General features: G+C 34.8%; 47 protein-coding genes (1 of these 47 cut by a window edge). 2 read left to right on the forward strand and 45 right to left on the reverse strand.

Features of this window, described 5'->3' with window-relative positions; genetic code table 11:
• From DWZ69_RS12175 to mtaB, 17 genes are all read right to left on the reverse strand, one after another.
• Positions 1–312, reverse strand: a 312-nt coding sequence (locus DWZ69_RS12175; protein WP_199640874.1) for a replication initiator protein A, incomplete at its 3' end; no start/stop codon positions are given.
• The gene (locus DWZ69_RS10385) at positions 296–1,144 is read right to left on the reverse strand and encodes a ParB/RepB/Spo0J family partition protein (protein WP_118000599.1); all 849 of its coding nucleotides are present in this window, start codon (positions 1,142–1,144) and stop codon (positions 296–298) included. The genes DWZ69_RS12175 and DWZ69_RS10385, both read right to left, overlap by 17 nt.
• Positions 1,137–1,919, reverse strand: a complete 783-nt coding sequence (locus DWZ69_RS10390) for an AAA family ATPase (RefSeq protein ID WP_118436971.1) — start codon at positions 1,917–1,919, stop codon at positions 1,137–1,139. Before DWZ69_RS10390 ends, DWZ69_RS10385 begins: the two co-directional genes overlap by 8 nt.
• A gap of 353 nt (positions 1,920–2,272) precedes the next feature.
• Positions 2,273–3,367: a translation elongation factor Ts gene (gene tsf / locus DWZ69_RS10395; RefSeq protein WP_118436973.1), complete on the reverse strand. Its 1,095-nt coding sequence runs from the start codon at positions 3,365–3,367 to the stop codon at positions 2,273–2,275.
• A gap of 34 nt (positions 3,368–3,401) precedes the next feature.
• A complete protein-coding gene (gene rpsB / locus DWZ69_RS10400) occupies positions 3,402–4,124 on the reverse strand; it encodes a 30S ribosomal protein S2 (protein ID WP_118000251.1) in 723 nt (240 codons plus the stop codon).
• Positions 4,125–4,552: 428 nt separating this feature from the next.
• The gene (gene topA, locus DWZ69_RS10405; RefSeq protein WP_022164626.1) at positions 4,553–6,622 is read right to left on the reverse strand and encodes a type I DNA topoisomerase; all 2,070 of its coding nucleotides are present in this window, start codon (positions 6,620–6,622) and stop codon (positions 4,553–4,555) included.
• A 23-nt stretch (positions 6,623–6,645) separates the two neighbouring features.
• Positions 6,646–7,734: a DNA-processing protein DprA gene (gene dprA, locus DWZ69_RS10410; protein ID WP_118436975.1), complete on the reverse strand. Its 1,089-nt coding sequence runs from the start codon at positions 7,732–7,734 to the stop codon at positions 6,646–6,648.
• Entirely contained in the window at positions 7,735–9,240 is a 1,506-nt protein-coding gene (locus DWZ69_RS10415; protein WP_118000257.1) for a YifB family Mg chelatase-like AAA ATPase, read from the reverse strand.
• A gap of 48 nt (positions 9,241–9,288) precedes the next feature.
• Complete coding sequence (sigK, locus tag DWZ69_RS10420; protein ID WP_118436977.1) at positions 9,289–9,924, reverse strand: RNA polymerase sporulation sigma factor SigK; 636 nt, start codon at positions 9,922–9,924, stop codon at positions 9,289–9,291.
• A 237-nt stretch (positions 9,925–10,161) separates the two neighbouring features.
• Positions 10,162–11,388: a U32 family peptidase gene (locus DWZ69_RS10425; protein ID WP_118436979.1), complete on the reverse strand. Its 1,227-nt coding sequence runs from the start codon at positions 11,386–11,388 to the stop codon at positions 10,162–10,164.
• A 66-nt stretch (positions 11,389–11,454) separates the two neighbouring features.
• Positions 11,455–12,099, reverse strand: a complete 645-nt coding sequence (locus DWZ69_RS10430; protein ID WP_118436981.1) for an O-methyltransferase — start codon at positions 12,097–12,099, stop codon at positions 11,455–11,457.
• 89 nt (positions 12,100–12,188) lie between these two features.
• Positions 12,189–12,608 (reverse strand): endolytic transglycosylase MltG, encoded by a 420-nt coding sequence (locus tag DWZ69_RS10435; protein WP_118000265.1) that lies wholly within the window; start codon positions 12,606–12,608, stop codon positions 12,189–12,191.
• Positions 12,609–12,620: 12 nt separating this feature from the next.
• On the reverse strand, positions 12,621–14,282 hold the full coding sequence (locus DWZ69_RS10440) for a ribonuclease J (RefSeq protein WP_022165737.1): 1,662 nt from the start codon (positions 14,280–14,282) through the stop codon (positions 12,621–12,623).
• Positions 14,283–14,362: 80 nt separating this feature from the next.
• Positions 14,363–14,635, reverse strand: coding sequence for a DUF1292 domain-containing protein (locus DWZ69_RS10445; protein ID WP_022165738.1), 273 nt, complete (start codon positions 14,633–14,635; stop codon positions 14,363–14,365).
• A gap of 65 nt (positions 14,636–14,700) precedes the next feature.
• Positions 14,701–15,114: a Holliday junction resolvase RuvX gene (gene ruvX / locus DWZ69_RS10450; RefSeq protein WP_022165739.1), complete on the reverse strand. Its 414-nt coding sequence runs from the start codon at positions 15,112–15,114 to the stop codon at positions 14,701–14,703.
• A 238-nt stretch (positions 15,115–15,352) separates the two neighbouring features.
• Positions 15,353–15,613: an IreB family regulatory phosphoprotein gene (locus DWZ69_RS10455; protein ID WP_022165740.1), complete on the reverse strand. Its 261-nt coding sequence runs from the start codon at positions 15,611–15,613 to the stop codon at positions 15,353–15,355.
• Between the two features lie 58 nt (positions 15,614–15,671).
• Positions 15,672–16,967, reverse strand: coding sequence for a tRNA (N(6)-L-threonylcarbamoyladenosine(37)-C(2))-methylthiotransferase MtaB (gene mtaB, locus DWZ69_RS10460; RefSeq protein WP_022165741.1), 1,296 nt, complete (start codon positions 16,965–16,967; stop codon positions 15,672–15,674).
• A gap of 127 nt (positions 16,968–17,094) precedes the next feature.
• Here mtaB and DWZ69_RS10465 point away from each other — a divergent pair, with 127 nt between their 5' ends.
• Positions 17,095–17,322 carry an HPr family phosphocarrier protein gene (locus tag DWZ69_RS10465; protein WP_118000269.1) on the forward strand — a complete coding sequence of 76 codons (228 nt, stop codon included), beginning with the start codon at positions 17,095–17,097 and terminating at the stop codon, positions 17,320–17,322.
• Positions 17,323–17,533: 211 nt separating this feature from the next.
• On the opposite strand, the gene thiI is transcribed toward DWZ69_RS10465, so the two are convergent.
• From thiI to DWZ69_RS10565, 21 genes are all read right to left on the reverse strand, one after another.
• Complete coding sequence (gene thiI, locus DWZ69_RS10470; protein ID WP_118437023.1) at positions 17,534–18,712, reverse strand: tRNA uracil 4-sulfurtransferase ThiI; 1,179 nt, start codon at positions 18,710–18,712, stop codon at positions 17,534–17,536.
• A 183-nt stretch (positions 18,713–18,895) separates the two neighbouring features.
• Complete coding sequence (locus tag DWZ69_RS10475; RefSeq protein ID WP_118436983.1) at positions 18,896–20,050, reverse strand: cysteine desulfurase family protein; 1,155 nt, start codon at positions 20,048–20,050, stop codon at positions 18,896–18,898.
• 1 nt (position 20,051) lies between these two features.
• Entirely contained in the window at positions 20,052–20,789 is a 738-nt protein-coding gene (locus DWZ69_RS10480; protein ID WP_118436985.1) for a 16S rRNA (uracil(1498)-N(3))-methyltransferase, read from the reverse strand.
• A gap of 17 nt (positions 20,790–20,806) precedes the next feature.
• The gene (gene prmA, locus DWZ69_RS10485) at positions 20,807–21,772 is read right to left on the reverse strand and encodes a 50S ribosomal protein L11 methyltransferase (protein WP_118436987.1); all 966 of its coding nucleotides are present in this window, start codon (positions 21,770–21,772) and stop codon (positions 20,807–20,809) included.
• Positions 21,773–22,224: 452 nt separating this feature from the next.
• A complete protein-coding gene (locus DWZ69_RS12350) occupies positions 22,225–22,350 on the reverse strand; it encodes a hypothetical protein (protein ID WP_279210266.1) in 126 nt (41 codons plus the stop codon).
• A gap of 144 nt (positions 22,351–22,494) precedes the next feature.
• A complete protein-coding gene (gene dnaJ / locus DWZ69_RS10490) occupies positions 22,495–23,661 on the reverse strand; it encodes a molecular chaperone DnaJ (RefSeq protein ID WP_118436989.1) in 1,167 nt (388 codons plus the stop codon).
• 8 nt (positions 23,662–23,669) lie between these two features.
• Positions 23,670–25,523, reverse strand: a complete 1,854-nt coding sequence (dnaK, locus tag DWZ69_RS10495; protein ID WP_118436990.1) for a molecular chaperone DnaK — start codon at positions 25,521–25,523, stop codon at positions 23,670–23,672.
• Between the two features lie 42 nt (positions 25,524–25,565).
• Positions 25,566–26,192 (reverse strand): nucleotide exchange factor GrpE, encoded by a 627-nt coding sequence (grpE, locus tag DWZ69_RS10500; RefSeq protein ID WP_118437025.1) that lies wholly within the window; start codon positions 26,190–26,192, stop codon positions 25,566–25,568.
• 19 nt (positions 26,193–26,211) lie between these two features.
• The gene (gene hrcA, locus DWZ69_RS10505) at positions 26,212–27,255 is read right to left on the reverse strand and encodes a heat-inducible transcriptional repressor HrcA (RefSeq protein WP_118000281.1); all 1,044 of its coding nucleotides are present in this window, start codon (positions 27,253–27,255) and stop codon (positions 26,212–26,214) included.
• 305 nt (positions 27,256–27,560) lie between these two features.
• On the reverse strand, positions 27,561–28,394 hold the full coding sequence (locus DWZ69_RS10510) for a DegV family protein (RefSeq protein ID WP_118000283.1): 834 nt from the start codon (positions 28,392–28,394) through the stop codon (positions 27,561–27,563).
• A 106-nt stretch (positions 28,395–28,500) separates the two neighbouring features.
• Complete coding sequence (locus DWZ69_RS10515; protein WP_118436992.1) at positions 28,501–29,037, reverse strand: TIGR00730 family Rossman fold protein; 537 nt, start codon at positions 29,035–29,037, stop codon at positions 28,501–28,503.
• 230 nt (positions 29,038–29,267) lie between these two features.
• Positions 29,268–29,648: a hypothetical protein gene (locus tag DWZ69_RS10520; RefSeq protein WP_118436994.1), complete on the reverse strand. Its 381-nt coding sequence runs from the start codon at positions 29,646–29,648 to the stop codon at positions 29,268–29,270.
• A gap of 238 nt (positions 29,649–29,886) precedes the next feature.
• A complete protein-coding gene (hemW, locus tag DWZ69_RS10525) occupies positions 29,887–31,158 on the reverse strand; it encodes a radical SAM family heme chaperone HemW (protein ID WP_243081048.1) in 1,272 nt (423 codons plus the stop codon).
• A gap of 172 nt (positions 31,159–31,330) precedes the next feature.
• Positions 31,331–33,145 (reverse strand): translation elongation factor 4, encoded by a 1,815-nt coding sequence (gene lepA / locus DWZ69_RS10530; RefSeq protein ID WP_118000290.1) that lies wholly within the window; start codon positions 33,143–33,145, stop codon positions 31,331–31,333.
• 12 nt (positions 33,146–33,157) lie between these two features.
• Positions 33,158–33,682 (reverse strand): DUF4364 family protein, encoded by a 525-nt coding sequence (locus DWZ69_RS10535; RefSeq protein WP_022165079.1) that lies wholly within the window; start codon positions 33,680–33,682, stop codon positions 33,158–33,160.
• Positions 33,683–33,685: 3 nt separating this feature from the next.
• Positions 33,686–34,285 carry a ribosome biogenesis GTP-binding protein YihA/YsxC gene (gene yihA / locus DWZ69_RS10540; protein ID WP_118436996.1) on the reverse strand — a complete coding sequence of 200 codons (600 nt, stop codon included), beginning with the start codon at positions 34,283–34,285 and terminating at the stop codon, positions 33,686–33,688.
• 32 nt (positions 34,286–34,317) lie between these two features.
• Entirely contained in the window at positions 34,318–36,630 is a 2,313-nt protein-coding gene (gene lon, locus DWZ69_RS10545; RefSeq protein ID WP_118000292.1) for an endopeptidase La, read from the reverse strand.
• Positions 36,631–36,666: 36 nt separating this feature from the next.
• The gene (gene clpX / locus DWZ69_RS10550; protein WP_118436998.1) at positions 36,667–37,941 is read right to left on the reverse strand and encodes an ATP-dependent Clp protease ATP-binding subunit ClpX; all 1,275 of its coding nucleotides are present in this window, start codon (positions 37,939–37,941) and stop codon (positions 36,667–36,669) included.
• A 65-nt stretch (positions 37,942–38,006) separates the two neighbouring features.
• The gene (gene clpP / locus DWZ69_RS10555; protein WP_022165074.1) at positions 38,007–38,588 is read right to left on the reverse strand and encodes an ATP-dependent Clp endopeptidase proteolytic subunit ClpP; all 582 of its coding nucleotides are present in this window, start codon (positions 38,586–38,588) and stop codon (positions 38,007–38,009) included.
• A 35-nt stretch (positions 38,589–38,623) separates the two neighbouring features.
• Positions 38,624–39,904, reverse strand: coding sequence for a trigger factor (tig, locus tag DWZ69_RS10560; RefSeq protein WP_118000298.1), 1,281 nt, complete (start codon positions 39,902–39,904; stop codon positions 38,624–38,626).
• A 161-nt stretch (positions 39,905–40,065) separates the two neighbouring features.
• A complete protein-coding gene (locus DWZ69_RS10565) occupies positions 40,066–40,611 on the reverse strand; it encodes a DJ-1 family glyoxalase III (RefSeq protein WP_022165072.1) in 546 nt (181 codons plus the stop codon).
• A gap of 375 nt (positions 40,612–40,986) precedes the next feature.
• On the opposite strand from DWZ69_RS10565, the gene DWZ69_RS10570 reads away from it, so the two are divergent.
• The gene (locus tag DWZ69_RS10570) at positions 40,987–41,439 is read left to right on the forward strand and encodes a CYTH domain-containing protein (RefSeq protein WP_118437028.1); all 453 of its coding nucleotides are present in this window, start codon (positions 40,987–40,989) and stop codon (positions 41,437–41,439) included.
• A 110-nt stretch (positions 41,440–41,549) separates the two neighbouring features.
• Here DWZ69_RS10570 and DWZ69_RS10575 read toward each other — a convergent pair whose 3' ends face one another.
• The 7 genes from DWZ69_RS10575 to DWZ69_RS10605 form a co-directional block, all read right to left on the reverse strand.
• Positions 41,550–42,218, reverse strand: coding sequence for an ABC transporter ATP-binding protein (locus DWZ69_RS10575; RefSeq protein WP_118437000.1), 669 nt, complete (start codon positions 42,216–42,218; stop codon positions 41,550–41,552).
• Between the two features lie 3 nt (positions 42,219–42,221).
• The gene (locus DWZ69_RS10580; RefSeq protein WP_118437002.1) at positions 42,222–43,376 is read right to left on the reverse strand and encodes a hypothetical protein; all 1,155 of its coding nucleotides are present in this window, start codon (positions 43,374–43,376) and stop codon (positions 42,222–42,224) included.
• A 2-nt stretch (positions 43,377–43,378) separates the two neighbouring features.
• Positions 43,379–44,416 carry an FtsX-like permease family protein gene (locus tag DWZ69_RS10585; RefSeq protein WP_118437004.1) on the reverse strand — a complete coding sequence of 346 codons (1,038 nt, stop codon included), beginning with the start codon at positions 44,414–44,416 and terminating at the stop codon, positions 43,379–43,381.
• An 88-nt stretch (positions 44,417–44,504) separates the two neighbouring features.
• Positions 44,505–44,705, reverse strand: coding sequence for a hypothetical protein (locus tag DWZ69_RS12105; RefSeq protein WP_147337650.1), 201 nt, complete (start codon positions 44,703–44,705; stop codon positions 44,505–44,507).
• A 148-nt stretch (positions 44,706–44,853) separates the two neighbouring features.
• A complete protein-coding gene (srtB, locus tag DWZ69_RS10595; RefSeq protein ID WP_118000308.1) occupies positions 44,854–45,570 on the reverse strand; it encodes a class B sortase in 717 nt (238 codons plus the stop codon).
• Positions 45,571–45,732: 162 nt separating this feature from the next.
• On the reverse strand, positions 45,733–47,097 hold the full coding sequence (locus DWZ69_RS10600; protein WP_158573384.1) for an ABC transporter substrate-binding protein: 1,365 nt from the start codon (positions 47,095–47,097) through the stop codon (positions 45,733–45,735).
• Positions 47,098–47,144: 47 nt separating this feature from the next.
• On the reverse strand, positions 47,145–57,671 hold the end of the coding sequence (locus DWZ69_RS10605) for an SdrD B-like domain-containing protein (protein ID WP_118437008.1). Its footprint extends 13,377 nt past the window's final position; the window shows 10,527 of its 23,904 coding nt (coding positions 13,378–23,904); its start codon lies off the right edge, out of view — the gene reads right to left on this strand; it ends in the stop codon at positions 47,145–47,147.

Below are 57,671 nucleotides of genomic sequence, written 5' to 3' on the forward strand. Positions count from 1 at the left end.
CAAACCTCTTCTTTTCTTTTCAACCAATCCAAAATTTTCAAGCTCATTTAAATATCTTACAGCTGTCTTTTTACTAAAGTTAAAGTCCTCCATTATTTCTGCAATTTGATAAATTATGTACACTCTGTTTTCTGAATCGAACCATCTGTTCTTCATTGACAGGTTCATTCGGTCAAGCAAAACTCCATAAAGAAGTTTTGCATTGACTGACAAATCTTCAAACATTGGGTCTACAATCATTGCTTTGGGAATTCTTATGAAATTAAACTGCTCTGCCTGAGCTCCATAATAATAATCAAATGTCATAACCATCACTCTTCCATTTCTCCAATAACTGGTAAATTATGTTCTCCATTTCCGCCTTTGTATAATTTTCAGGAAAATACTGATTAAGTTTCTTTCGGGATATTGTAACCTTTGCACTCTCCTTAGTTTTCTCTTCCGTTCTTTCAATGATGTCTGTTGATTTTTCCTTATTTTTAATTGCCTTAATCTGCTCTAAACTAACCTTATATCCAAGATTGAAATAATCTAAAATATCCTGCTGTTCATTCTCTGACAATTCTGCTATTTCCACTGCAAGTTTTATGGCAATCTTTTTTTCATCTACCATTTCAAGTAACTCCGGTAACAGATTAGTAAGTTTTATGTATCGTGATACCTGTCTCCCTGACAAGCCATTTGCCTCTCCTACAACTTCCCTGCTTTCTGCTCCTTTTATTCCTTTATGGTGAATCGCTTCAAGTTTCATTTGAAATGCATAGGCTTTTTCACTTGGAAGTATTTCTTCCCTTTGAATGTTTGAATCAACCATTACTATTGTTGCATCGTCATCACTTAATTCTCTTATAATAACCGGCACCTTTTCAATTCCTGCAAGCCTTGCTGCATGTGTTCTTCTATGCCCCGATATTATCTCGTATTCTTCGTCATTTGTTTTCCTAACCAATATAGGAAGAAGTACGCCTCTTTCCCTTATTGACTCTGTTAATTCTTCCATTTTTTCATCATCCGACACCTTAAATGGATGATTGCTAAAATCATGTAATTTATCTACATCTATTTCTTTTAATCCGTCTGTTGTTTCCACTTTCAATAATTCATCGTAACTTGTTAATTTTATTTTTTCTCTTACTTTACTCATTTACAAGCACCTCCTCTGTTAATTCTTCATAACTTCTTGCCACTTTTCCCTTTGGATCATGAATATATATACTCTTCCCCTCAGCACTTGTTTCTGCAGCTCTCACTGACATTGGTATTCTGCTGTCAAATATTCCAATTGTTTCTCCGTAGGTGCTCTCTAATGCCATTAATATGTCCTTTGTATAGTTAGAACGCATATCTACCATTGTCATAACCATACCTTCTAGTTTTAGTTCCGGATTTATTTGTTTTCTTACTCTGCTTATCGTCTTTATTAACTGTTGTAATCCTTTTACCGGTAAATACGATGCCTGAACAGGAATTAGTACTGAATTGGCACACACAAGTGCATTAATGGTTATCATTCCAAGACTTGGCATACAGTCAATGAGAATATAGTCATAGTTTTCTTTTATATTAGAAATAAATCTTTTCATTACTAATTCTCTACTCATTACATTAACCATAGAAACCTCTAATCCTGCCAACTCTATGTTTGCCGGGATAAAATCAATATTTTCTTCATGTTTTAAAATAATTTTCTTATAATCAATTTTTTCCTCATTTACAACGTCCATTAACACATTTGCTAATGAATACTCAATCTTGTCTGGTTCATCAATTCCAAGACTTACTGTCATGCTACCCTGTGGATCTGCATCTATTAGCAGAACCCTTTTCCCCTTTCTTGCTAATCCAATACCTAAATTAACTGTTGTAGTAGTTTTTCCTACTCCACCCTTCTGGTTTGCTATTGCAATTACCTTACACATTTCTTTCTTCCTCCTTATATAATTTTTAGAATGAAAACTCATATCGACTCTGATTATTCTGTTACATTTTCGTCTTACTAAAGAAACATGAAGACTTCGCATCTAATTTGGTTGAACCAAAATTTTCCCAAATCAAACCAAAATAAACCAAAATTCTACGATAAGACGTGATAATTTATGATATTTTATGAATTTAAGATATTTTGCATTTTCAGGATTCAGAAAGCAAAAAAAATCCCTCAAACATACTAAAAATAGTACATTTAAGGGATTTTCTCCTCTATAATGTGGGTTTTCACCCATTATAAAATAGAATTCTTTTTTTATAATATCAAGTTATGATAACTTACAATTTATTTCATCTGTGCTGCAACTTCTTCTGCGAAGTTTTCTTCTTTCTTTTCGATACCTTCACCAGTTTCGAAACGAACGAATTTCTTAATTGCTACAGTAGCGCCAACTTCTTTTGATACTTCATCAAGGTACTTAGCAACTGTCTGCTTTCCGTCAGCAGCCATAACGTATGTCTGATCAAGAAGACATACTTCTTTTAACTGTTTAGATACACGACCTTCTACCAAACCGTTGAAGATCTTGTTTTCCATGATTTCAGCTTTCTTAGCCATAGCAATTGAGCTTAATGAAGCCTTTGCTTCGTTTGAAAGGAAGTTGAATAAATATTTATCATTCTGCTTTTCTTCGTAGATAGCTTTGTCTTCATCGTTGAATACGTTCTGGCTTAAAGCTTCTGCAAAGATATCCTTCTGGATTGGCTTTGGAAGTGAATCTGGTTCATTTAAAGCACTGTCAATTGTGATTTCTCTCATCTTAGCAAGTTCGTCTGCTGAAATGTCGTTTCTTGAAACATACTGTGGGTTCATAGCTGCAATCTGCATAGCAATTGTCTTAATTGCTGCTGTTACAGTGTCGTTTTCTGGAGCATCAGCTTCAACTAATACACCAATCTTTCCACCTGCATGAATGTATGATGCGATAACACCGTCTGATTCGATTCTTTCAAATCTTCTGATGTTCATGTTTTCTCCGATTACTGCAATCTGTGATACTAATTCGTCTTTTACAGTCTTTGTAGTATCAAGTTCCCATGGTTCAGCCATGAATGTATCCATATCAGTTGCTGATGAATCAACAATCTGGTTTGCAACGTTAGCAACGAATGTCTGGAACTTTTCGTTCTTAGCAACGAAGTCTGTTTCTGAGTTAACTTCAACGATTGCTGCCTTACCGTCTTTAACTGTTGTGTATACGATACCTTCAGCTGCGATTCTACCTGATTTCTTTACAGCTGTAGCTTCACCTTTTTTTCTTAAAACTTCGATAGCTGCTTCCTGATCACCATCAGTTTCAACTAAAGCTTTTTTACAAGCCATAACACCAGCGCCTGTTAATTCTCTTAATTCTTTTACCATTGCTGCTGTAATTGTCATATTTCTATTCCTCCTAAAATCAAAAATCTGTTAATTATTCAGCATCTGCTGCAGCTTCTTCAGCAACCATTTCTTCACCCTGGTTAGCTTCGATAACTGCGTCAGCCATCTTAGAAACAATAAGTTTTACTGCTCTGATAGCATCATCGTTACCTGGGATAACGTAATCTAATTCTTCTGGATCACAGTTTGTATCTGCAATACCGATTAACTTAATTCCAAGTGCATGTGCTTCCTGAACACAAATCTTTTCCTTCTTAGGATCTACAACGAAGATTGCATCTGGGATTCTCTTCATTTCCTTGATACCACCAAGGTTCTTTTCAAGCTTGTCCCATTCCTTCTTGATGTTTACAACTTCCTTCTTAGGAAGAACATCAAATGTACCATCTTCTGACATTCTTTCGATATCTTTTAATCTCTTAATTCTTGACTGGATAGTCTTGAAGTTTGTAAGCATACCACCTAACCATCTTTCGTTAACGTAGTACATACCACATCTCTGTGCTTCTTCCTTAACAGCTTCCTGTGCCTGCTTCTTTGTTCCTACGAAAAGGATTGAACCACCATCAGCTGCGATGTCTGATACTGCTTTGTAAGCTTCATCTACTTTACCTACTGACTTCTGTAAGTCGATGATGTAGATACCATTTCTTTCTGTGTAGATGTATGGAGCCATCTTAGGGTTCCATCTTCTTGTCTGATGTCCAAAATGAACACCTGCTTCTAATAACTGTTTCATTGAAATAACGCTCATTTTAATACCTCCTGGTTTTTAATAATTATTTTTGGTATCGTTCCGTAAACCTACGGCAAATACCATACCTTCCATCTGCTTCCCCGAATCAGACAACCCCGAGCAAGGGCACCCGCCTGTATCTCCACAGATGTGCTTAATGCAACTCAAATATCATAACACAAAAACAGGACCGGTGCAACAACTTTTTACGTTATGTATTAGTTGTTTTTACCAGTCCCATATTTTAATTTTATTTAATGCTGCTTACATTAATCCTACAATCTTATTTAATGCTGCTCGCATTAATACTTCAATTTCATTTTTTTTGCTATTCACATCAAACATGTAACTTTATCTTACTCAACTCCGCATATCCTATACCAGATACCGAAACCTGCCAGTTTGGCTCCATGACCCTCCATATCCAACACCGAGCATTGAATCTACTAATTTGTCTCCTTCTTTGGCTCTACATATCCACACTGGGCATCAGCACATGCCAACTTATTTCCTTTTTCTACCATGTAGCCACCGCACTGTGGACACTTCTTAGTTGATGGTTTCTGCCATGACATAAAATCACATTCAGGGCCGTCAATACATCCGTAGTAACGTCTGCCTTTTTTTGTCATGCGGTATACCACGTCTTTGCCACATTTTGGACAAGGAACACCAACCTTTTCAAGATAAGGTTTTGTATTTCTACATTCTGGGAATCCCGGACATGCAAGGAATTTTCCATGTGGTCCGTATTTAATAACCATTCTTCTGCCACATTCCTCACAAATTTCATCTGATTCTTCATCTGCTATCTGAATCTTTTCAAGTTTCTGTTCAGCGTCCTTTACCATTAATTCCAAATCAGGGTAAAAGTTTCTGATAATTGTCTTCCACTCAATCTTGCCTTCTTCAACAGAGTCCAAAAGTGATTCCATGTTCGCTGTAAATTCTGTATCTACGATAACGCTAAATGCTGTTTTCATTACGTTGTTTACTGCTTCCCCTAATTCTGTAACGTAAAGATTCTTCTTTTCCTTTGTTACATATCTTCTGCCAACAATAGTTCCGATTGTTGGTGCATAGGTACTTGGACGACCAATGCCCTGTTCTTCCATTGCCTTTACTAAAGCCGCTTCTGTAAAATGAGCAGGTGGCTGTGTAAAATGCTGATTTTCTTCAAACTTAACAAATTCTAACTCTGAGTCTTTGTCAAGTTTTGCAATTGTATTGTTTGTTACAACTTTTTCGTTGTCGCTGTCTGTGTATATTTTCATAAAACCGTCAAAACCGATTTTTGAAGTTGATGCGTTAAATACATATTCTCCTGCACCGATTTTTACATTAAATGTATCATAGACTGCATTTTTCATTCTGCTTGCAACAAATCTTTTCCAAATCAACTGATAAAGTCTGAACTGGTCTCTTGGAAGCTGTGCTTTTACCATGTCAGGTGTAAGTGATACGTCTGTAGGTCTGATAGCTTCGTGAGCGTCCTGAATTTTTTTAGATGACTTCTTAGAAACAATTTCTGTTGCCATATAATCATCACCGTAGTTGCCTTCAATAAATTCCTTTACCTGTGCTTCTGCTGTTTCAGATACTCTTGTGGAATCTGTACGAAGGTAAGTAATAAGACCTATGCTTCCACGCCCTTTTATCTCCACACCTTCATATAACTGCTGTGCTATACGCATTGTTTTCTGTGTTGAAAAATTAAGTGCTTTTGAAGCTTCCTGCTGCATTGTACTTGTTGTAAATGGAATAGGTGCTTTTCTTGTACGGTTTCCTTTTTTTATGTCATTTACAGAGAACTTGCTGTCTTTTATCTGTTCGATAATTTTATCAAGCTGCTCTTTTCCTGTAATTTCTACTTTTCCTTTTTTATCACCGTAAAAACTTACAGTGAATTCTTTGTTTTTGTATTTTAAAACGGCATCCATGTCCCAATATTCTTTTGGTATAAATGCGTTTATTTCTTCTTCTCTGTCACATAACATTCTAAGTGCTACTGACTGAACACGACCTGCACTAAGTCCTCTTTTAATTTTCATCCATAAAAGTGGGCTGATGCTGTAACCAACCATTCTGTCCATTACACGTCTTGCCTGCTGTGCGTCTACAAGATTCATATTAATTTCTCTTGGATGTTTTAGTGACTCCTTAACTGCCGGTTTTGTAATTTCGTTAAATGTTATTCTTGCACTTTTTTTGTTTTCTAATTTCAAAGCCTTTGATAAATGCCATGAAATTGCTTCTCCCTCGCGGTCCGGGTCAGTTGCCAAATATACTTTGTCCGCTTTTTTTACACAGCGACGAAGTTCTGCTAACTTCTCACCCTTTCCTCTGATTGTAATATATTTTGGTTCATAATCATTTTCAAAGTCAATTCCCATTGTGCTTTTTGGCATATCCCTTACATGTCCGTTTGAAGCTACAACTTCATAATTTGAACCTAAGAATTTTTTAATTGTTTTAACTTTTGCTGGTGATTCCACGATCACAAGATACTTTGCCATAAATACTCCTTTTTGAAAAAATATCAACTCAGCCTTGAATAATAATTGTATGATGGTTGTTCCACTAGCCCTTTCAATTGTAATTGTAACAACATCTCAACTAGCTTTTCATACTTTAATCCTGTGTTTTCCATTAATTCATATATATTTTTCGGCTGTAAACCTAACTCACTATACAACATCAAAAATTCTTTTTCAAGTATTTTTTCTTCGGTATTTTTCTCATCAGCCTTATTAAATACGAAGTATTTAAGCTCAGATATTATATCATTTGCCGATGTTACAATGCCTGCACCATTCTTAATTAACCTGTTCGTGCCACCACTTAATTTGTCCCCAACTCTGCCGGGAACTGCCATAACATCCCTGCCCTGCTCCAACGCCCATTCAACAGTTATAAGGGAACCGCTTTTTTCTTTTGCTTCAACTACAACAACCTTGTCAGACAAACCGCTTATTATTCGATTTCTTTGTGGAAAATGCCACGCTAAGGCTTTACTACCCGGCGGATACTCAGATATAATTCCACCTTTTTTCAATATGTCATTATACAATTCTATGTTTTCTGTTGGGTAGCACACGTCCACACCTGTTCCAACTACCGAAAAAGTTGCCGTTTCTCCCACAATGGCTCCTAATTGACTATATGTATCAATTCCCCTAGCCATACCACTAATTATCTGCACACCTGCTTTTGACAAATCTTCTGCAAGCTTTTTTGCCATGTTTCTGCCGTAACCTGAACAGGCTCTCGCCCCTACCATTGCCACAATTGGTTTCTTACAGTCAGGCAAACTTCCCTTATAAAATAAATAATATGGTCTGTGGTCGTAAGGTTTCAAATTTTCCGGATAATCTTCATCTTCAACGGTCACAAAATTTATGTCTTTTTCCTTTAGCTTTTCATAAAAATCTTCCTTATTAAATTTATCCCTTGATTCAACAATATTTCTTATATCTTCCGGTGACATTCTATCATCTGACATTAACTTCTTTTCGCTAATATTATATAAATTTTCCGCTGTGCCATACACTTTTAAAATCTTCTGTATTTTATCAAAATAAAAGTATTCGTTTGATGCAAGCCATGCCCAATAATCTCTCTTTTCCATTTACCCCACACTTTCTATTGTCTTAAAACTAATGGCCTCTGCCAAATCTTCTGTTGATATTTTATTTTTTCCTTTTAAATCCGCAATTGTTCTTGCTACTTTTAATATTTTTTCGTAAGCTCTCACGCTTAAATTCATTTTCTCATAAACGTCTTTTATGAGTTTCTCTTCTTTCCTGTCCAAGGCACAGTATTTCTCTATAAACTCCCCTTGTAATTGACTATTATAATTAAAGTTTTCGTATTTATACCTTTCCCTTTGAATTGCCGCCGCCAAATCCACACGCTTTCTGATTTCTTCCGAAGATTCCTGCTCTTTGTCACTTTTTATTTCCATAAAAGAAACCGGGTTCATGTGTACGCACAAATCCATTCGGTCCAGTATTGGCCCACTGACTTTTTCTAAATATTTTTTCACATCATTTTCAGTACAGTTACATTTGTTTCTATCAGGATAGTAGCCACACCTGCAAGGATTCATTGACGCCATTAAAACAAAATCCGCTGGGAAACTGTAAGTGCCATTTGCCCTTGAAACTACTATTTTTCTATCCTCTAGCGGCTGTCTTAAAGTCTCCATTACCGCTCTTGAAAATTCAGGGAACTCGTCCATGTACAAAACACCGCCATGTGCCAATGTCATTTCACCGGGTTTTGGATTAATGCCACCGCCTGTAAGTGCCGTAACTGTTGTTGTGTGATGTGGACTTCTAAAGGGTCTTTTGGTAACAAGTCCCTCTTCTAAAATGCCCGCTATACTTTGTATTTTTGATATTTCAATTATTTCCTCTTTCGACATTCTGGACAGAATCGTAGGCAGCGCTTTTGCGATGGCTGTTTTTCCTGTTCCAGGTGGTCCCACCAGTAAAAGATTATGCATTCCTGCTGCCGCAATCTCAGCGCCTTTTCTGCCCTGCACCTGACCTTTTATGTATTTAAAATCTTTGCCTGCATACTCGCTTTGGCTGTTTATTTTTACTTTATGAATTGGTTCGTATTTCCCTGTAGTCAGCATCATTACAAGCTCGTTAAGATTCTCCACTCCGATTACTTTTATCCCTTCTACAAAACTACATTCATTTACGTTTGCTTTCGGCACAAAACACTCTTTGATTCCGTTTTCAAGCCCATGCAACACAATTGGTAAAATTCCGTTTACAGAAACAACTCTACCATCCAAGCTTAGTTCCCCAACAAACATTTTACCCTCCACGTCACATTGTAAAATCTCCAAAGCCTTCAATATAGAAACTGCTATTGGCAGGTCAAAATAAGTTCCTGTTTTTCGAATATTTCCCGGTGAAAAATTTATTGTTATTCTTTTCGGCAGTATCATAAAACCTGAATTCTTAATGGCGGTTCTAACTCTTTCTCTTGATTCTTTAATATCTGATGATAAAAGACCTACCATATCAAATGATGGTAGGCCATTACATATATCAGTCTCCACAATAACCGGCAGTACGTCTACCCCTGTTATTGTGGCACAATTAATTCTGCATACCATAAGTCCCTCCTTGTTGTTTTAACGCAACATTTTGTTTTTATGATATTATCACATAGTATTTGTATTGTCAAAGGCTTTTTTTAATTTTTCTAAAGCTTTTTTCTCAATTCTACTTACATAGCTTCTGGATATCCCCATTTCTTCTCCTACTTTTCTCTGGGTTACAGGTGCTTCTCCATTTAAGCCGTATCTTTTATTAATTATTTCTCTCTCCCTTTGGTTTAAATTTTTCTCCACATACTGTCTAACCCGTACTATATCCTCGGCTTTTTCTATTGCGTCTAACGCCCCTGGTTCATCCATTTCAACCACATCCAGCAAATTAATGGTATTGCCCTCTTTATCCATTCCTATTGGCTCATTTAAGGAAACTTCCCTGCTTTTCTTTTTCTCTCCACGAAGCATCATTAAAAGTTCGTTTTCAATGCATTTTGCAGCATAGGTTGCAAGACGGCTTCCTTTTCCTGTATTAAAAGTATTAACCGCCTTTATCAACCCGATTATGCCAATGGAAATTAAGTCGTCATTATCTCTATTTTCACTACTATATTTTTTGGCAATATGAGCAACCAGCCTTAGGTTCCGTTCAATTAGTATGTCTTTAGCTTCTTTATCTCCCTTTTCAAGTTTTTCTATCCACACTCTCTCTTCCGCAGGTGTCAAAGGCTCTAAAAAAGTCTTCACACATTTCACCTCGCGACATACTTAATTATATTTTATGATAGGCTACAGTTTCTCGTGCATGTCTAGAAATGTTTAGTTATTTTTTCAATGTCATCGCTAGGGCATCCTTTTAACTCTTACCGATTGCTTTTGGATGTCCTTTTCCTGTTTTGACTTCGTACAACTTTCCCTTAACACACAAAAAGGGCAACCAAACAACATATTAAAAATGCCATTTGGTTGCCCTTACTATTCTTTCTACTGTTCCTTCACTCTCAAGATGTCCCCTTTTTCCAACTCGATTCCAAGGTTAATCTTAAGCTTCTGTTTTGGATGTGGACAGCTTTCCATTTCGTTGCCCTCTTCGTCCTTAATTGAAACAACTTCCACTTCTATATCGTTTCCGTCAGCTTTCATTACTTCAATTTTCTGTCCCTGATAAAATTTGTTTTTCTGCTCAAGGCTGTATTCCATTTTGCCAACTTGGTTGCCTACAATTCCTAAGTACACGTAATCTCTTTCGTATACATTGCAATCGTATATCTGTGTAGTTTCATCAGGTTTTCCAAAGAAAAATCCTGTTGTGTACTGTCTGTATGTGCACTGTGAAATAAATGTTCTATACTTTGGCAAATTCATTTCGTACTTTTTAGGATCTTCTAAATAATCGTCAATTGCCATTCTGTATGTTCTTGCAACTGTGGCAACATACAAGGCTGTTTTCATTCTACCTTCAATTTTGAAACTATCAATTCCTGCATCAATTAATTCAGGTATATGTTCTATCATGCACAAATCTTTTGAATTGAAAATATAAGTTCCTCTTTCATTTTCTTCAATTGGCATATACTGTCCCGGACGGTTCTCTTCCATTACCGCATATTTCCAACGGCATGGGTGAGTACAGGCACCTTTGTTGGCATCTCGTCCTGCCATAAAACTACTAAGAAGGCATCTTCCTGAATATGAAATACACATTGCTCCATGAACAAAAGTTTCTATCTCCATATCATCAGGTATGTGTTCTCTGATTTCTTTTATTTCTTTAATCGAAAGTTCTCTGGCTGACACAACTCTTTTTGCGCCAAGGTTCCACCAGAAATTGTAAGTACCGTAATTAGTATTGTTCGCCTGTGTACTAATATGAAGTTCCATTTCAGGCAATATTTCTTTTGCAATTGTAAAAATTGCAGGATCAGCAATAATTAGTGCATCGGGATTTACTTTCTTTAAGTCATTGAAATATGCCTTAACAGGTTCTAAATCTGCATTATGGGCTAAAATATTAGCTGTAACATACACTTTCACTCCATGTTCGTGAGCGAAGTTCACACCTTCTGCCATTTCTTCTAATGTAAAATTCTTTGCTTTAGCTCTTAGCCCAAATACTTCACCACCAATATACACAGCATCTGCACCATATCTTACTGCTGTTTTTAACACTTCCAAGCTACTTGCCGGAACTAATAATTCAGGTTTTCTCATTTTATTTTACCTGGCAATTACTTTTTAGCACTTTATTCTAGTACCAAATCGCACAAGCCTTCCTTTCTATTTTTTTACTGACATTGTGATTCCATCGCCAATTGGCACAATTGATGTTTCAAGTTGTGGATGATTTTTTACCACTTCCAAATATTCTCTCATTCGTTTATGAATGGTTCTGTCACGTCTTCTTACAACGTACTTTGACTGAATCAGGTCTCCTTCCTGTAAAACATTATCCGTAATTAAAACTGCATCTTTTTTCATTAAACGCAAAACTTCCGGAAGGAAATGAATATATTGTGCCTTTGCCGCATCCATAAAAACAAAGTCAAACTGGTTGCTTTCAAGAGTTGGCATTATTTCCATCGCATCGCCTTCAAGTAACTTTATCACATTTTCCCTGCCAGCTTTTTTTATATTTTCTTTTGCAATTGGAATTCTCTTGTCATAATTTTCAATTGTTATGATTTGTCCTTTTTCATTAATACATTCACTCATTAAAATGGCTGAGTACCCTACTGCGGTACCCAGCTCTAATATTCTCATCGGCTTTTTTATTGACAGCATAACCCTAAGAAAACTTTCCATTTCCTTTCTAATAATCGGCACGCCATCCTTCCTTGCCTCTTTTTCTATTTCCTCTAAAACAGGAGAATTTTCTTTTTCTAAAGAGTTAATATACGATACGATTCTTTCTTCTACTATCATATTATTTTCCTTTTTTAGACTCAATTACAATTTAAACCATTTAAATCGTTTTCTAATACACTTAAATATCCTATAAAAATCTACCAACTTTATTTAGATGATTTAGATTTTGCCTTAGTCTTTGTTGACTTTGTACTCTTTGTTTTCTCCGGTCCTTCTTTAATCTTGTTAAAAACTTCCTCTGCATTCTGAGATGTGTTAAATGTATACTGACCGGCTTTTATGCTTTTAGTATTATATACATACGCCTGCACTCTGAAAACCGTAGTGTCACTTATTATACCGTACTCTTCAAGAGTATTCGCCAACTCTTTTATGGTTGTTCCTTTTTTGATAGTAACAGTCATGTCTGTTCCCGGCTTTGCTTCAACTCCTGCTGAGTAAAATATTTTTGTTCCAAAATTGTAAGCTGCTGTTGCACAAACAATGATAATAACAGCCATTATTATATACTTGCACACTTTTATTGAAACATTAGCAAATCCTTTTGATGTTTTACTATTACTCATACAAACTCCTAACTATTCCACTTCCATAATTATTGGTAAAATCATTGGACTTCTCTTCATAGTCTTCCATAAATATTCGCCAAGACTATCTTTTACTACCATTTTGATTTTGCCCCAATCAACATTTTTGCTTTCCAAACAGTCAAGTAAAGCTTCTGTAACTACTTCTTTGGCATTTTCAATTAAATTCTCAGATTCTCTTACATATACAAAACCTCTTGTTACAATGTCAGGTCCTGCCAAAATCTGATTTGTGTATTTTTCTAAAGTTAATACAACTATAATAATTCCATTTTCAGCTAAGTTCTGTCTGTCTCTTAAAACAATGTTTCCAACATCACCAACGCCAAGTCCGTCTACTAAAACTGAACCTGCAGGGACTTTTCCTTCAACCTTAGCAGATTCCTTGTTTAACGCAAGAACGTCACCTGATTCCATAATGAAAATATTTTCTTTTGGAATGCCCATGTTCTCTGCTAATCTTCCATGTTCTTTTAAATGCTGATATTCACCATGAACAGGAATTGAATATTTTGGCTTAACTAAAGCATACATAAGCTTAATTTCTTCCTGACATGCATGTCCTGATACGTGAGTATCCTGGAATATTACTTCTGCCCCCTGCTGATACAACTCGTTTATTACCTTTGTAACCGCTTTTTCATTTCCCGGTATAGGTGTTGAACTAAATACGATTGTATCGCTAGGCTTAATGTGTACTTTTCTATGAAGAGATGCTGCCATACGTGACAAGGCTGCCATTGATTCACCCTGACTACCTGTAGTAATAAGAACTAACTGGTTGTCTGTATAACTATCCATTTCTTCTATGCTGATTAATGTATTTTCAGGAATTTTCAAGTAACCCATTTCTCTTGCAACAGAAATAATGTTTACCATACTTCTTCCTTCAACAATAACTTTTCTTTTATATTTACATGCAGTGTTGATAATCTGTTGAACTCTGTCAACGTTTGATGCAAATGTTGCGATGATAATTCTACCATCGGTATGCTCAGAAAATATATGATCGAATGTTTTTCCTACTGTTCTTTCAGAAGGTGTAAATCCCGGTCTTAACGCATTTGTACTATCGCACATAAGAGCAAGTACACCTTTTTTCCCAAGTTCACTAAATCTAGCCAAATTAATTGCATCACCGAAAACAGGTGTGTAATCAACCTTAAAATCTCCTGTATGCACAATAATGCCTTCAGGAGTGTGGATTGCAAGTGCTGCTGCATCTGCAATACTATGATTTGTTCTAATAAATTCTATTCTAAAATCACCTAAGTGAATACTCTGTCCGAACTTAACAACTTTACGCTTAACAGCCTTTAATAATTCATGCTCTTTAAGCTTTCCTTCAATAATACCCATTGTAAGCTTTGTTGCGTAAACAGGTACATTTATTTCTTTTAAAACGTATGGTAATGCACCAATATGATCTTCGTGACCATGAGTGATTACAAAACCTTTTACCTTCTTAATGTTTTCCTTTAAAAATGTAATATCAGGAATTACACAGTCAATTCCTAACATATCATCAGATGGGAATGATAAGCCACAATCAACTACAATGATGCCGTCATTGTATTCGAATGCTGTCATGTTCATTCCGATTTCCTCTAAACCACCTAGAGGAATTATTTTAATCTTCGAATTGTCGCTCATTATTTAACAAAATCCTCCTCTTTTCACAATAAAAAGGTCTATAAAAGACCTTTCATACTAACGCCCGAAATTTCAGACAACTAATCTTCTGTAGTAATATCGATATCTTCAAGTAACTCTGAAAATACTCTGCCAATGTAGTCCACCTCTGACTCATCATCTACTATTTCATATACAGCTTCTTCATCTTCGTCATTAGATATATCTTTCAAAATGTATGCTTCTGCTTCTTCGCTGTCACCTTCATCATCTGTTACAAGAAGGTAATTAACATTGTTAATTCTTGTTTCTTCAATAACATACATTTCAATTTCATTTCCGTCTTCGTCTACAAAAATAATCTTTTCTTCCATTAAAAAACCTCTTACTTTACATATTTTTCTAATTCTTACTTGTGCGTTATTTTTAGTTATTTGTCCTATCTATTAAGATAATCCTCAAGTATGACCTTTGCGGCAACCATATCCACGTAATCATATCTCTCTTCTTTTTTGATTCCCATTAAATCCATTATTTCGTATGCTTCAACAGTAGTTAATCTTTCATCCTGAAATATAATTTCCTTGCCTGTTCTTCTCTCAAGCATTGAAGCAAATTCTTTTGTTTTCTCAACTCTTTCCCCTTCACTGCCATCTAACATTATAGGATAGCCCAAAATTATTTTCTCAATATTATATTCTTCAATTATTTTTTCTATCCTGGCTAATGTTTTTCTCAATTTGTTTGGGGATGTTCTTCTTACAATTTCTAAACCTGTAGCCGTAAGTCCTAATTCATCAGACACTGCTACCCCTACAGTTTTAGAGCCAAAATCCAAACCTAATAATCTCATTATTTTGCCTTTCCAATACTAATTGCCATTAATACTTCTATTTGCATTTAAGTCCTTTAATTATTCATTAAATTATTCAACTTCGGCAAAAATACATAATTATCCAATCCTTTGTCCAAAGGGCATAAACGTCCTGTAGAATAAAGAATGTCCTTTGAAAATCTACGACATTCTGCGCTCCAATAACAAAGGCTAGCACTCACCTTCTCTACAGAGCATTTCAAATCCGATATTCTAATTATTTTAACTTGTTGTTAATGTAATACTTCACAGCTTCTTCAATTAACTCATCACGTTCAACCTTCATAATAAGGCTTCTTGCATTCTTATGACTTGTAATGTAAGTTGGATCACCAGACATAATATATCCTACAATCTGGTTCACAGGATTGTATCCCTTTTCTGCAAGTGCTTCATATACCTGCTCAAAAATTTCCTCTACTCCTAATTTCTGTTCCTGTCCTACTTTAAAAAACTGTGTGTGTTCTAAATTGTTCATCTTCTCACGTCCTTTTTATGCCATTGTTGGCAGTATATTTATAAGTTTAATATAAAAACTATCTAGTGGCAAGCACTATTTCGTCATTTAGGAAGTCTTGCACAATAACTTCATAAATTTCGCCTGAAAAATCGTCATTAGTTTCTACAGCTACCTCTATATAATTTTTAGTATGGCCTAACATATAGTTTTTTCCATTAATTTTTTTGCTTTCTTCAAACAAAACTTCAATCTTTTTATTAATATAATTCTGTCTGTAAGCTTTCATTAACTCTTCACCTTGCTTAATTAAAACTTCACTTCTCTTTGTTTTAATCTGCTCGTCAACCTGATTTTCCATCACTGCTGCTCTTGTGCCGTTACGCTTTGAATATTTAAAAACATGTATCTGTGAAAATCCAATCTTCTTAGTAAATTCAACTGTTGTTTCGAAATCCTCTTCAGTTTCTCCCGGAAATCCAACAATAATATCTGTTGTAATGGCAGGATTTTCATATATGCTTCTTAACATCTCACATTTCTCAAAATACTCTTTTGTTGTGTAATGTCTATTCATTGCCTTAAGCACGTTGTCGCAACCGCTCTGCATTGACAAATGAAAATGTGGGCACATCTTCTTAACATGTTTTAATCTTGCCACAAATTCTTCTGTTATAATTTCAGGATCAACTGAGCCAAGTCTGATTCGCTCAATTCCTTCAATTGAATCTGCCATTTCTATAACATCAATTAATGTTTTATCTTCGTCTTTGTAGAAGCCAAGATTGATTCCTGTAAGAACAACCTCGTGAAATCCTTTTTCAGATAATCTGACAATTTCTTCTTTGATGTTTTCCAACTTACGGCTTCTGATTCTGCCTCTTGCATAAGGTATAATGCAATATGAGCAAAAATTGTTACATCCATCCTGAATCTTTATGTGTGCTCTGGTATGTTCTGTAACTGTAGCAACTTCAAAATCTTCGTATTCATCTGTATTATTTATATCAATAACAAATGATTTTTCTTTATCTTCAAAATATTCTTTTAAAATATTTACAATATCTTTTTTCTTGTTATTTCCAACAACAATATCAATTGCCAAATCTTCTTTTATTTTCTCTGTTGCTGTTTGAACATAACATCCTGTTGCCACAACAACCCCTTCCGGATTTTTCTTTTTCGCCTTGTGAAGCATTTGTCTTGATTTTCTGTCAGCCATGTTTGTTACGGAACATGTATTTACAATATATACATCCGCCTTATCTGTAAACGGAACTATTTCATATCCATTGTTTTCAAGCAATTGTTTCATTGCTTCTGTTTCGTAGGAATTAACCTTACAGCCTAAATTGTGTAGTGCAACTTTAAGCATTTATTTCTCCTTTATAGCAAATTTACTAATTTTTTTAATAATTTTTATTATTTGTTGTAATTGAACATTCACATAATACGTGGTATTATGTAGGCATAAGAAATTGAGAGAGTGAGGTGTTTGAAAAATGAAAACAGTAACAATCAATCTAGGTTCAATAGACAAAGTAAAATCTTTTGTAAATGATATTACAAAATTTGATAGTGACTTTGATTTAGTTTCAGGTCGTTATGTTATTGATGCCAAATCAATTATGGGAATCTTTAGTTTAGACCTTTCAAAACCAATAGATTTAAATATACATAGCGAAACAGATCTTGATGAAATTTTAAGTGTTTTAGAAAAATATAAATAAGTTTAATTTCTTATGTAAGCCGGCTTTTCAGCCGGCTATTTTTTATGTAATAAGAAATTCTTCTGGAATTTCTATTACATAAAAAACCTTCTTAGAAACTTCTATTAACATACTCTCTCGAAAAAACTGTTCTTATTAACATTTCTCCGCTTTAAACTAACACTTTTATCATGTCACTTATCTGTTTATTTTAAATCGATTTCTTTTAACCTTACTGAATTTTAATTAATTCTGCTGTATTAACCGCTTCTTCAAACATTCTGTCGATTTCCTCAGCTAACTTCTTTTCTGAATTTCTGATAACGTTAATGTTAGGTTTAGTTACAGGATGTTTTGCAACGAAAGTTGTACAACAATCTTCGTATGGAAGAATTGATGTTTCATATGTGCCAATATTCAATGAAATATCAATAATTTCCTGCTTGTCAAAAGCGATAACCGGTCTGAATACAGGCATTGTACAAACATCATTTGTTGCAGCAAGACTTTGCATTGTCTGGCTTGCCACCTGACCAATTGATTCACCTGTAATAAGTCCCTGAGCATTTTCTTTGTTTGCGAAATATTCTGCAATTCGCATCATATATCTTCTCATAATAATAGTAAGCTCATCGTGGGGACATTTATCGTAAATATACATCTGAATATCTGTAAAATTAACAACGTATAAATTCATTGGGCCTGAATATTTTGAAACTAATTTTGCCAAATCCACAACCTTCTGCTTTGCTCTTTCTGATGTGTATGGTGGTGCATGGAAATATACTGCATCAACTACAACACCACGTTTTGCAGTCATCCAACCTGCAACAGGGCTGTCAATTCCACCTGATAAAAGAAGCATTGCCTTTCCTGCTGTTCCTACAGGCATACCACCTGGTCCTGGAATAATCATTGAATAAATGTTAATATGATTTCTGATTTCTACATTAATTTCAATGTCGGGATTATGAACATCTACTTTCAAGCCTTCAAAAGCCTCTAAGATTTTTCCACCTAATTCTGCGTTAAGTTCCATTGAGTTCATTGGATAGTTTTTTCTTGCACGTCTCGCCATTACCTTAAAAGTAAAATTCTTTTCAGGATATGTTTCATCAATATATTTAATTACCTGCTGTGCTAAATCTTCAAATCCATTATCTTCAATCTGAACCATAGGACAAATTCCCACAATACCAAATACATGCTGAAGTGCATTTACTGCCTCATCAAAATCATATTCAGCATTTGCTATTGCATAAATTCTTCCGTTTTCTTTTGTTACACTAAAATCTCCATCAATTTTATCTAATGCTCTTTTGGCGTTGTCAACTAAAGCATTTTCAAAAATATATCTGTTTTTTCCTTTTACACCTATTTCGGCGTACTTAATCAAAAATGATTTAAACATCTTTTCTCCTCCAACTATAAAATGTGTACTTACGCTCATATATTTCTCCTATAAAAATACTGGTATATTTGTGTTTTTTCGATAATCAAACGTGCTCTTCTTGTATGGTTCTATATCGATATATGCACTCTTATGCCTATATTATTCTTCGGTAATTTTCTGTGCTTACGTTTATGTGCCATTCTATCTACGCACGTATTTTCTCAAAATTGGTAACATTTGTTTTAACTGCTCTACGGCGTAATCAATTTCTTCTTTTGTGTTGTCTTTGCAAAAACTAAATCTAACTGTAGAACCAAGTAAATCCTTGCCAATGCCCATTGCCTTTAAAGTTTCACTAATGGCTGGCTTGTTTGAAGAGCATGCACTACCTGCTGAAATATAAACGCATTTATCTTCAAGAGCGTGCAATAAAACTTCGCTTCTTACTCCACTAAAGCTTGCGCTTACAACGTGTGGTGCACCATCTGCCCCTTTTCGACTGTTAATTTTCACACCATCAATTGTCTGCAAACTGTCAATTAGGTAGTCTTTTAACTCTGTCATTTTAGAAACATTTTCCTGCAAATTATCATAACAGTCTTTTGCTGCCTGTCCGATACCTGCAATTCCCGGAACATTTTCTGTTCCTGAACGCATTCCTTCCTGCTGACCACCACCTAAAATAAATGGATTAACTTTCGCATTTTTCTTTAGGTACATAAAACCTGTTCCCTTTGGTCCATGAATCTTATGACCACTAACCGTCAATACATCAATGTTGCTTTTTCTTGGCTTTATTTCCAGCTTACCAAAAGCCTGAATTGCATCAACGTGATAAATAACATTTTTATTTACACTTTTTATATACTTACCTATTTCTTCAACAGGTTCAATAGCTCCAACCTCGTTGTTTACATACATTATTGAAACTAAAATTGTATCTTCGCTCATTGCTTCTTTTAAAGCATCAATGCTAACAACGCCATACTCATCAACGGGCAAATACGTTACTTCGTATCCCTGATTTTCAAGATACTTCATTGGACTTTTTACGGAAGCATGCTCAACCATTGTTGTTATAATTTTATTACCGTTTCGCTTATTAGCTTCCACTGCACCTCTAATAGCCCAGTTATTTGACTCAGTACCACCTGATGTAAAATAAATTTCCTTTGGGTCTACCTTCAATATTTTAGCTATATTTTCCTGAGCTGTTTTTAAATATTTTTCAGCATTAACGCCAACCATGTGCATTGACGATGGATTTCCATAGTCTTCCACCATTACTTTTACAACAATATCTTTTACAGCTTCAGATACCTTGGTTGTTGCTGAATTATCAAAATATGCTTCCATTTTATTCCTCCATTAAGTACATTAAAACAGCCATCACTGTCATACCCGCCGTTTCTGTACGCAATATTCTTTTACCAAGAGTTATTTCTTCTGCTCCATTGTCTTTTGCTGTTTGAACTTCCTCTTTAGAAAAACCACCTTCTGAGCCAATAAAAATTCCCACAGACATACCTGGTTCAATTTTTGAAATAATCTCTCTTGTATATACCATATTTTTTGCTTCTTCATAAGGTATGAGAATCATATCCAGTTCTTTTGCTTTTTCCACAGCCTCTTTAAAAGTATGAACCTCTGCTACTTCCGGTATAATACCGCGCTTTGACTGTTTTGCGGCACTTTCCGCAATGGCATTCCAGCGTTTCACTTTATTAACTGCCTTCTTTGCATCTAATTTCACTACGGAACGTTTTGTTGACATTGGCACTATCTGATAAGCACCAAGTTCCACCATTTTCTGTATAATGGTTTCCATTTTGTCACCTTTAGGCAATGCCTGAAACAAAGTAACTTTAATTGGTAACTCTCTTGTTTCGCCATTAATATCTTCTATTTTTGCTGTGATTTCATCATCTGCAATTTTCTCCACACTACAAATGTATTCCTTGTCACTTCCGTCACTTATTAAGATTGTCTCGCCAATTTTCATACGCAAAACATTTTTTATATGATTCACGTCTTTTCCAACTATTACTATTGATTCTTCCCCAATTTGATTTGGTTCAACAAAAAATCTGTACATTTTTTCTCCTAAATATTTTACTGTAATTTTGCCATAACTGTGCGCCAATCGCCCTGCTTTACCACATCTGTTAATTGTAAATTTTCATTCTTTTTTACGGCTTCTTTTACATCGTCTTCTTTCATATAAATAATTCCTGATGAAATAAATATGCCGTTTGGTTTTAAAAATCTGTCAACTATTCCTGCTATTGGAATAATTACGTCAGCCAAAATGTTTGCTACAACAATGTCATATTTCTCTGTTTCAAATTTTTTCTGCATTTTTGTATCTTCCAATACATTTCCAGCAAGCACTTCCACATCGTCCATTAACATCTTATTTACTGCAAAATTTTCTCCTACAGCTTCAATTGCCGCCGGGTCAATGTCAGTCATTGTAACTTCTGCTGCTCCTAGTTTTTTTGCAACAATTGAAAGTATGCCGCTTCCGCAACCTAAATCCAAAACTTTATCTCCCGGCTTTACATATTTTATAAGCTGCTTAATACAAAGCTGAGTTGTGTCATGTTTTCCTGTGCCAAATGCAGTTCCCGGATCAATTTCTATCATTTCCATGTTCTTGTGACTTTCATCAAGTTCTTCCCAAGTAGGCTTAATGAAGAAATTATCTACTGTAAATGACTTGAAATATTTCTTCCAATTGTTTACCCAGTCTACATCTTCTGTCATAGTTTTCTCGATTGTGCCTTCACCTACATCTAGAAATGACTTTGCTTCTTTTAACTTTTCTCTCAAAGTATCAAGTAACTTTTCATTGTCCGCATCCTGTGAATCTTCCTCTGTGTAAAAACTTACATAAGCTGTTCCATCATCTTCCGGCAAATCTGCTAAATAATCTATAAATTGTGCTTTTTTCTCTTCCTCTGTTAGTTGTATATTATCTTCAACTTCCATACCTGTTATTCCAAGATCAATTAAAATACTACACACGAAATCACTTGCCTGTGTTGTAGTTTTCAATCTATATTTATTCCACTTCATAGAAACTCCAATCTTCTTTTCAATTCATATTTATAAATTATTACTATAAAACTAAAATATCATAACACACATAGAGAATTTAAGCAAATTTATCAATTTTCTTGTCATTTGTTTTCTTATCATTTTTAGATATTTTCAATCTTTCCACCCTTTTAGATTGTTATAACTTCTTAGGGGTGGATTTTCTGACATTTCTTCGATTTTTTCTTCTCATATTTTTCTATATTTTCAGTTTTTTCCACCCCTTTAGATTGTTATAACTTCTTAGGGGTGGATTTTCTGACATTTCTTCGATTTTTTCTTCTCATATTTTTCTATATTTTCAGTTTTTTCCACCCCTTTAGATTGTTATAACTTCTTAGGGGTGGATTTTCTGACATTTCTTCGATTTTTTCTTCTCATATTTTTCTATATTTTCAGTTTTTTCCACCCCTTTAGATTGTTATGACTCCTTAGGGGTGGATTTCCTGACATTTCTTCAATTTTCTCTTCTCATATTTTTCTATACTTTCAGTTTTTTCCACCCCTTTTAGATTGTTATGACTCCTTAGGGGTGGAAACACCATAATACCTGCCATAACTGTATCCCCCGAACAATAGCAAATTGAGCCAAAAGACAAAAGAATGAATAGAGCCACACAAATAAGATATAAACAAAAGAGCTGTGCCTTAACAACTCTAAATTGTTAAAGCACAGCTCTTTTCCATCCATATTTCCTAAACTAGAAAAATTTCTTTTTCTTCTTTTTTGTTTTCTCGTGTTCTGATTTGTTATCATCAAATTCCTTTAATGAATTTCCTGAAATCTCGTCAAGTTTCTTGATTAAGTCTTTTTGTTCATTGTTAAGTTTTGTTGGAACCTTAACAACTAACGTTGAATACTGATCACCTCTTGCATTCTGATTGTGTACATTGCATACACCTTTTCCTCTTAATCTAATGCGGGTACCTGTTTGTGTTCCAGGCTTAATGTTGAACTTAACATCGCCATCTACTGTCTTAACACGAATGTCGCCACCTAAAGCAGCCTGTGCAAAAGATATAGATGTTGTTGTATATAAATCCATTCCATTACGTTCAAATTCATTACTTGGAATTACTCTGATATCTACAAGTAAATCACCTCTTGGACCACCATTTGTTCCAGGCTCGCCTTCTCCTGTTTTTCTGATTCTCTGCATATCGTCTATACCTGCAGGGATATCAATTATGATTTTCTTTCTTGTAGACTTGTAGCCTACTCCATGACAGTCCGGACATTTTTCTTTAATGACTTTACCTGTACCATTACAGTCCGGGCAAACCTGTGTGCTTTGCATCATGCCAAACATAGTCTGCTGACGTGATACATACTGTCCTTTACCACCACATTTGCTACATGTTTCAGGAGATGTGCCTGGCTTTGCTCCACTACCTTTACAAGTGCTACATTCTTCCTTAAAGTTAATTGTAACTTCTTTCTTACAGCCAAATACAGCCTCTTCAAAAGTAATACGGAGTCCTGTTCTAACGTCGGCTCCACGTCTTGGTCCATTGCTAGGGCCTCTACGTCCACCGCCACCGAATAGGTCGCCAAAAATGTCTCCAAATCCACTTCCGCCAAAAATATCACCGAAGTCAAAATTGTTAAAATCAAATCCGCCGGAGCCACCTGCACCACCATCAAAGGCAGCATGACCAAACTGGTCATACTGTCTTCTCTTGTCTGCATCACTAAGCACTGCGTATGCTTCAGATGCCTCTTTAAATTTTGTGGCAGCTTCCTCATCACCCGGATTTGCATCGGGATGATATTTCTTGGCTAATTTTCTATATGCTTTCTTTATTGTTGCTTCGTCAGCGTTCTTATCAACGCCTAGCACTTCATAATAATCTCTTTTATCTGCCATGATCTATTTTAAACCTCTGTAAAGTCTCCATCTACTACATCATCTTCCGGTTTTGAACCTGCTCCCATGTCAGGACCTGCACCCTGTGCTCCTGCAGCCTGTGCCTGTTCATACATCTTTGAGAATAACTGCTGTGCAGAATTCATTAATTTTTCTTTTCCAGCCTTTAATTCTTCAACCTGAGCATCTGTTGGTTCATTTTCACCAATTGCTGCTACTGTTGCTTTTAATGCATCAATGTCAGCCTGAACAGCCTGCTTATCAGCATCTGCTAATTTATCACCAGCTTCATTCATTGCTGTTTCTGTCTGTGTAATAATTGAATCAGCTTCATTCTTAGCATCAATTGCTTCCTTACGTTTCTTGTCAGCTGCTTCAAATTCTGCAGCTTCTTTTACAGCCTTATCAATATCTTCATCTGACATATTTGAACCTGCTGTAATTGTGATGTGCTGTTCCTTACCTGTTCCAAGGTCCTTAGCTGATACATTTACGATACCGTTTGCATCAATATCGAATGTAACTTCAATCTGTGGAACACCTCTTCTTGCTGGTGGAATTCCATCAAGTCTGAACTGACCAAGTGATTTATTATCTCTGGCAAACTGTCTTTCACCCTGTACAACATTGATATCAACGGCTGTCTGGTTGTCTGCTGCTGTTGAGAAAATCTGGCTCTTCTTTGTAGGAATTGTTGTATTTCTTTCAATAAGTCTTGTAGCTACACCACCCATTGTTTCAATTGATAATGAAAGTGGAGTTACATCAAGAAGAAGGATATCGCCGGCACCTGCATCACCTGCTAATTTACCACCCTGAATTGAAGCACCAAGTGCAACACATTCATCAGGATTCATCTTCTTGGAAGGTTCATGACCTGTTAACTGTTTTACCTTATCCTGTACAGCAGGGATTCTTGTAGAACCACCAACTAATAATACTTTGCTAAGTTCTGATGCTGAAATTCCTGCATCCTTTAAAGCATTCTGTACAGGGATTGCTGTTCTTTCAACTAAGTCTCTTGTTAATTCATCAAATTTAGCCTTTGTAAGTGTCATATTTAAATGCTGTGGTCCCTGTTCATTTGCTGTAATGAATGGGATGTTAATTTCAACCTGAGTAGCTGATGAAAGTTTCTTCTTTGCATCTTCTGCTTCAGCTTTAATTCTTTCCATAGCCATCTTGTCACCTGAAAGGTCAATTCCTGTCTTTGACTTAAAGTCTGCTACCATGTAGTCCATAACTTTCTTATCAAAGTCATCACCACCAAGTTTGTTATCACCGTTTGTTGCTAAAACTTCGATTACACCATCACCGATTTCGATAACAGATACATCAAATGTACCACCACCTAAATCGTATACCATAATCTTCTGTTCGCCTTCGTTATCAAGGCCATAAGCTAAAGCTGCTGCTGTTGGCTCGTTGATAATTCTCTTAACATCAAGTCCTGCAATCTTACCGGCATCTTTTGTAGCCTGTCTCTGAGCATCGTTAAAGTAAGCAGGTACTGTAATAACAGCTTCTGTAACTTTTTCACCAAGGTAAGCTTCTGCATCAGCTTTTAACTTCTGAAGAATCATAGCTGAAATAGCCTGTGGTGTATATTCTTTTCCTGCTACATTTGCCTTGTAATCTGTTCCCATATGTCTTTTAATTGATGAGATTGTTCCTTCTGCGTTTGTAACAGCCTGACGTTTAGCCTGCTCACCAACTAATCTTTCTCCATCTTTCTTAAATGCTACTACTGATGGAGTTGTTCTTGCTCCGTCTGCATTTGTGATAACTGTAGGTTCTCCACCTTCCATAACAGCTACACATGAGTTTGTTGTTCCTAAATCAATACCAATAATCTTTCCCATTTTATTTTCCTCCTAATAAATATATGATTATTTCAAATAAAACTAATTAGCTACTTTTACCATACTGTGTCTTACCACTGTATCTCTGTATTTATAACCCTTCTGTAATTCCTCTGACACAACGTTTTCACCAAGTTCGTCATTGTCTTCATGCATTACAGCGTTGTGAAGTTCAGGATCAAATTCCTTTCCCTTCGCCTCAATTGCTTCAACTCCAATATCTTCAAGAGTCTGAAGTAACTGTTTATATATAAGATTCATTCCCTGTCCTACAGGTGATTCTAAATCTTCTTCACTAAGTGCTGCAACTCCTCTTTCGAAGTTATCAACTACAGGTAAAATCTTTTCAATAATTGATTTTGCGCCTGTTTCAAACATTGCTGTTTTTTCTTTATCACTTCTGCTTCTAAAATTTTGAAATTCTGCAAATAGTCTTTGATATTTATCATTAAGTTCTTCTATTTGTTCATCTCTCTTATCTTTTCGCTTAAAGCCTTTTTTCTTTTTCTTTTCAGTTTTCTCTTCTGAAGCATCTTCCGTTTCCTGTGTTTCATTAGATTCTTCAGCCTTCTCTTCTGAATTCTCAACTTCTTGGTTCTCTTCCACTGCAGATGTTTCTTCTACATCCACTTCCTGGTTTTCTTCCAAGTCCTTATTTTCCTTTTCCATTGGACTTTCCTTTCTAAATTTATTCTTTGTCGTTAAAGTTTTCATTTAACTGTTCTTTTACAACTCTTAATGTTTCAACAACCTTTTCATAATCCATTCTCTTTGGACCAATGATACCAATTGTTCCTTTGAAACCATCTTCTAATTCGTAAGTAGCAGTTACAACACTGCAATCCTTCATGGACTGAACCGGACTCTCATCACCGATGTAAACCTGAATTCCGGTTTCCTCATCACTTTCATTAATCAATTCTGTTAACTGTGATTTTTCTTCCAGTGTGGTAAGAAGCTGACTTGCTCTTTCCTTATCACTAAGTTCAGGATATTTAAAAATATTTGTTGCTCCTGATGTGTAAATCTTCATTTGCTCCTCAGTGGAAATGGCTTCTGTTATTGCTTTAAGCACTTCATTAACCAAATCCTCATATTCACCTGCCTGTGAAGTCAATGCTGAAATAACACCTAAGTTAATTTCCTCTAAAGTCAAACCTGCAAGTGCTGTATTGAGCGCCACGTTAAGTCTCACTATCATTTCCTGACTTACAACTCTGTCAACATTAACAATCTTATTCACTACATGGTTCTTATCGGAAACCACTGTGCACAACAACTGTTTTTCTTCAAGTACAGATAACTGTATGAATTTGATTTTGTTTCCCTGAGACTTTGGAGAAGAAACCATTGTGGCATAGTTTGTATTGTTTGCTAAAACCTTTGCCATATTCTGGAGAAGTGTCTCAACCTTGTCAACTTTTTCAATTAAAAAGTCTTCCTTCTCGCTAACCTTCTTCTCACGCTCATCTAATTCTGACATCTTATCTTTGAGCATGTGGTCTACATAAAATCGATAACCTTTATCAGTAGGAATTCTACCTGCTGATGTATGAGGCTGAACTATATAACCCATTTCCTCAAGATCAGACATTTCATTTCTGATTGTTGCTGAACTAAGATTCAAATCTGTGTATTTAGAAATTGTTCTTGAGCCAACCGGTTCCCCTGTCTCTAAGTAATTTCTAATTACTGCATCCAGAATCTTTTCTTTTCTTTCATTCAGTTCCATAGATTACTCCTTTCTATGGTTTTAAGATTATTAGCACTCATGTTGTTTGAGTGCTAACATCTTTTCTATGGTCTAATCTATCACTATCAATATTCTTTGTCAACACTTTATTTTAAAAAGAATTGTAAATTAAATGTTAAAAAAAGTTGTCATTATTTTAATACTCTTAAGTCCGTTAAACTATAGAATATTATCCTAACAACAACTTTCTTATTCTCTTTAACATAAACACTTTAATTGATTTTATGTTAATGCTTTATATTTTCTTATTTTCCTTGTTCTTTTATAAGACCATAAACCAAGAATTACTCTGCTACATAAACAATTCCGTATGCTTCAGGTCCGATGTGTGTACCAATTGTTGGTCCAATCTGTAATCTGTCTGAAACTTCAATATTAGCTTCTTTCAATCTGTCTGTAAAAGTTTCATTATTTACAGTTCCTATTGAATACATGCTGTAAACCGGGAAGTCTGTATTAATTGTGTCGTTTGAAATCAACTTCATAATATCATTTAAAGCTTTTTTCTTTCCAATGCTCTTTGCCTTAATACCTACTTTTCCATCTTCTGTAAAATAAATTAAAGGCTTTATTTTTGCAATTGTACCAATTCCTGCTTCGATTTTTGACAAGCGACCACCTTTATACAAATTATCCAATGTATCAAGCACTGCATACATTCTAACCTTTGGCTGAATTTCTTTAATAGCAGCAACTATTTCTTCTGCCGTCTTCCCACTGTCTCTTAGCTGAATACCATAATCAACTAAAACTTTGATAACAAAAGTAGCCGATAATGAATCAACTATATGTATCTTATCATATTCAACCATGTTCTTAGCTAATGTGGCACTTTGAATCAAGCCACTTAAACCTGATGAAAGTAAAATACATATAAGTTCGTCTCCATCTGCCTTAATTTTTTCAAATATATCAATAAAATCCTGCGGTGATGGCTGCGCTGTTTTAGGGAACTCCTCTGATTCCTGTGTTAATTTATAAAATTCATCCTTAGAAATTTCGCCGTCTCTAAAACTCTTATCTCCTATACTAATTGCTATTGGTATGTACTCTATCCCTTTTTCCTGTAACTGTTCCTTATTACAATCAGAACCTGAGTCAATTAAAAATTTTATCATTCTGTATCTCCTTTTAACCACAACAAAAGCTGTTCACAATAGTTTACTTTATGAACAGCTTGTATTTTGTACTTTACTACACATTTGCAATTTAGTCAAATTTTTATTATTTCACAATCATCTTTTCAATATCTTCAAATGTATTTGCCACGCTATACACCCTTGATAAATCGCAGTGGAACATTCCCTGTTCCTTCATTTCATCCATAAATTTAAGTAATGTATCATAAAAACCATTGTGGTTAAAAATAATTACTTTTCCTTCAATCATATACTTTTCGATTAATACAATTGCTTCAAATAACTCATCCATTGTTCCAACGCCACCTGGTAAAACAATGAACACGTCAGCTTCCGATTCAAAATGTCCTTTGCGCTCAGCCATTGAATCACAAACAATTTCCTCATCACATCCTTTGAACACGTTCATATCCTTAAATGCCTTTGGATATACACCTGTTATGTAAGCACCTCCGTCGTGCATTCCTCTTGCCATATATCCAAGTGTACTATCTGCACCACCTCCATAAATAAGGTCGTACTTTTCTCCTAACTTCTTTCCCATATCATAATATGGTTTTAACTTTTCTTCTGAAACGTAAGGTGAGAATGATCCGTAAATGCATATTGTTTTTCTGTCCATAATAATCCCTCTTTTCCGTTTGTAATTTATAATATGTTTTATATTATACTATCTATTCCAAAAGAATCAAAGAATTTTATTTTCGTTCTAGTGTGCATCCATAACAAATTATTTTTATTTAATAGGAGTTCCAATTTTTTTCTATTATATAAGAAGACAGCTCCAAAAAAAGAGCTGTCTTCTTATTCAAAGTTACATCATTAATCATCACAAATTCTTTGATTTATCAATTATTCCATTTCAACTATTATCGTCTTGTTTTCATCAAATCGGTCTTCTGAATTATTTGATAACATGCTATCTGCTACATCTTGGAAAGTAATATTTTTGTTGTTTGAAAGAACCACAAATTTAGACTTTTTAGCAGCATTCTTACTTTTTCCTGTTAATATAAGTCTGTAAGTATATTGTTTTCCTTCAGCATGCCATACTCCTGATTCATCCTTATAATAATCACATAACACACTGGTTTGATTTTTTGCGTAGCTTTCAACTTCCTGTCTACTTGTTGTTGCTTCTGTTCCCTTATCACTGGTATTAGTATTTCCACAACCTACTAATCCAAAAGTAACTAATGCAATAAAAATTACCAAATACTTGTATTTTCCCATCTCTTTACCTCGTTTTCTTTTCATAATATTGCTTGACCATATAGTTTCATTTCTATTTTTTCTTTCCTTAATCTACAATATCACCCCCTATTTCTTTTGACTTTACAAGTATATCATAACCAAATTTTACCAACAACATTTATAAACAGTTATCACACAAAGTTCACAATGTAATCTTGGTAAACTTACACGAAACATAATAAGCTTACACAAAACTAAAATAAAACTAAAATAAATCTTACAACAGAAACTGTGACATTGCGTAATTGCTTAAATCTACGCCTTTTTTAGTTAAACGTACATTGTCACCATTGACCTCTATAAGTCCCTGCTGCACTAATTTTTCTGTTACCTCTCCGTACACGCTGTCGTATTTTCTGTCAAATGCCTGATGAAATTCTTCTTTTGAAATTCCCTCAATCATTCTAAGTCCCAAAAACATAAATTCTTCTTTTTTATCTTTTTCTGTTAAATGCTGGATTTTTCCTTCTATTACAGAAATGGCATCCTCTGTTATATCCCAGATGTCATCCTGATAAATAAAACTGTCGCCGTAAAAATCACTATCTGTATCTTTGCCATCCAAAAGCAAACTAATGTATTTATCAATATCTTCGGTATTACTGTATCTGCTGTCGTTATATAAAGAAGCCGCGCCAAGACCAAAGCCCAAATAATCCACTCTCTTCCAATAACCTATATTATGCCTGCACTGAAATCCCGGCTTGCCATAGTTTGATATTTCATAATGTACATATCCGTTTTCTTCCAGCATTTTTTCAGTTAAATAATACATTTCTCTCTCAGCATCTTCGTCCGGCAAAATATTAATATTTTTGCTTTCCGCCTCCTGGACTCTTTCCTGCAATGGAGTTCCATCTTCAACAATAAGGCTATAAGCTGAAATATGCTCCGGTTCCATTGCCAACACACTCTCCAATGTATGCTTGTAACTTTCAACTGTCTGTCCCGGTAAAGCACTCATTACATCAACATTTATATTTTCAAAGCCTACTTTTCTTGCCAACTCATAACTTTCTTTGAATTTTGCAAAATCATGAATACGACCAATACTTTTAAGTTCCTGATCATTTGCAGACTGAAGTCCAAAGCTGATTCGGTTAATGCCTGCCTCTTTGTAACTGTTTAATTTTGCTTCTGTTACAGTTCCAGGGTTACACTCAATAGTAATCTCTGCATCATCAGATAAGTGGCAATTGTTTTTTACTGCCTCCATAATTTTTGTAATAAAATTTTCCTGCAAAATTGACGGAGTTCCACCACCTATGAAAACGCTTGTAATAACCCTGCCTTCCATTTTTTCTTTGCTTAATTCTATCTCTCTAACCAAAGCATTTACATATTCTCTTTTTGTACCTTCATCCATGCTCATTGATAAAAAATCACAATAATCACACTTTCTCACGCAAAAAGGAATATGAATATATATTTCCAACTGCTTACTGTTCATTTCTTTTCCTTCCCTGTATATCCATTCAACTTCCAACATATATGCCAATCTTCATTTTCACCTAATAAAAACACAATATACTACATTTTTACTTGATTAGCCAAAAGCTGAATTTTATAATATAACCTGACAATGCCAAAGAAAACTAACATCTAGTATTCTTTGGCACTGTAAAAATTCTTATAATTACAAATACATATTTCTATATATTTTATTCTTCATCTAATTTTAAAACTGCCATAAATGCACTCTGTGGAATTTCTACGTTTCCAACCTGACGCATTCTCTTCTTTCCTTCCTTCTGTTTTTCAAGAAGTTTTCTCTTACGGGAAATGTCACCACCATAACATTTTGCCAATACGTCTTTTCTCATTGCCTTAACAGTTTCTCTTGCAATTACTTTGCTACCAACCGCTGCCTGAATAGGTACTTCAAACATCTGTCTTGGAATTTCTTTCTTTAACTTCTCACACATTTTTCTTCCACGTTCATATGCTGACGCTTCAGGAACTATAAATGATAAAGCATCTACTTCATCTTTATTAATAAGAATATCAAGTTTAACTAACTTAGCCTGTTCGTATCCCTTTAACTCATAATCGAAAGATGCATATCCCCTTGAACGTGATTTTAAAGCATCAAAGAAATCATAAATAATTTCATTTAATGGAATATCGTATTTAAGGAGTGCTCTTTGTCCTTCTACATATTCCATGCTAATATATGTTCCTCTTCGTTGCTGGCAAAGTTCCATAATGGCACCGATAAATTCTGTTGTAACCATTATCTCTGCACTAACAATAGGTTCTTCCATATAAGCGATTTCACTTGGATCTGGAAGATTAGTTGGATTAGTAAGTTCAATCACCTCACCATTTTCTTTGTATACCTTATAAATAACAGACGGTGCTGTTGTGACAAGGTCAAGTCCATATTCTCTCTCTAGTCTTTCCTGAATAATTTCCAAATGGAGCAAGCCTAGGAATCCGCATCTGAAACCAAAACCTAAAGCGATTGATGTTTCAGGTTCAAATTTTAACGCTGCATCATTTAACTGTAATTTTTCTAAAGCATCTCTTAAATCCGGATACTTTGCTCCATCAGCCGGATACAAGCCACAATAAACCATTGGCTGAACTTCTTTATATCCCGGAAGCGGATTATCGCATGGGGCATCCGCATTTGTAACTGTATCACCAACTTTTGTATCTGACACATTTTTAATGCTGGCTGTTATGTAGCCTACCATTCCTGCCGGTAATTCATCACATGGAATAAACTGACCTGCACCAAAATATCCTACTTCTACAACGTTTGCCACTGCACCGGTTGCCATCATTTTTATATTCATTCCCGGTTTTACTGTACCTTCCTTAACACGGCAAAATACAATAACCCCTTTATATGAGTCATATAGACTATCAAATATTAAAGCCTGTAAAGGTGCATTTGCATCACCGGTTGGTGCCGGTATATTTTTTACAATTGCCTCTAACACATCCTCACAATTTAATCCTGTTTTTGCTGAAATAAGAGGTGCATCCTCTGCCTCAAGACCAATAACATCTTCAATTTCAGCTTTTACCCTGTCAGGATCTGCTGATGGTAAATCAATCTTATTAATAACCGGAAAGACTTCCAAGTCATGGTCTAATGCCAAATAAACATTTGCCAAAGTCTGTGCCTCAACGCCCTGTGCCGCATCAACTACCAACACTGCACCATCACAGGCTGCCAAACTTCTTGAAACCTCATAGTTAAAATCTACATGGCCCGGTGTATCAATTAAATTGAAAATATATTCCTCGCCATCTTTTGCCTTATAAACAGTACGAACTGCCTGAGACTTAATTGTAATGCCTCTTTCTCTTTCAAGTTCCATATTATCAAGAACCTGAGCCTGCATTTCCCTGTTTGTTAAAAGACCTGTCATTTCAATTATTCTGTCTGCCAAAGTTGATTTACCATGGTCTATATGAGCTATAATACAAAAATTTCTAATTTTACTCTGATCAATATGTGCCACTTTTTCCTCCAATTACTTAGTAAGATTATCAATTACAAACTGATATATTTTTTGACTGTTGTTCATTGCTTCCCAATTAGTACACATCTTAGATGCCATGTGCTTATCAGGGGTTGAAATATTCAGCTCAATTAACGTGCTGTCACCTTCTTTTACCTGACAATGTACCACATAGTCTCCATTAGAAGCCCTGTAATAATCAGACACCGTACCTACCTCGTTTCTAAGTTCGTATCTGTTGTCAACCAAAAACATATCTATATCATCAATAACCTGGTTAGGTATTTTGTTCTCGAAGAATTTAAGACTCTCTCTCCCCTCTGATGATAAATGGTAATATGATGTATTTCTGTTTACATTTGAAAAAACAAACCCATCCTCAATAAGTTCATTAATTGCTTTCTGCACAGCAAAATAATTTGTATATTCATTTTCCAAAAAGAATTGTGCAATCTGTGAGTTAGTCAATGGAAATTCTACTTTATTTAACATATGCATAATCATTAACTTGTATAAAGTTTCTGTTTCTATTGCCATATTCTACTCCTCTACTGTACCTTTTGCTAATTCTTCTATAACCTGTAAAATTTCTTCTTTTCCCTGCTTTGTCTGAGCTGAGAATGGTAAAATCTTTGTTCCCGGAATTACATTTAATCCCTGACGAATCATTTTGATGTTCTTCTGAACCTGACTTCTTTTTATCTTATCTAACTTAGTTGCTATGATAATCGGTTCATAGCCGTTTGCCAAAATCCACTCATACATATTAACGTCATTCTTTGATGGCTCATGTCTTATGTCTATTAACAAAAACACTGCCTGCAACATTTGTGAAGTATGAAGATAATTTTCAATCATCCTGCCCCACTTTGCTTTTATTTCCTTAGACACGCTGGCATAACCATACCCCGGTAGGTCTACGAAATACATTTTCTTATTTACATTGTAAAAATTAATTGTCTGAGTTTTTCCCGGCTGAGAAGATGTTCTAGCCAATGCTTTTCTATTAACCAAACCATTTATTAATGATGATTTTCCTACATTTGACTTTCCTGCAAAAGCAATTTCCGGCATTGTATTTTCCGGTAATTTACTTGTTATTCCACAAACTGTTTCCAATTCAACATTTTTAACTATCATCTTCTCTCCTATCTTTCACTGTAAATCAAATTCTAAACTAATGCAATCTTTATAACATCATCCATTGTTTCAGCCAGAACAATTTTCATTCCGCCTGTTATCTCTTTTGATATTTCTTCAAGCATTGATTTGTTCTTCTTAGGTACTACTACAATCTTAATACCTGCGTTCTTTGCTGCCAATAACTTTTCTTTTAATCCACCAATTGGCATAACCTTCCCTCGTAAATTAATTTCACCGGTCATTGCAACTTTACAGTTCACTTCTCTGTTTGTAACAGCCGAAAGTATTGCTGTTGCCATGGTGATACCTGCTGACGGCCCATCCTTTGGCACTGCCCCTTCCGGAACATGAATATGTATGTCATGTTTTTCAAAGTAATCATCTGCCACGCCATACTTACCTGCAATGCTTCTTACATAAGAAAGTGCAATCTGTGCAGATTCTTTCATAACATCGCCTAACTGACCTGTTAATTTCAACTGACCCTTGCCAGGCATTGTGTTTACTTCAATTTGTAAAGTTGTTCCACCAACTGCTGTCCAGGCAAGTCCTCTTACAATACCAATATCATTCTTTTCATTAGCCTTGTCATCGTCAAAAATCTTTCTGCCAAGATATTTTTCAATATTCTTTGAAGTAACCTTTAAACGCTTTTTGTTGTTTTTGATAATAAGACCTGCTGCTTTGCGACAAATCTTTGAAATTTCTCTTTCTAACTGTCTTACACCTGCTTCTCTTGTATAGTAGCGGATAATACTGTTAATTGCTTCATCTGTGATGGATAACCAGCTTTTCTTTATACCATTTTTTTCAAATTCTTTACTAATTAAATGTTCCTTGGCAATATGAAATTTTTCGTTTTGAGTATAACCTTCAATTTCTATTATTTCCATTCTGTCAAGTAAAGGTCTTGGAATTGTGCCTGCGTCATTAGCTGTTGCCACAAATAAAACCTTTGATAAATCAATTGGTATTTCAGCGTAATTATCTCTAAACTTTGAGTTCTGCTCTGAATCCAACACTTCTAATAAGGCTGACGCCGGATCTCCATGAACTCCCTGTCCCATTTTATCTATTTCATCAAATAAAATTAAAGGATTAGAACTTCCTGCCTGCTTTAGTCCTTTAAGGATTCTACCTGGCATTGCTCCTAAATATGTTTTACGGTGTCCGCGAATTTCTGACTCATCACTAACACCACCTAATGATATTCTAACATATTTCTTGTTAAGTGCCTCTGCAATTGATTTTGCAATACTTGTCTTACCTGTTCCCGGAGGTCCCACAAGACAAATAATCGGTGCCTCACCCTTTGCCATAGTCAATTGTCTTACAGCTAAAAATTCTAAAATTCTTTCTTTAACTTTAGTTAATTGGTAATGGTCTCTATTTAAAATTTCCTCTGCATTCTGCAGGTTGGGATTTTCTTCTGTTTCATTGTTCCATGGCAAATCTAACATTGTTTCCAAATAGGTTCTAATAATGTTACCTTCTGCCGGATTACCCATGGCTGATTTATATCTTGAAAGTTCTTTTAATAATTTTTCTTTAACACTGTCATCTGCGTTTAAATTATTAATCTTCTCTTCAAGCTGATCTGTTTCTGCGTCAAAGTCATCCCCTAATTCTTCTTTGATAATCTGCATCTGTTCGCGAAGAATATGTTCCTTCTGACTTTTTTCTAAACGCTGTTTAACTTTTTCTATAATCTCATTTCTAACCTGTGCAACTTCATTTTCTTTTGCAAGGAACGAATATATAGTAGTAAATTTATCTTCAATACTGTTCTGTTCCAAGTATTCCTGTTTTAATTTATATCCTACTTTTATTCTCATTAAAATCTGGTTCATTAGAGTTTCAATATTACTAATATCTAACAAACCTCTTAAACTTGAAGGAGATAATTCTCTTACCTTACCCTCGAATAATTTTAAAGTATCTCTTAATTCTCTAACATAAGCTTCTTCCTGCGCCTCTGTTAAAGTATTTTTATCTTCTTCTATAATTGAAACTTCCCCGGCAAAATGTCCATCAGCCATGTATAAAGACTGTATTTCTCCTTTAGCTTTTGCCTCCACCATAACTCTTACCACGTCATCAGGAAGTTTATTTAACTGCTTTACAACTACAACTGTTCCAACCTTGTATATACCATCAAAACCCGGTGTGTCTTCCACCGGGTCTTTTTGTGCAACAACAAACAATTCTTTATCGTCAATCATTGACTCTTCTGCTGCTGCAATTGATGCTTTTCTGCGAACGTCAAAATGAACAGTTGTTCCCGGTATAATAGTAAGGCCTCTTAATGGTATAACCGGAAAAGTTTTTAAGTTCTCTGACATGTCTTCTCCTTGTAATAGCAACTTAAATGTGGCTAATTATTTCTTTTTTGTAGTATTCTTTTTAGGGATTACCGAATTATAAATTATTTCAGGATCCGCTAATCCATTTACCACATCTTCATTTATAATACATTCTTTTATTGATTCGTCAGATGGTGTCTCATACATAATATCCATAATAACATTTTCAATAATTGCTCTAAGACCTCTTGCACCTGTTTTTCTCTTAACAGTTAATTTGGCAATAGCGTTTATCGCTTCATCTGTAAATGTTAGTTTAACTCCATCTAACTCAAACAATTTCTTATACTGTTTAACTAAAGCATTCTTTGGTTCTGTTAAAATCTTTTCTAATGCTTTTTCATCTAAATAATCTAATGTAACTGTTACCGGTACTCTTCCGATAAATTCAGGAATCAAACCGAACTTAACTAAATCTTCCGGCATAACTTCCTTCAACAATTCATCTTCAACAATTTCAGATTTCTCAGCAATTTCAGTATTGAAACCTATTGAACTCTTATCAAGTCTTCTTTCAATAATCTTATCAAGTCCTGCAAAAGCTCCACCACAAATAAATAAAATATTTGTAGTATCAATAGGGATAAGTTCCTGCTGTGGATGTTTTCTACCACCCTGTGGTGGAACGCTGGCTTCTGTTCCTTCTAAAATCTTAAGCAAAGCCTGCTGAACACCTTCACCTGAAACGTCTCTTGTAATAGAAACATTCTCTGATTTCTTTGTAATCTTATCGATTTCATCTATATAAATAATACCATGTTCTGCTCTCTCAATATCATAGTCTGCTGCCTGAATTAATTTAAGCAGAATATTTTCAACATCTTCACCAACATAACCAGCCTCTGTTAATGTTGTAGCATCTGCAATTGCAAAAGGTACATTTAAAATTTTGGCTAATGTTTGAGCAAGATATGTTTTACCTGAACCTGTTGGACCAAGTAGTAATATATTTGACTTCTGTAATTCTACATCTAAATCTTTGTCCGCCAATACTCTCTTGTAATGGTTGTAAACAGCAACTGAAAGAACTTTCTTTGCTTCCTGCTGTCCAATAACATATTGATCCAAGAATTCTTTTATTTCTTTAGGCTTTAGTAAATTGATTTCCTCATTTGCACTTTTCTTTTCATCACCATAGATTTCATCATCAACTATGCTTGCACAAATCTCAACACATTCATCACAAATGTATGCATTGTTCGGACCTGCTATAAGTCTTCTAACCTGATTCTCACTTCTACCGCAAAAAGAACAGCGCAAATTGTTATCAGTTATATTTTTATTTGCCATAATAACCTCGCATTAATCTAAATTTGAACATAAGGCACCACAGTAATTGCGGTGCCTTATTCATTCTATCTCTGTTTAATTACCTGATCTACTAAACCATATTCTTTAGCTTCATCTGCACTCATCCAGTTGTCTCTGTCAGTATCCTTTTCAACAACTTCAACGGGTTGACCTGAATTTGCTGCCAAAATGTCGTTCAATTTCTTTTTAGTCTTTAAAATGTGCTCTGCAGCTATTTGAATTTCTGTAGCCTGTCCTTGTGCACCGCCAAGTGGCTGATGAATCATAATTTCTGCATTTGGAAGGGCATATCTCTTTCCTTTAGCACCACTTGATAAGAGGAATGCTCCCATACTTGCCGCCATACCGATACAAGTAGTTGAAACATCACACTTTACATAATTCATTGTGTCATAAATAGCCATACCGGCTGTAACAGAACCGCCCGGGCTATTGATATACATATGAATGTCTTTTCCAGGATCTTCTGATTCTAAAAATAGAAGCTGTGCTACAACAACACTTGCTGTTGCATCATTTATCTCTTCTCCTAAGAAAATAATTCTGTCCTTTAATAATCTTGAGTAAATATCATATGAACGTTCACCACGTGAATTCTGTTCAATGACATAAGGTACTAATGCCATAATCTATACCTCCTTAATAAATGCTAACAAATATCTTATTTAGCTTTTTCTACTACTAACTTAGCAGCCTTTCTTGCACAGATGTCAGCTCTGATGTTCTTCTTATCATCATCTGATAATAATTCATTAACCTTATCAGCTTCCATCTGATATCTTTCAGCCATTCTCTTGATTTCTTCATCAAATTCTTCATCTGATGCTTCAATCTTTTCAGCCTTAACAATAGCTTCAAGAACTAAGCTTGACTGTACTCTTGCTTCAGCCTGTGGCTTAACCTGTTCTGTAAGCTGATCTACAGTTGTACCTGTAAACTGCATATACTGGTCAAAAGAAATTCCCTGCATAGCAATGTTCTGTGCAAATTCTTCAACCATCTGCTGGCACTGAGCTTCAATCATCTTTTCAGGAATATCCATTTCTGAATCATTAACGATTGCTTCAATTACCTTGCTTTCCTTATCAGCTTCAGCTTCCTGTGCTTTCTTTTCTTCAAGATTCTTCTTAATGTCTGCCTTGTATTCATCTAATGTATCAAATTCTGAAACATCCTGTGCGAAATCATCATCTAATTCAGGATATTCCTTAACTTTAATTTCCTTAATTGTTACTTTGAACATTGCTGGCTTTCCTGCAAGTTCTTTAGCCTGATACTGTTCTGGGAATGTAACGTTTACTTCTACTTCTTCTCCAACTTTCTTTCCAATAAGCTGTTCTTCAAAAGTATCAATAAATGAATGTGAACCAATTGTAAGTGGGTAATCTTCACCCTTTCCACCTTCAAATGCTACTCCATCAACAAAACCTTCGAAATCGATTGTTGTCTGATCTCCGTCTTCAACTGCCTTATCGTCAGCAGCTACAAGTCTTGCGTTCTGTTCCTTAACCTTATCAAGTTCAGCAGCTACATCTTCATCTGTAACTGTTGTGTCCATAGCTTCAACCTTAACTCCCTTGTACTTTCCAAGTTTGATTTCAGGCTTAAGTGTTACTTCAGCTTCAAAAATAAATGATTTTCCTTTTTCAATCTGTGTTACATTGATTTCAGGACGAGCAACGATTTCTAATTCACTTTCTGCTGCTGCATTTGCATAAGCATCTGGAATTAATTCGTTTGCAGCTTCTTCATAGAAAACGCCTGCACCGTACATTTTTTCTACCATAGCGTAAGGTACTTTACCTTTTCTAAATCCTGGTACGTTAAATTTATTCTTGTTCTTCTGATATGCTGCCTGAATGGCCTTATCAAATTCTTCTGCCGGTACTTCAATAGTAAGCTTTGCTGTGTTATTTTCTAACTTTTCTACCTGTAAACTCATTATTTTTCCTCCTTGTTATAAAAACGGGTATGAGTATCCCATTTAATTCATTGAATTTTACTCGTCATAGCCTAGTAACCTATTGACGCAGTGTATGATTATATCATATTTTCTTTTTCTTGTCACTACCTTTTAAACCACATATTTTCAACAGTATTCTACTAATTATACTGAATCTGGTCAGCTATTTTGCCACTTGTTTCCTCATCAATAAGACATGAGATTAATTCAAGTCCAAGCTCTAATGCAACTCCTAGACCTTTTCCTGTAATAATATTGCCGTCTCTTACAACACCACCGCCATATTCCTTACATTCCATCTTGTCTGCAAAACTTGGAAATGAAGTTGCCCTCTTGTCCTTCAAAATACCAAGACTGCTAAAAATACTTGGTGCCGCGCAAATTGCTGCTAACCACTTACCCTGTTCATTATACTTAATGATATGGTCCTTTAATGTTCCACACTCACTTAAATTTGTTGTTCCCGGCATTCCTCCCGGCAAGAAAATACAATCGCCCTGTTCAAAGTCGATTTCATCTATTGTCTTGTCTGCAAAGAATTTAACCTTATGAGAACTTTCAACCATTAATTCTTCCTTGATGGATACTGTAACTACATTCAACTTAGCTCTTCTAAGTAAATCCACAACCATCAAACATTCAACTTCCTCTAATCCGTCTGCTAAAAATGCATATACTGTTTTCATTTAAAACCTCCTGTTTATTTAATGTGTCAAATATAATCATTTAACCTATAATTAACATAAGTATAATAGTAAATAACCGAATTTAATTATATCATAAGGGTATAATATTTGTTATACTAAAAAATATTGTAAAAAAATTATTAATTAAATATTTTCGTAATAAATTTATTATATCTGCTGTGGGAAACATACAACATTTAAGAAAGTGCTGGTAGCCCGTCGGTTCATCAAGGCAGCGTAGTCGGCTTGATAGAACCGCTACGAGGCGGACGCAGCGGGAGCGTGCTTTCGTAATGTTGTATGTTTTCACAGCAGTGTATAAAATTGCGAAAATTTTAGGGTTACTAAGAAAGGTGGTTTCATTATAATATGGGAATGGAAATAGAAAAAAAATTTATACCTACAGATTTACCAAAAGATTTGGACAGTTACGAACATCATGTAATTGAACAGGCATATCTTAACACTGCTCCTGTTGTTAGGATTAGAAAACAGGATGATGACTATGTTCTTACTTACAAAGGTAGTGGCATGATGGCTAGAGAAGAATATAATCTTCCACTGAATAAAAAAAGTTATGAGCATTTGTTAGAAAAAGCAGATGGCAACATTATCTCAAAAGTACGCTATCTTATTCCAATTAACGACGGAAAACTTACCGCCGAGTTAGATGTTTTCAAAGGAAAATTTGCAGGAATGCTTTTAGTTGAAGTGGAATTTTCAAGTGTTGAACAGGCTGATGCTTTTCAAAAGCCTGACTGGTTTGGAGAAGATGTAACATATAGTAAAATATATCACAACAGCTATTTATCACAGATTAAGGGATAATTAAAAAACAGCACCAGCCAAAAATAAATAAGATTAATTTACTGATACCACTAATCTTTTTTTATTTTTCATCAAACTGGTGCTATTTATTATTCTGTTTTAATATTTAGTTATTCTATCTTTCCATCTTTTATTGTTATTATTCTACCGCATTTTTTTGCAACGGTCTCATCATGTGTAACAATAATCACCGTTTTTCCTTCTTTATTCAGAGACGATAGTATTAACATGATTTTTTCAGCATTTACCGAGTCCAAAGCCCCTGTAGGCTCATCTGCCATTATATATTCAGGGTCACATACCAATGCCCTTGCTATTGCTACCCTCTGTTTTTCGCCTCCTGATAAAACAGATACCTTTTTGTTTGACAAATGTTCCACTCCTACTTTTTTCATTTTTTCTAAGGCTACTTCTCTTATTTTTTTCATAGAAGTTCTACTTAACATTAACGGAAGAGATACATTTTCCATAACAGTTTCGTCCTCAACCAATCCAAAATCCTGTAATACAAATCCAATTTTTTCATTTCTAATTTTAGCCCTTTGTTTATTAGTAAAATCAGATATGTCTTCACCATCTAACTTGTAGGTCCCCTGGTCGCATATATCCAACAAGCCTATTATATGTAAAAGTGTGGATTTGCCTGCTCCTGATTTACCCATTATTGCTATCATTTCGCCATCAGTAATAGTTAAGTTGACACCATTTAACACTGATTGAATTTCGTTGTCTCCATTTATTTTATATTCTTTGTATATATTTGAAAGTTCTAATCCCATTTTCTATTCCTTATTTTTCTTATATAATTCTATAATGTTGCTTTTACCTGATTTTTTTATAAAGTCAAAAGATGAAACTGCATAAATAAAGCACAAGTTTATAACAACCACTATATACATCCAGTTTTCTATCCTACCTACTCCTTTAGGTGATGTTATTGCCGCAATTTTTCCACCAAATATAAGCATTGTAATAGCAGAAATTCCGATTACTGAAAATGTATTAAGTGTTTCAATTAACATTCGTTTATTCTTGTTCATTCCCAACATAAATAAAATAGTATAAAACTTATCATTATTTTTGCTTTGAATATAATTTATTCCACCTATCCCTGTCATTGTAAGAAACAAAAATACTATTCCTACAATTCCATTTGTAAAAAGAAATTCCCTGTTACTTTTGTTATAGTTTTCCTGCATTTGTTCTACAGATGTAATAGCACCATAATCACTTAACATTTTTATAGCACTTTGATATTTCTTACCATTGCAATATATCATTTGGGAATCCTGCGGGAAATCCATTTTTACAATTTCTGAATTGTTATAATAGCTACAATTTGGCCCATACGGCATAATTAAATCACACCCTCTTACCGTCGCTAATATTTCTTCTATTGAGGATTTTCCTGAAGACGCTGACGCATTAAATCTAACTACACTACTATCCTCTGAGATTTTTCCTACAACTTCACAAATTTGTTTGTCCGACAATACTATTGTATCTCCAACTCTAAATCGATTTCCCATAGCAATTACCGGAATATTATCACCTGTATATGACGATATATTTTGCCCTTCTATAATATTTAATTTTAACTTCTTCATAATGATGTCATCATATCCTATCACTGCTATAGCGCTATCACTTTTTGATTCTATCTTCAATTCATGCATTTCACAAACTTCTACATTTTTAAAACCTTTTTGACTAAGTAGCTCTTCAGCGGAAAAGTCATCATAGTATGTATATGGTGAAAAATAATATATGTTTTTTCCATCAAAAGAATATGCCAAATCTTTTGTCTCAAAGTAATAAAAGATTTTTCCTAAAGTGGATAATATAACTATAGAGCATATTATTATTTCCACAGTTAATAAAAATAATGACCATTTTCTTTTTTTTGTTAATCTGTATGCAATTCTTAATGTATTCATAATCACTCCACTATATTATATATAATCTCTGACTTTGTTGCCTTTTTTGCCAGAATATATGAAAAGCCTACCAAAAGAATAATTACCACCCCTGATATAATTATGTATGGCAAATAATTTTGTTGATATACTATCTCATATTTCCTTATTGTCATCTTTAAAATGGCAAACAATATATTTCCCACTAAAACTCCACTGAACATAAGAATTACCGTTTGAGTTAACGCAATATGGATTATGTCTTTTTTAGTTGCTCCACATATTGCATAGATTTTGAACTTTCTATTAAATGTACTTAACCATGCATAAGTCATACATAATACATTTATTATAACCGCTGCAAAAATCAATAAAATTTGAACAAAAGCTCCCATGAAATCTTCTGATAAAAATGGTGTACTTCTTTTCATATTATACTTTTTTACTATGGTATTTTGCGCAAGTGTCTTTTCTATTTTTGAGGAGTTTTTCCTATTATTATACTTTATCATAATATAGTCAGTAGGATAATTGTTAATATAATAATAAACAGGCAAAATGTAATTATCATATTGGGAATATGGAATTATCCCACCAATTCTTATTTTTTTTCCACCTACTTTAATGTTTTTACCTACTGGTTTTTCGTATCCTTCAATATTATCAACTTGATATTCAGCCATTAATAAATAGGGTCTATTGTCATTAATACTATAACATTGTCCTACCAGCATATGCTCTTTCCATGTTTTATTGTATTCACCTATAAGCTTACCTTCTGATAACTTACCATTTGACACACACATATCTGATATATCCTTTTCTTTTAAAGACAAATCCTCAATCAATCTAATAATATCCGAACTCTGTGTTGATTTCTGTAAATAAATTTCCACCTGGTTTTCAGTTTGCGATTGGTAATAATCGTATAAAAAATATCCTGAATAAAATAATATTCCTAAAACCGATAAAGTTATACTTGTAAATATTATTAACATCATTATACTTTTATTTTTTAACATCAACCTTATGTTATTAATAGCTAAATATACTTTTTTCACTTTATTTCCTACTTCTTCCAAACTGTATTTTTTGTTGATACCCACTTATTGTTTGTGTCATATGTTTTTGCCTTATGAGTCCAATACTTTAACATAATATATTAATTTGCGAACCTAATTTTGAACAAACTATATATGGGTCTTGTTCTCTCTTTATTGCTTTTATTAAATCTTCTTTTGAATTATATTTGTGGAATACTATATTTTTATTTAGATTTGACTTTAGAAATGTATTCTTGATTTGTCTTACATAATCTTCATCATGATTGTATATTGCTATGTTTATCATATGTTCCCCCTTTAATTTTGTTTCATTTTTCAAGACCTCCATAATTCTATCACAATTTACAGATTGTGTAAACATTAGGACTACAAAACCTCTCTCATTTATAGAACAACAAGGAATGTCCTTTAGAACATTCCTTGCCATTTAATAACTATTTTTTCTTCACTGCTACTACAATTAATCTGCCATCTTCATCCGAACCGTAGCATGTAGATAATGTTAATAACTGCTGACCAAACTTAGGTTTTACTCCTGTTGTATAAAGTGCTTTTTCCATAATTCCTGTAATATTTTTCTTGAAATTTTTGCTATTTGGTGCATCAATGAAGTTGTACCATTCATCATCCTGTTTTAAAGTAACAACAGCAAAAATCTTATAAAAATTGTCTCCGTTTTTTGTTTGGAATTCTACCTCCGGATGTTTTTTATAATATGATTTATCTACATACTGTTTTAGGGAAGCAAACAGCTGTCCATTACGCATATTATGTCCATACAATATGCAGTTACTGCTATTTATTGTGCAACGTGCATCTAAAAAAGGAGTTCCTGAACTACTATACTGTCCGTTAAAATTTTTATACAAATATTTCTTAGGATCATTAGGTGTGTGCATTACAGGGTAATCTATGGCTGTTTTCTTTATGCATACCCAGCCAATGCACTCTTTATTTTTCTTAAATAAAGCATCTAAATCTCTTCCCGATTTACTTTCATTAGAGATTTCTTTTGACAATTCTTTAAATCGTTTCTGTGCAACTTTATGACTGAAAATTTCACGACCAATTATAATTCCCGCTACTACAATAATTAATAACAATATTAAAATTATAATCCATTTAATACCTCTGCTTTTTTTCTTTTTCATTACATTTCTCCTTTTAATCTGTAACCAATTTTAGGAGAGGATTGATTACATATTTTCACACCTGCACACAGTATATTTTTAATGGTGTGCATGCAAATCATATACCTTCCCTATAGAAAGTATAGGGATTGTCATACATCATTCATATAACAATCCCTAATATTATTCTATAATTTCTTTATTGTCTCTTCCTGCTAGAAAAGCTACCCAAACAGTATCTTTGCTTATTGGCACTATGTTGTTTTCATTTGCAAAAAACTTTTCGAAACAATCATAGAAATCTTCAGCGTCCATACCATTATTTTCCTTGAAAAATTTCTGAGCATCGGTATCGCCCATCATATCCTGATATACACCATAGGCAACAGTTATGTCATCGTTAAAACCTTTTGGAACTTCTTCTGTTCCGTAATCTTTTTCAGTGGTTTTAACCCCTTCTTCTTTCAACTTTTTAGCCAAAGCCTTGTAAATGTTTTTGGCTATTGCTGAGTAGTCATGACCAATTGTTAAACTCTTTGTTTTGTCAAAGTTTCCGCTATCCAGATATGAATAGTAATTTGGTTTAACGTAGGCATTTGTCATTCCGTCTGAATAAATCCCCTCTGCACTTGTTTTCTTGAAAAATTCTTCACCTTCTACTAATTTTCCAATGGCGTTTTTTGTGTCCTTATTCTTAATGTTAAGCTTTAAGAACCAACCTGTTTCTTTGCCATACTCGTAAATATCATAGGCTTTGTTCTTTTTTATTGCATCTCCATGCTCATCTTTATTGAATAAGAACATGTCATAATCCTGTGATTTAATGAGCCTTGTTTTGTCGCTAAAATCAGCAGTTTTTATTGTGACTGTTTTGTATGAACAATTACCATTTTTACCAGGCTTTAATGTAATATTATCGTACGCCTTAACTGAATCAATAACATACTTTCCTGTACCTAACGGATAATCCTTTTCCTTTAGTGACTGATAAATAATAGGAATATTAAATATTGTAATATTTCTGCTGTCAACAGTGTTAAAAGTAAATACTAATGTTTCATCATCTGTAACTTTCACACTTGAAATTCTTGTAAGCAAATCTTTGTAAGAATTGTCCTGTGATCTAAACCACCTGTATGACTGTGCCACATTAGAAGCTTTTACTTTTTCGCCGTCACTGTAAGTTTTATCAGTATTTAATTTCACTACGGCTTCCCTGCCTTCTTTGTTGAAGGTAATAGATTTTGCATTGCAGTAAGTAATTTTGTAATTACCGTCAATATTTATTAATGGTTCGTAAACAAGTTTTTTTAGAACTGCTGCTGCCTCATCATCATGACTGTATGGATGATTGTCAGCTATGGAAGTTGAAACCCCAATGGAATATGTATCTTCTCTATCCTGTTTTAAATTAACCTTAGATGAATCACCTTTGAATACAACGTGTGATCTCTGCCCTTTCCCGGCAAAAAACGCTATGATTAACCCTATTACAACAGCAATAAAAAATACAACTATCAGGGCTATAATTTTCTTTTTTTTATCCATTTTAAAATTTTTCATGTTCTTAATAAAGAATAAGGGGAAAAATCCCCTTATTCTACTTCCTTTCTTCTCTTTTTACCGAATATCAATAATATTGCACCTGCAAGCATTGCTAATACCATTGGTACTAATGCCCACCAATATTTCATGTCTAAGCCGGTCTGAATCTTATCAGATTTCTCTACTGGAGTAAATCCAAGATAAGCGTTCTTATGATTGTAACCATCAAGCTCATATTTAAGCTTGTAGTAGCTCTTAGCCTTTCTTGGAATTGCCAATGTAATTGTTGGAGTAATACCTGTTGTTACCTTGTCCTTAGCACCCTTAGAAGTGTCAGGAGCAAGAATATTAACCTGTTTGCTTCCAAATATTACAAAGTCATAATCCTTAGTAAATGAACGTTCATCCGTTTTTTCCATTGTCAAACGATATTCATAAGGTTCATTATTTTCATCAAGAACCGGAAGATTTTCAAATTTGAAGAATCCTCTCTTATCTGTAACAGCTTTTCCACCTGGATACTTAACAAACTTGTCATCAGATTTCTTCTTGTATAATAAGTAAACATCTTTGTTTTCAAATTTCTGTTCACCCTTATCAATAATACCATCTGCATTAGCATCTTCAAATACAATACCTGCAATGCTTCCTACTCCGTAAGGAATAATACCTGCATCAAGTGATTCTACTGAGAATCCGTATGAAATATTATAGCCGTCTACGTTGTAATCAGCCGGTGTTGTGTTATCAGCTTTATCTGCTAAAATCATCAATGCCTGTTCTGTTTCCAGATAGCCTGTCTTTTCGTTCAAGTCACTCTTGTTTCCTTCAGCTTCAACATGGAATTTTGTAACTCCATACTGACTTGGGATTTCTGAAACCTTAACACGATATCCGTATACTACCTGTTTCTCATCAACATTTCCGTATAACTCAAGGTTATCGAACTTGTATTTTCCATCCTTGCCAGTCTTCATTGTTACAGGCTCTTCTTCGTCTATCTTAACCCATTTTCCATTGTTAAGATATAACTTTTCAAGTGTAACAGTAACGCCCTTAGCGTATTTCTTTTCATTACTAATTCCATCTCTGTCTTTGTCAACCCATACAAAACCTGAAATTGAGTAAACACGTTTTGCTACGAATCCACCGTTATACTGTTCGCGGTCAATTCCCTTAACAACATCATAACCTTCGATTATGTATGGTGTGTTAGGATTTTCATCATTGTCAGCTTTCTGTGCTAAAACAATACAACCCTTGAATAATTCTTCTCTGCCATCTTCTTTCTTAGTAATTTCGAAAGTATCGCTTCTAAGTGAACTATCCTTATCACCATTGTTCATCTCGTACTTAGTTGTCTGTCTGTCAGATTTGTCAATTACATATACTTTATATCCATACATGTAGTTTGTTCCATCTTCATTAACAAATGTATCAAGATTATCGAACTTATAGTTACCGTCTTTATCAGTCTTTGTCTTAGCAAAGAATTCAACATCTTCTGTTGTTCCTGTTCCTAACTGACCTGTTGTATTTTCCGGAGCAAGCATCCATTGGCCGTCCTTGTATACAAAACGCTTTAATCCGATTTCTACATTTTCTAACATCTTATCACCATCGTTTATTAAACCATCGTAATTTACGTCATCGAATATAGAACCTGAAATAGCTGCTTTCTTAATTTCAGTGTAGCCACCATTGTGCTTCTTACTATGTTCTGCAAGAATTACGTTGTAACCTTCAACCTTGTAAAGATCATCAATTCCCTTAACATTAGTATCTTCTGTAATCTTGCTTGCGATTACAGTCTTTCCATCAAGCATTTCATCGATTGATGTATCAGCCTTAATAATGTGACCACTTGTAAGCAAGTAACTGTCATCACCGTATCTTGTTACGGCATATCCGTCAGGATCTTTAATTACCCATACTTCATAACCATATAACTTATTAGTTCCTTCTTCTTTCTTGTGTGTGTTCAAATTACTGAACAGGTATCCACCGTTGGCATCTGTTGTTGTGGTGCTTATGAAGTCTTCCTCATGAGTTGGTACCCACTGACCGTCTTCATATACAAACTGTTTAAGTCCAACTTCAAATCCTTCAAAGAACTTGTCGTCTTCGTCAATCTTGCCATCGTAATTTACATCTTCAAAGATTGTACCGCTTATTGAACCTCTCTGTTCTTCAACATAGCCTGCGTTGTAATTCTTATCATGTTCTGCCTTGATTACGTTGTAACCTTCAGCCATGTAAATATCATCAACGCCCTTCTTATCTTCAGCAGTTGTTGCCTTGTGAGCTACTACTGTCTTACCGTCAAGGATTTCATCAAGCTTTGTATCAGCCTTTAATATGTGTCCACTTACAAGTAAGTAACTATCGTCACCGTATCTTGTTACTGCGTAGCCGTCTGGATCTTTTATTACCCAAACTTCGTAACCATATAACTTGTTGACTCCGTTATCTTTCTTATGAGTATCAAGATTATCGAATGTGTATTCACCATTCTTATTTGTCTTTGTGGTACTGATAAATTTATCATCATGAGTTGGTACCCACTTGCCATCCTCATATACAAACTGTTTAAGTCCAACTTCAAATCCTTCAAAGAACTTGTCGTTTTCATCAATCTTACCGTCATAGTTTACATCATCGAATACTGTACCACTTATTGAGCCCTTCTGTTCTTTTACATAACCTGCGTTGTAGTTATTAACGTGTTCTGCTTCAACTACATTGTAGCCTTCTGCAAAGTAAACATCATCAATTCCACTCTTTTCGGTATCATTTGCAACCTTGTAAGCTACAACTGTCTTACCGTCAAGGATTTCATCAAGCTTTGTATCAGCCTTTACAATCTGTCCACTTATAAGTAGATAACTGTCATCACCATATCTTGTTACTGCGTAGCCGTCAGGTCCTTTTACAACCCAAACTTCATAACCGTATAACTTATTAGTTCCGTTATCCTTCTTGTGAGTATCAAGATTATCGAATGTATAATTTCCATTCTTATCTGTTGTAGCTTTTGCTATGAAATCACCTTCATTTGTCGGATTCCACTTGCCATCCTCATATACAAATTGTTTAAGTCCAACTTCAAATCCTTCAAAATACTTGTCGTCTTTGTCAATCTTACCGTCATAGTTTACATCATCGAATACTGTACCGCTTATTGAACCCTTCTGTTCTTTTACATAACCTCCATTGTAGTTCTTAACATCTTCTGCCTTAACTACATTGTAGCCTTCTGCAAAGTAAACATCATCGATTCCTGTAACGTCATCCTCATCTGTAACCTTATGAGCTACTACTGTTTTACCATCAAAGATTTCATCAAGCTTTGTATCAGCTTTTACAATCTGTCCACTTATAAGTAGATAACTGTCATCACCATATCTTGTTACTGCGTAGCCGTCTGGATTTTTTATTACCCAAACTTCATAACCATATAACTTGTTGACTCCGTTATCCTTCTTATGAGTATCAAGATTATCGAATGTATAATTTCCATTCTTATCTGTTATAGCTTTTGCTATGAAATCACCTTCATTTGTCGGATTCCACTTGCCATCCTCATATACAAACTGTTTAAGTCCAACTTCAAATCCTTCAAAGAACTTGTCGTTTTCATCAATCTTACCATCGTAATTTACATCATCGAATACTGTACCGCTTATTGAGCCTTTTTCTTCTTTGATGTAGCCGGCATTATAATTGCTTGCAACCTCTGCCATAATTACATAGTAGTCATTTACATTATAAGTATTATCAATACCTGTCATGTCATCCTGGTCTGTAATCTTATGAGCTACAACTGTCTTACCGTCAATTATTTCCGGTGTATCTGTGTCATTCTTAAGGATGTGATCGTTAACGAGTAAGAAGCTATCCTTACCATATTTTGTCTTAGCATAACCACTTGGATCTTTAGTTACCCAAACTTCATAGCCGTACAACTTGTTCTCACCATTTTCGTTTACATAAGTATCAAGATTATCGAATACATAATGACCATCCTTATCTGTTGTTGTCTTAGCAACATACTGACCTTCATTATCTTCTTTCCATTTTCCGTTTTCGTAAATAAAACGTTTTAGACCAATCTCAACACCTTCGAATAATTTTTCATCACTATCAAGTTCACCGTCGTAATCCTCATCATCAAATGCGATTCCTTCGATTATACCTTTTCGTAATTCTGTATATCCTGCATTGTAATCTTTAAGGTGTGACTCACGTACAACGTCATATCCTTCTACTACATACAAGTCATCTAAACCACCAAGAGTTTCTGAACTTGCTTTTCTTGCAACAACTAACTTGCCATTAAACATTTCATCTAATGAAGTGTTCTTCTTAATAACCTGACTGTTAAGTAATACTGCACTGTCATCAGTTCCATTATTACTCTGATATCTTGTTATACCGTAACCTGCCGGTTTGTTAACAACCCAAACTTCATATCCGTAAATATGTTTGTCTCCGTTGTCTTCAACAAAAGTATCAAGTCCGTTAAACTTATAATTTCCATCTGCATCTGTTACTGTTGTTGTGTAGTAATCATCGTCTCCCTGAGATAATTTCCACTGTCCATTTTCATAAACATATCTCTTTAAGCCAATAGTAATATTTTCGAGTTTACCATCATTCTTATCAATGATACCATCTACATTCTTATCATCGAATACACAACCTTCAATGCTACCCTTTGCGTACTTAACAAATCCAAGATTGTAGCCCTTACGTGGAGTGCTGATTGTACAATCATAATCTTCCACAATATGAGAACGTTCAGGATCAATGTCTGTAATCTTCTTAGCAATCATTGTGTTTCCGTCCATTAATTCGCCAAGTTCAAGGTTTGGATTCTTATCACCCTTAATAACCTGCATGCTATTAGCAATTAATGCACTGTCGTCTTTATCGTTATTTGCCTGATAATATGTTGCAGCCAATGTCTGCCCTTCATCATTTACAGGCATTTCTAATAACCATACTGTGTATCCATAAAGAATTGGTTTATCATTTGTATCTTCATGTGATGGCAAATCTTTAAATGCGTAATATCCATCAGTATCTGTTACTGTTGTAGCATAATATGTATCACCGTTATTGTTTGGTGCTTCAACCCACTTCTTAGTTGCAACATCATACTTATAACGTTTAACGCCAATCTTTACACCACTTAGTAACTTATCCTGTTTTGTTACGTCAGTTTCATCTGTATCGTACTTACCATTGTTATTGTTATCCTCAAATGCAATACCATCAATATATGAATGGTCCTTGTCATGAGCAACAAGTCCCATATTGTACTGCGTTAAATCTCTTCCAAGTGCAATATCATAATCACCGATTATTGTTGCACTAGCAGGTTCTGTTGATGGTTTTGCTGCTATAACATAGCCATCCATTTCTTCTTTGTCAGTTCCTGCGTATGGGCTGCTTGCAAGAGTCTTGGTTATATCATATTTTCCACCATTCTCTTTGATTAACGCATTACTATTCTTAACGACTCCGTTAGCCTTATGTTTAGTAACATGATACTCATCAGGAATAATATCCACCTGGAGTTTGTATCCAGCAAGGTAATTCTTATTATTAATTGTTACCTGTGTTGGAACTTCGATTTCATATTTTCCGTCTATGCTTGTAGCATCAACTATGTCTGTATATGTAACAGCATTGCCGCTTACAAGATACTGTTTCCACTGACCGTTATCATAGTAGTATGTTGTTGCTGTAACAACCATCTGTTTGTTACCAAGGGCATCCTTAATTTTCTGTGTAAATTCGTCTGCCTTTCCATCATCACTACTATTAATAATTCCATCATAGTTGTAATCTTCAAATACATTACCTGTAATTGTTGATTCCTCGAAAGCATGATATCCTGCATCGAGTTTTTCATAATCCTTAGATGTTACAAGATCATAATATTTATCCTTATAGTCTGTAACATGTGCTAATTCATTTACTTTCTTTGCAGCACTGCTTCCATTAACTGTTCCCTGACCGCTAACATTACCACAACTGTCTGCAACGATAATATAGTCATCGTCCTTTGTAAGTTCCTTATTCTTAAGGTCACTACCACGCTGTGTGTCAGGATCATATGTTCCATACAATGTAGGTCCATAGGTTGTATTGTCAGGGTCTTCTGCCATATAAACCTTGTATCCTGCAAGATAATACTTGCCGTCTTTATAAACAAATGTATCAAGATTATCTAAGTTATATTCTCCATTACTATCTGTTACTGATACAGGGCTTGTATATGTAGTATCTTCAACCCAGTTTTCAGTTCCACTTGAAACACTGTCAAGATAGAAACGTTTGATAGTAACTTTCTGTCCAACCATACCTAGTTCATTACTATCCATAATTCCATCATAGTTGTCATCCAGCCAAACCTTACCTGATACTGAGCCTTTTTCAAATCTAACCAATCCGGCATCACTTCCATCATGATCTGTTACCTTGTTTACATCAAAGTAACCAAGGTTATTGTGAATTAAATATTCACTCTGGTTATTAAGAGATGCTTCTCCGTATTCACTCTTAACATCCTTATCCGGTATCTTCTTAGCAGTAATAATGAATTCATCATTTTCATTAAGCATTAATTCATCATCTGAATTCTTCCACAAATCACTATCTTCATCTGCTGCTGCATTTCTGTATTTTGTTATGCCATAATGTAAGTCATCAATATTTGTATTAACTCTTACCTTATAACCAACTATACATTCTGTTCCGTCTGCCATTGTTGCTGTAGACTTCACATCAGTAAACTTGTATGCACCATCTGCATCTGTATTAGTTGTAGTTGTGTATTCACTAAACTTGCCTGCATCCTTTAAGTCTGCATCCTTAAGTTTCTGCCACTTATTGTTGTAGTATACATATGGAACAAGCTGTAATTCAATATTTTCAATTCCAGGCTCGTCAACTTCGTTGCCGTCGTCATCTGTATACTTATCCTGCTTACCGTTATAATTCTTATCTTCCCAAACAACACCGTCAATTTCAGCATCATCTTTTGTTGTTAAGCCTGCATCGTACTCTGTAATAATAAGTGCATCTGAAATATCATAATCTTTTCCATCTGCTGTAAATTTATAATCATCTAAAGTGCTGTCTGTAGCTTCACCTGCCGGTACAACGATATCATCTGTAAGATATCTGTAGTTGCCTCCTGTAAGTGGTAAATCACTGTCAGATAATCCGTTGTTCATATAGAACTTAGTTGAGATGTATTTCTTACCTAATGTGTCAGAAACCTTATCAACACTACTCATATCTAACTTAACCTTGTATCCACATAAGTATCTGTTATCACCAATCTTATATGAAGTATCAACAATAAATGTATATGATGAGCCCTGACTTTCGACTACATCATCGTCATCATCATTTATTCGAATCCACTTACCATTGTCGTAATAGTATTTCTCAAGTACCAACTTAATTCCGTCAATACCCGGTTCTGAAACAAGTAATCCATTTTCATCAATGTACTCATTTCTAATACCATCGTAGTTCTGGTCTTCAAATATGTATTTACCAATAGCACCAACACCTGCCGGTACATAACCGAATCCTAATCTATCATATGAACCATATCTACCATCTACACAATTTCCCATATCGTAGTCATCTGACTTTGGAAGAACTGAGAATATGTTAGTTGTATTCTTATTAAGATTCTTGTTGTATAGTAAATCGTTATCCTTCTCATATTGAAGAGCCTTGGTACTTAATGTTACCGGTGATGGTTTGAGTATGTCATCAATCTTACCTGTGTCAGCAATAGCTATGTAGCTTCTGTATGGATATAACGTTGTACTGAAATATCCATTACTGTCTGTACAAATAGTTGTCTTATTCTTAGTGCTTATCTCGTTACCATTCTTATCATATGCCGGTACCATTGTACCATCGGTCTTAACTTCATAAATATAAATATCTACATTTTTAAGTCTCTTTTCTGCATCATCCATCTTACCATCAATGCTGTCTGTAATTGTCTTTCCAGCAGCATCATACTGAATATCCATCCATGAATATCCACCGTATTCAAATGATGGGGCAACACCTAAATCATAAGATGTCATCTTTTCATCATAATCCTGATAAGTTGACTCATCTGTACCAATAGCATCAATTTGAATTGCATCTTTTGTCTGGATAGTTAATGATTCAACCTTTGCACTATCACTTGGTTCATCACCTTTGCCTGTTACTCCTAAATCTGGAAGGGTATCATTTGCCTCTCCTGGACGGTATACGTCAACAGATGTACCTGTAACACCTATACTTCTAGTTGTAAGAGCATATTGATTGTATTTACTATCCTTAGGGAATGTGTAACGTAATTTATATTTTCCCGGTTTAATATTTGAAATAATGAAATATCCATCATTACCATAAACATCTTTTTCTGTTGTATACGACATTGGTCCGTATGTTGTATAAATTGATGAACCCATAGTATCTGTTTTAATCTTACCTGTGCTTTCGTCAATTACACAATACTTGCCGTCTTTTTCTACAACAGCTTCACCTAAACGGTTTACTGGATATCCGTTTTCTGTAAGAAGTTCAACTTTAACTCCGTTAATACCCGGATCATCAATTTCACCGTCATAATCTAAGTCTTTTGTCTTCTTCTCAAGTAACCATCTACCCTTACCGTCACGCTGGTAATAATCTGCTTCGTCTGTAAACTTAGCATTATAGCTTTCATCCAACCAAACATAATGTCCGATATAACCTCTGTCAGATGGAGCTGTTAAGCAAACACCTGCATTTGGTGATTCTGTAACCTTGTCATCTCCTGACTGAGCTGTGAAACTATTCCAACTATCTGAATCTGCTGTATCCTGTAAGATTGTTTCTGATTCTTCAGAAATACAATTCTTGCTTAATGGAAGGTTAAGTGGTGCCTTCAAGTCATATGATACAGACAACTTAGCCTTTGTACTTAAATAGTAATCATCTGTAGGCTCTACATAAATTGCCTGTGCATGTTTTTGAAGTTCCTCAAACTTCTCAGGATCAGATGTCTTTAACTTAAGTAAATCTGATAACCTTACAAAATACCTCTTCTTTTCATTAATAGCAGAAGTTGTTTTACCTCTGATTGATTTATAGAAATTAACTGATGATGTTTGTTCCAAAGTTGGTAAATCTGATATATCAGTCTTTTCTATAGTATTTCCATTGTACTTAAATGGTCCTATCCAAACATTTACATTGTTTCCATCTGTCATTGTACTTGACGAGCCATTTGCAACTGCTTCAATCTTAATTGATTCAAGATTTAACCAACCACGCCAGTCAGTTCCTCTTGATGTAGAGAAGCCTGTAGGTGCATACAATTGCGTATCGCCTACAAATGGAAGTACATCATATATAATCGGTTGCCTATACCCCTTCTTACCTAATACCGGTTCTGGGTTATAGATAGATGATGTAAAGCTGTACTTCGTACCTTCAGGAACAAGTGCCGGTCTGTCAGCTCCGGTTCCCTTTTCAGACATACCGTAACCATATTCAGAGAAAGCTCTCTTGTTTCGGTTAAATGCCTGTGTACCTGCGAAACCTACGTTATTTACAGATACAGTAATTGTATTTTCAATATTGCTTTTACCATTATCGTTAACATCACGAGTGTCAATTTCATATGCATAATTCTTAACGTTCTGTGATACAGGAATTGATGGTTCAAATGCACCTGACTTAAATCCGTAACCTTTTGAGCTTAATAACTCTGACTCAACCATTGTATTTTCATCAGTAGCTATAGGTAACATATAGTCAATTACCATTCTCTGACCCGGTTCAAGCTGTCCATCTGCTGTCCATCTTATAAATCTTCTCTGTCTCTCATACTTAATTCCGGCAATCTTTTCATACATATTCATTGATACTGAAGATATCTTACATTTGTCTTTGCTAACAACATTGCCGTCTTTATCTTCAACATGCCATGACCAAACTGCCTGTGAGTCATCGAATGTTTCCGGTGACTTAAAGGTTGGAGCTAAGGAATTCTTCCATTCATCACTACCATACTCTACTTCATGGAAGTATTTGTATACCAAAGGATCCTCTGATTCTACTGCTGAACTTAAGTTTTGAATAACTGGTAACAATGCAACAACCTGTGGGTTAGATGCATAGTCTTCTTCAACCTCACCAACATCTGTTTTTGCGATTTCCTCATTATCCAAGTTCTTTAATTCAATGCTGTACTTAAGCATATTAGATGAATTGTTAATTGTTATGTCGTTACTCCATCCAAACTCAATGTCATTTGTATCTTTGTTTCTTGAAACCATGAAGTATTGATTCTTCATATCAATTTCCATTACCGGAAGTTCTTTTGCTATATAATATCCTGCTCTTGAGCGTTCAGAATCTGCACACAACTGTGTATCATCATATTTAGCCCAACCTGTAGCAAAATGATTTACATGTCTTCTGGTTTCACTTAAGTGGCTTGCAGTCATCATAACAAAGGCTGCATTACCAATCTTGTTCTCGTCATCATATTCATCCTG

This window comes from Eubacterium sp. AF34-35BH (assembly GCF_003477765.1).
Taxonomy (GTDB): domain Bacteria; phylum Bacillota; class Clostridia; order Lachnospirales; family Lachnospiraceae; genus Eubacterium_G.

Excerpts from the sequence above, each read along its gene's own strand:
- clpX (WP_118436998.1), bottom strand. The coding sequence starts at position 37,941 with ATGGCAAATAAAAATATAACTGATAACAATTTGCGCTGTTCTTTTTGC.
- topA (WP_022164626.1), bottom strand. The coding sequence starts at position 6,622 with ATGGCAAAGTATCTTGTGATCGTGGAATCACCAGCAAAAGTTAAAACA.
- ruvX (WP_022165739.1), bottom strand. The coding sequence starts at position 15,114 with ATGAGATTATTAGGTTTGGATTTTGGCTCTAAAACTGTAGGGGTAGCA.
- hemW (WP_243081048.1), bottom strand. The coding sequence starts at position 31,158 with ATGTTGGAAGTTGAATGGATATACAGGGAAGGAAAAGAAATGAACAGT.
- DWZ69_RS12105 (WP_147337650.1), bottom strand. The coding sequence starts at position 44,705 with ATGATAAACATAGCAATATACAATCATGATGAAGATTATGTAAGACAA.
- DWZ69_RS10565 (WP_022165072.1), bottom strand. The coding sequence starts at position 40,611 with ATGAAAACAGTATATGCATTTTTAGCAGACGGATTAGAGGAAGTTGAA.
- DWZ69_RS10455 (WP_022165740.1), bottom strand. The coding sequence starts at position 15,613 with ATGAACAATTTAGAACACACACAGTTTTTTAAAGTAGGACAGGAACAG.
- grpE (WP_118437025.1), bottom strand. The coding sequence starts at position 26,192 with ATGGAAAAGGAAAATAAGGACTTGGAAGAAAACCAGGAAGTGGATGTA.
- DWZ69_RS10510 (WP_118000283.1), bottom strand. The coding sequence starts at position 28,394 with ATGATAAAATTTTTAATTGACTCAGGTTCTGATTGTAATAAGGAACAG.
- DWZ69_RS10430 (WP_118436981.1), bottom strand. The coding sequence starts at position 12,099 with ATGATAGTAGAAGAAAGAATCGTATCGTATATTAACTCTTTAGAAAAA.
- hrcA (WP_118000281.1), bottom strand. The coding sequence starts at position 27,255 with ATGGAACTGAATGAAAGAAAAGAAAAGATTCTGGATGCAGTAATTAGA.
- DWZ69_RS12350 (WP_279210266.1), bottom strand. The coding sequence starts at position 22,350 with ATGGCAGGTATTATGGTGTTTCCACCCCTAAGGAGTCATAACAATCTA.
- DWZ69_RS10575 (WP_118437000.1), bottom strand. The coding sequence starts at position 42,218 with ATGGGATTAGAACTTTCAAATATATACAAAGAATATAAAATAAATGGA.
- dnaK (WP_118436990.1), bottom strand. The coding sequence starts at position 25,523 with ATGGGAAAGATTATTGGTATTGATTTAGGAACAACAAACTCATGTGTA.
- thiI (WP_118437023.1), bottom strand. The coding sequence starts at position 18,712 with ATGTTTAAATCATTTTTGATTAAGTACGCCGAAATAGGTGTAAAAGGA.
- DWZ69_RS10480 (WP_118436985.1), bottom strand. The coding sequence starts at position 20,789 with ATGTACAGATTTTTTGTTGAACCAAATCAAATTGGGGAAGAATCAATA.
- prmA (WP_118436987.1), bottom strand. The coding sequence starts at position 21,772 with ATGAAGTGGAATAAATATAGATTGAAAACTACAACACAGGCAAGTGAT.
- DWZ69_RS10580 (WP_118437002.1), bottom strand. The coding sequence starts at position 43,376 with ATGAATACATTAAGAATTGCATACAGATTAACAAAAAAAAGAAAATGG.
- DWZ69_RS10570 (WP_118437028.1), top strand. The coding sequence starts at position 40,987 with ATGGAAATAGAAAAAAAATTTATACCTACAGATTTACCAAAAGATTTG.
- dnaJ (WP_118436989.1), bottom strand. The coding sequence starts at position 23,661 with ATGGCAGATAAAAGAGATTATTATGAAGTGCTAGGCGTTGATAAGAAC.
- DWZ69_RS10465 (WP_118000269.1), top strand. The coding sequence starts at position 17,095 with ATGAAAACAGTAACAATCAATCTAGGTTCAATAGACAAAGTAAAATCT.
- tig (WP_118000298.1), bottom strand. The coding sequence starts at position 39,904 with ATGAGTTTACAGGTAGAAAAGTTAGAAAATAACACAGCAAAGCTTACT.
- srtB (WP_118000308.1), bottom strand. The coding sequence starts at position 45,570 with ATGAAAAAGAAAAAAAGCAGAGGTATTAAATGGATTATAATTTTAATA.
- DWZ69_RS10600 (WP_158573384.1), bottom strand. The coding sequence starts at position 47,097 with ATGGATAAAAAAAAGAAAATTATAGCCCTGATAGTTGTATTTTTTATT.
- dprA (WP_118436975.1), bottom strand. The coding sequence starts at position 7,734 with ATGGAAAAGAGAGATTATTGGGCATGGCTTGCATCAAACGAATACTTT.
- tsf (WP_118436973.1), bottom strand. The coding sequence starts at position 3,367 with ATGACAATTACAGCAGCAATGGTAAAAGAATTAAGAGAATTAACAGGC.
- DWZ69_RS10520 (WP_118436994.1), bottom strand. The coding sequence starts at position 29,648 with ATGGGAAAATACAAGTATTTGGTAATTTTTATTGCATTAGTTACTTTT.
- mtaB (WP_022165741.1), bottom strand. The coding sequence starts at position 16,967 with ATGCTTAAAGTTGCACTACACAATTTAGGCTGTAAGGTTAATTCCTAC.
- DWZ69_RS10440 (WP_022165737.1), bottom strand. The coding sequence starts at position 14,282 with ATGAGCGACAATTCGAAGATTAAAATAATTCCTCTAGGTGGTTTAGAG.
- DWZ69_RS10435 (WP_118000265.1), bottom strand. The coding sequence starts at position 12,608 with ATGAGTAATAGTAAAACATCAAAAGGATTTGCTAATGTTTCAATAAAA.
- DWZ69_RS10535 (WP_022165079.1), bottom strand. The coding sequence starts at position 33,682 with ATGGCAATAGAAACAGAAACTTTATACAAGTTAATGATTATGCATATG.
- clpP (WP_022165074.1), bottom strand. The coding sequence starts at position 38,588 with ATGGCATTAGTACCTTATGTCATTGAACAGAATTCACGTGGTGAACGT.
- rpsB (WP_118000251.1), bottom strand. The coding sequence starts at position 4,124 with ATGAGCGTTATTTCAATGAAACAGTTATTAGAAGCAGGTGTTCATTTT.
- lon (WP_118000292.1), bottom strand. The coding sequence starts at position 36,630 with ATGTCAGAGAACTTAAAAACTTTTCCGGTTATACCATTAAGAGGCCTT.
- DWZ69_RS10425 (WP_118436979.1), bottom strand. The coding sequence starts at position 11,388 with ATGAGAAAACCTGAATTATTAGTTCCGGCAAGTAGCTTGGAAGTGTTA.
- yihA (WP_118436996.1), bottom strand. The coding sequence starts at position 34,285 with ATGATAGTTAAAAATGTTGAATTGGAAACAGTTTGTGGAATAACAAGT.
- DWZ69_RS10390 (WP_118436971.1), bottom strand. The coding sequence starts at position 1,919 with ATGTGTAAGGTAATTGCAATAGCAAACCAGAAGGGTGGAGTAGGAAAA.
- DWZ69_RS10415 (WP_118000257.1), bottom strand. The coding sequence starts at position 9,240 with ATGGTATGCAGAATTAATTGTGCCACAATAACAGGGGTAGACGTACTG.
- DWZ69_RS10515 (WP_118436992.1), bottom strand. The coding sequence starts at position 29,037 with ATGGACAGAAAAACAATATGCATTTACGGATCATTCTCACCTTACGTT.
- DWZ69_RS10445 (WP_022165738.1), bottom strand. The coding sequence starts at position 14,635 with ATGGAAGAAAAGATTATTTTTGTAGACGAAGACGGAAATGAAATTGAA.
- DWZ69_RS10475 (WP_118436983.1), bottom strand. The coding sequence starts at position 20,050 with ATGGAAGCATATTTTGATAATTCAGCAACAACCAAGGTATCTGAAGCT.
- DWZ69_RS10385 (WP_118000599.1), bottom strand. The coding sequence starts at position 1,144 with ATGAGTAAAGTAAGAGAAAAAATAAAATTAACAAGTTACGATGAATTA.